This window comes from Natronomonas aquatica, from assembly GCF_024449025.1.
Taxonomy (GTDB): Archaea; Halobacteriota; Halobacteria; order Halobacteriales; family Haloarculaceae; genus Natronomonas; species Natronomonas aquatica.
The window spans coordinates 107,304-162,987 of the sequence record NZ_JAHLKM010000003.1 but is presented as its reverse complement, the minus strand read 5'-3'; the positions used below and the strand labels follow the sequence as shown (position 1 = coordinate 162,987).

Annotated in this window: 57 protein-coding genes (1 of these 57 running past the window's edge); 28 read left to right on the top strand and 29 right to left on the bottom strand. The window is 65.2% G+C overall.

Translation table 11 applies throughout. From position 1 onward, the window contains the following. A protein-coding gene (locus KM295_RS04715; RefSeq protein WP_256028728.1) for a response regulator crosses the window boundary here: on the bottom strand, positions 1 to 513 show its 5' portion. 102 nt of this gene lie to the left of the window's left edge; the window shows 513 of its 615 coding nt (coding positions 1-513); the start codon lies at positions 511 to 513; its stop codon lies off the left edge, out of view. Positions 514 to 759: 246 nt separating this feature from the next. Here KM295_RS04715 and KM295_RS04710 point away from each other — a divergent pair, with 246 nt between their 5' ends. Further along, positions 760 to 1,146, top strand: coding sequence for an ArsR/SmtB family transcription factor (locus tag KM295_RS04710; RefSeq protein ID WP_256028727.1), 387 nt, complete (start codon positions 760 to 762; stop codon positions 1,144 to 1,146). A gap of 34 nt (positions 1,147 to 1,180) precedes the next feature. Here KM295_RS04710 and KM295_RS04705 read toward each other — a convergent pair whose 3' ends face one another. From KM295_RS04705 to KM295_RS04685, 5 genes are all read right to left on the bottom strand, one after another. Beyond that, complete coding sequence (locus tag KM295_RS04705; protein ID WP_418904741.1) at positions 1,181 to 1,957, bottom strand: formate/nitrite transporter family protein; 777 nt, start codon at positions 1,955 to 1,957, stop codon at positions 1,181 to 1,183. A gap of 514 nt (positions 1,958 to 2,471) precedes the next feature. Then, entirely contained in the window at positions 2,472 to 2,840 is a 369-nt protein-coding gene (locus KM295_RS04700; RefSeq protein ID WP_256028725.1) for a DUF1440 domain-containing protein, read from the bottom strand. A gap of 110 nt (positions 2,841 to 2,950) precedes the next feature. Continuing rightward, positions 2,951 to 4,528 (bottom strand): methyl-accepting chemotaxis protein, encoded by a 1,578-nt coding sequence (locus KM295_RS04695; RefSeq protein ID WP_256028724.1) that lies wholly within the window; start codon positions 4,526 to 4,528, stop codon positions 2,951 to 2,953. Positions 4,529 to 4,687: 159 nt separating this feature from the next. Then, positions 4,688 to 5,905 carry an RNA-guided endonuclease InsQ/TnpB family protein gene (locus KM295_RS04690; protein WP_256028723.1) on the bottom strand — a complete coding sequence of 406 codons (1,218 nt, stop codon included), beginning with the start codon at positions 5,903 to 5,905 and terminating at the stop codon, positions 4,688 to 4,690. A gap of 125 nt (positions 5,906 to 6,030) precedes the next feature. Continuing rightward, positions 6,031 to 6,657, bottom strand: a complete 627-nt coding sequence (locus KM295_RS04685; RefSeq protein ID WP_256028722.1) for a PAS domain S-box protein — start codon at positions 6,655 to 6,657, stop codon at positions 6,031 to 6,033. A 347-nt stretch (positions 6,658 to 7,004) separates the two neighbouring features. Between KM295_RS04685 and KM295_RS04680 the strand changes: the two genes are divergently transcribed. The 7 genes from KM295_RS04680 (at position 7,005) to leuD (ending at position 14,704) form a co-directional block, all read left to right on the top strand. Further along, positions 7,005 to 7,373, top strand: a complete 369-nt coding sequence (locus KM295_RS04680; protein WP_256028721.1) for a hypothetical protein — start codon at positions 7,005 to 7,007, stop codon at positions 7,371 to 7,373. 46 nt (positions 7,374 to 7,419) lie between these two features. After that, the gene (locus KM295_RS04675) at positions 7,420 to 8,709 is read left to right on the top strand and encodes a PAS domain S-box protein (RefSeq protein ID WP_256028720.1); all 1,290 of its coding nucleotides are present in this window, start codon (positions 7,420 to 7,422) and stop codon (positions 8,707 to 8,709) included. Beyond that, entirely contained in the window at positions 8,660 to 9,862 is a 1,203-nt protein-coding gene (locus KM295_RS04670; RefSeq protein WP_256028754.1) for a LeuA family protein, read from the top strand. Before KM295_RS04675 ends, KM295_RS04670 begins: the two co-directional genes overlap by 50 nt. A gap of 307 nt (positions 9,863 to 10,169) precedes the next feature. Continuing rightward, the gene (ilvB, locus tag KM295_RS04665) at positions 10,170 to 11,912 is read left to right on the top strand and encodes a biosynthetic-type acetolactate synthase large subunit (protein ID WP_256028719.1); all 1,743 of its coding nucleotides are present in this window, start codon (positions 10,170 to 10,172) and stop codon (positions 11,910 to 11,912) included. Then, positions 11,909 to 12,541, top strand: a complete 633-nt coding sequence (gene ilvN / locus KM295_RS04660) for an acetolactate synthase small subunit (protein WP_256028718.1) — start codon at positions 11,909 to 11,911, stop codon at positions 12,539 to 12,541. Before ilvB ends, ilvN begins: the two co-directional genes overlap by 4 nt. 97 nt (positions 12,542 to 12,638) lie before the next feature. Continuing rightward, positions 12,639 to 14,063: a 3-isopropylmalate dehydratase large subunit gene (gene leuC, locus KM295_RS04655; RefSeq protein ID WP_256028717.1), complete on the top strand. Its 1,425-nt coding sequence runs from the start codon at positions 12,639 to 12,641 to the stop codon at positions 14,061 to 14,063. Beyond that, on the top strand, positions 14,060 to 14,704 hold the full coding sequence (gene leuD / locus KM295_RS04650) for a 3-isopropylmalate dehydratase small subunit (RefSeq protein WP_256028716.1): 645 nt from the start codon (positions 14,060 to 14,062) through the stop codon (positions 14,702 to 14,704). The genes leuC and leuD overlap by 4 nt, the downstream gene beginning before the upstream one ends. Before the next feature lie 86 nt (positions 14,705 to 14,790). On the opposite strand, the gene KM295_RS04645 is transcribed toward leuD, so the two are convergent. The 5 genes from KM295_RS04645 to KM295_RS04625 all read right to left on the bottom strand — a co-directional run bounded on the left by KM295_RS04645 (position 14,791) and on the right by KM295_RS04625 (position 17,579). Beyond that, positions 14,791 to 15,267, bottom strand: coding sequence for a DUF5799 family protein (locus KM295_RS04645; RefSeq protein WP_256028715.1), 477 nt, complete (start codon positions 15,265 to 15,267; stop codon positions 14,791 to 14,793). Between the two features lie 178 nt (positions 15,268 to 15,445). Continuing rightward, entirely contained in the window at positions 15,446 to 15,844 is a 399-nt protein-coding gene (locus KM295_RS04640) for an OsmC family protein (RefSeq protein WP_256028714.1), read from the bottom strand. Between the two features lie 54 nt (positions 15,845 to 15,898). Then, positions 15,899 to 16,621, bottom strand: coding sequence for a metal-dependent hydrolase (locus tag KM295_RS04635; RefSeq protein ID WP_256028713.1), 723 nt, complete (start codon positions 16,619 to 16,621; stop codon positions 15,899 to 15,901). A gap of 79 nt (positions 16,622 to 16,700) precedes the next feature. Beyond that, positions 16,701 to 17,000 carry a DUF4242 domain-containing protein gene (locus KM295_RS04630; protein WP_256028711.1) on the bottom strand — a complete coding sequence of 100 codons (300 nt, stop codon included), beginning with the start codon at positions 16,998 to 17,000 and terminating at the stop codon, positions 16,701 to 16,703. 120 nt (positions 17,001 to 17,120) lie between these two features. Beyond that, positions 17,121 to 17,579, bottom strand: a complete 459-nt coding sequence (locus tag KM295_RS04625) for a transporter (RefSeq protein ID WP_256028710.1) — start codon at positions 17,577 to 17,579, stop codon at positions 17,121 to 17,123. Between the two features lie 82 nt (positions 17,580 to 17,661). On the opposite strand from KM295_RS04625, the gene yqeC reads away from it, so the two are divergent. Then, positions 17,662 to 18,384, top strand: coding sequence for a selenium cofactor biosynthesis protein YqeC (gene yqeC, locus KM295_RS04620; RefSeq protein WP_256028709.1), 723 nt, complete (start codon positions 17,662 to 17,664; stop codon positions 18,382 to 18,384). Here the strand turns inward: yqeC and KM295_RS04615 are convergent, their stop codons facing one another. Genes KM295_RS04615 through KM295_RS04605 form a run of 3 tightly spaced genes read right to left on the bottom strand, consistent with a single transcriptional unit; the run spans position 18,385 to position 23,624 of the window. Next, positions 18,385 to 18,999, bottom strand: a complete 615-nt coding sequence (locus tag KM295_RS04615) for a molybdenum cofactor guanylyltransferase (RefSeq protein WP_256028708.1) — start codon at positions 18,997 to 18,999, stop codon at positions 18,385 to 18,387. Between the two features lie 15 nt (positions 19,000 to 19,014). Then, positions 19,015 to 22,164 (bottom strand): formate dehydrogenase subunit alpha, encoded by a 3,150-nt coding sequence (fdhF, locus tag KM295_RS04610; RefSeq protein ID WP_256028707.1) that lies wholly within the window; start codon positions 22,162 to 22,164, stop codon positions 19,015 to 19,017. Continuing rightward, a complete protein-coding gene (locus tag KM295_RS04605; protein ID WP_256028706.1) occupies positions 22,161 to 23,624 on the bottom strand; it encodes an NADH-ubiquinone oxidoreductase-F iron-sulfur binding region domain-containing protein in 1,464 nt (487 codons plus the stop codon). The genes fdhF and KM295_RS04605 overlap by 4 nt, the downstream gene beginning before the upstream one ends. 88 nt (positions 23,625 to 23,712) lie before the next feature. On the opposite strand from KM295_RS04605, the gene hisC reads away from it, so the two are divergent. The 11 genes from hisC (at position 23,713) to KM295_RS04550 (ending at position 34,833) form a co-directional block, all read left to right on the top strand. Next, complete coding sequence (hisC, locus tag KM295_RS04600) at positions 23,713 to 24,780, top strand: histidinol-phosphate transaminase (RefSeq protein WP_256028705.1); 1,068 nt, start codon at positions 23,713 to 23,715, stop codon at positions 24,778 to 24,780. Further along, entirely contained in the window at positions 24,777 to 25,283 is a 507-nt protein-coding gene (locus tag KM295_RS04595) for an adenylate kinase family protein (RefSeq protein ID WP_256028704.1), read from the top strand. Before hisC ends, KM295_RS04595 begins: the two co-directional genes overlap by 4 nt. Further along, a complete protein-coding gene (locus KM295_RS04590) occupies positions 25,280 to 25,909 on the top strand; it encodes a CDP-alcohol phosphatidyltransferase family protein (protein ID WP_256028703.1) in 630 nt (209 codons plus the stop codon). The genes KM295_RS04595 and KM295_RS04590 overlap by 4 nt, the downstream gene beginning before the upstream one ends. A gap of 43 nt (positions 25,910 to 25,952) precedes the next feature. Next, a complete protein-coding gene (locus KM295_RS04585; RefSeq protein ID WP_256028702.1) occupies positions 25,953 to 26,492 on the top strand; it encodes a multiprotein bridging factor aMBF1 in 540 nt (179 codons plus the stop codon). A gap of 110 nt (positions 26,493 to 26,602) precedes the next feature. Next, on the top strand, positions 26,603 to 27,466 hold the full coding sequence (locus tag KM295_RS04580) for a hypothetical protein (RefSeq protein WP_256028701.1): 864 nt from the start codon (positions 26,603 to 26,605) through the stop codon (positions 27,464 to 27,466). After that, on the top strand, positions 27,463 to 27,693 hold the full coding sequence (locus tag KM295_RS04575; protein WP_256028700.1) for a DUF7385 family protein: 231 nt from the start codon (positions 27,463 to 27,465) through the stop codon (positions 27,691 to 27,693). The genes KM295_RS04580 and KM295_RS04575 overlap by 4 nt, the downstream gene beginning before the upstream one ends. A gap of 300 nt (positions 27,694 to 27,993) precedes the next feature. Next, positions 27,994 to 29,778: a FlaD/FlaE family flagellar protein gene (locus KM295_RS04570; protein ID WP_256028699.1), complete on the top strand. Its 1,785-nt coding sequence runs from the start codon at positions 27,994 to 27,996 to the stop codon at positions 29,776 to 29,778. Between the two features lie 9 nt (positions 29,779 to 29,787). Then, positions 29,788 to 30,546, top strand: coding sequence for an archaellum protein ArlH (gene arlH / locus KM295_RS04565; protein ID WP_256028698.1), 759 nt, complete (start codon positions 29,788 to 29,790; stop codon positions 30,544 to 30,546). Between the two features lie 2 nt (positions 30,547 to 30,548). Further along, a complete protein-coding gene (locus tag KM295_RS04560; RefSeq protein WP_256028697.1) occupies positions 30,549 to 32,222 on the top strand; it encodes a type II/IV secretion system ATPase subunit in 1,674 nt (557 codons plus the stop codon). A 2-nt stretch (positions 32,223 to 32,224) separates the two neighbouring features. After that, positions 32,225 to 33,955, top strand: a complete 1,731-nt coding sequence (gene flaJ, locus KM295_RS04555; RefSeq protein ID WP_256028696.1) for an archaellar assembly protein FlaJ — start codon at positions 32,225 to 32,227, stop codon at positions 33,953 to 33,955. Further along, the gene (locus KM295_RS04550; RefSeq protein WP_256028695.1) at positions 33,952 to 34,833 is read left to right on the top strand and encodes a CheF family chemotaxis protein; all 882 of its coding nucleotides are present in this window, start codon (positions 33,952 to 33,954) and stop codon (positions 34,831 to 34,833) included. The genes flaJ and KM295_RS04550 overlap by 4 nt, the downstream gene beginning before the upstream one ends. A gap of 132 nt (positions 34,834 to 34,965) precedes the next feature. Here the strand turns inward: KM295_RS04550 and KM295_RS04545 are convergent, their stop codons facing one another. Then, positions 34,966 to 35,259, bottom strand: a complete 294-nt coding sequence (locus KM295_RS04545) for a hypothetical protein (protein WP_256028694.1) — start codon at positions 35,257 to 35,259, stop codon at positions 34,966 to 34,968. 227 nt (positions 35,260 to 35,486) lie between these two features. On the opposite strand from KM295_RS04545, the gene KM295_RS04540 reads away from it, so the two are divergent. Then, positions 35,487 to 37,706, top strand: a complete 2,220-nt coding sequence (locus KM295_RS04540; protein ID WP_256028693.1) for a CDC48 family AAA ATPase — start codon at positions 35,487 to 35,489, stop codon at positions 37,704 to 37,706. Between the two features lie 39 nt (positions 37,707 to 37,745). Here KM295_RS04540 and KM295_RS04535 read toward each other — a convergent pair whose 3' ends face one another. From KM295_RS04535 to hisD, 3 genes are all read right to left on the bottom strand, one after another. Then, complete coding sequence (locus tag KM295_RS04535) at positions 37,746 to 38,120, bottom strand: universal stress protein (protein WP_256028692.1); 375 nt, start codon at positions 38,118 to 38,120, stop codon at positions 37,746 to 37,748. 75 nt (positions 38,121 to 38,195) lie between these two features. Beyond that, positions 38,196 to 38,981 (bottom strand): enoyl-CoA hydratase/isomerase family protein, encoded by a 786-nt coding sequence (locus KM295_RS04530; protein ID WP_256028691.1) that lies wholly within the window; start codon positions 38,979 to 38,981, stop codon positions 38,196 to 38,198. 87 nt (positions 38,982 to 39,068) lie between these two features. Next, complete coding sequence (gene hisD, locus KM295_RS04525) at positions 39,069 to 40,349, bottom strand: histidinol dehydrogenase (protein ID WP_272494312.1); 1,281 nt, start codon at positions 40,347 to 40,349, stop codon at positions 39,069 to 39,071. A gap of 228 nt (positions 40,350 to 40,577) precedes the next feature. On the opposite strand from hisD, the gene KM295_RS04520 reads away from it, so the two are divergent. Beyond that, entirely contained in the window at positions 40,578 to 42,104 is a 1,527-nt protein-coding gene (locus KM295_RS04520) for a molybdopterin-dependent oxidoreductase (RefSeq protein ID WP_256028690.1), read from the top strand. Positions 42,105 to 42,157: 53 nt separating this feature from the next. Next, positions 42,158 to 42,835: a metal-dependent transcriptional regulator gene (locus KM295_RS04515; RefSeq protein WP_256028689.1), complete on the top strand. Its 678-nt coding sequence runs from the start codon at positions 42,158 to 42,160 to the stop codon at positions 42,833 to 42,835. A gap of 29 nt (positions 42,836 to 42,864) precedes the next feature. Here KM295_RS04515 and KM295_RS04510 read toward each other — a convergent pair whose 3' ends face one another. Next, positions 42,865 to 43,077, bottom strand: coding sequence for a hypothetical protein (locus tag KM295_RS04510; RefSeq protein WP_256028688.1), 213 nt, complete (start codon positions 43,075 to 43,077; stop codon positions 42,865 to 42,867). A 28-nt stretch (positions 43,078 to 43,105) separates the two neighbouring features. Continuing rightward, a complete protein-coding gene (locus KM295_RS04505; RefSeq protein ID WP_256028687.1) occupies positions 43,106 to 43,360 on the bottom strand; it encodes an MTH865 family protein in 255 nt (84 codons plus the stop codon). Between the two features lie 139 nt (positions 43,361 to 43,499). Here KM295_RS04505 and KM295_RS04500 point away from each other — a divergent pair, with 139 nt between their 5' ends. The 3 genes from KM295_RS04500 to KM295_RS04490 are packed head-to-tail and all read left to right on the top strand — an operon-like array spanning position 43,500 to position 45,315. Next, positions 43,500 to 44,159, top strand: a complete 660-nt coding sequence (locus KM295_RS04500; protein WP_256028686.1) for a hypothetical protein — start codon at positions 43,500 to 43,502, stop codon at positions 44,157 to 44,159. Beyond that, positions 44,156 to 44,800, top strand: a complete 645-nt coding sequence (locus tag KM295_RS04495; protein WP_256028685.1) for a DUF2238 domain-containing protein — start codon at positions 44,156 to 44,158, stop codon at positions 44,798 to 44,800. Before KM295_RS04500 ends, KM295_RS04495 begins: the two co-directional genes overlap by 4 nt. A 29-nt stretch (positions 44,801 to 44,829) precedes the next feature. Then, positions 44,830 to 45,315 carry a DUF2062 domain-containing protein gene (locus KM295_RS04490; protein WP_256028684.1) on the top strand — a complete coding sequence of 162 codons (486 nt, stop codon included), beginning with the start codon at positions 44,830 to 44,832 and terminating at the stop codon, positions 45,313 to 45,315. A gap of 16 nt (positions 45,316 to 45,331) precedes the next feature. Here KM295_RS04490 and KM295_RS04485 read toward each other — a convergent pair whose 3' ends face one another. Beyond that, the gene (locus tag KM295_RS04485) at positions 45,332 to 45,976 is read right to left on the bottom strand and encodes a DUF6517 family protein (RefSeq protein ID WP_256028683.1); all 645 of its coding nucleotides are present in this window, start codon (positions 45,974 to 45,976) and stop codon (positions 45,332 to 45,334) included. Between the two features lie 133 nt (positions 45,977 to 46,109). On the opposite strand from KM295_RS04485, the gene KM295_RS04480 reads away from it, so the two are divergent. Together KM295_RS04480 and KM295_RS04475 are read left to right on the top strand one after the other, a co-directional pair. Further along, entirely contained in the window at positions 46,110 to 47,117 is a 1,008-nt protein-coding gene (locus KM295_RS04480) for a TIGR04024 family LLM class F420-dependent oxidoreductase (protein ID WP_256028682.1), read from the top strand. Between the two features lie 70 nt (positions 47,118 to 47,187). Further along, a complete protein-coding gene (locus tag KM295_RS04475) occupies positions 47,188 to 47,760 on the top strand; it encodes a peptidylprolyl isomerase (RefSeq protein ID WP_256028681.1) in 573 nt (190 codons plus the stop codon). Between the two features lie 5 nt (positions 47,761 to 47,765). Here the strand turns inward: KM295_RS04475 and KM295_RS04470 are convergent, their stop codons facing one another. From KM295_RS04470 to KM295_RS04435, 8 genes are all read right to left on the bottom strand, one after another. Next, on the bottom strand, positions 47,766 to 48,317 hold the full coding sequence (locus KM295_RS04470) for an NUDIX hydrolase (protein WP_256028680.1): 552 nt from the start codon (positions 48,315 to 48,317) through the stop codon (positions 47,766 to 47,768). A 47-nt stretch (positions 48,318 to 48,364) separates the two neighbouring features. Continuing rightward, positions 48,365 to 48,709 carry a CHY zinc finger protein gene (locus KM295_RS04465; protein ID WP_256028678.1) on the bottom strand — a complete coding sequence of 115 codons (345 nt, stop codon included), beginning with the start codon at positions 48,707 to 48,709 and terminating at the stop codon, positions 48,365 to 48,367. Further along, complete coding sequence (locus tag KM295_RS04460) at positions 48,706 to 49,125, bottom strand: universal stress protein (protein ID WP_256028677.1); 420 nt, start codon at positions 49,123 to 49,125, stop codon at positions 48,706 to 48,708. Before KM295_RS04460 ends, KM295_RS04465 begins: the two co-directional genes overlap by 4 nt. Positions 49,126 to 49,210: 85 nt before the next feature. Beyond that, entirely contained in the window at positions 49,211 to 50,422 is a 1,212-nt protein-coding gene (locus KM295_RS04455) for an inorganic phosphate transporter (protein WP_256028676.1), read from the bottom strand. A gap of 89 nt (positions 50,423 to 50,511) precedes the next feature. Then, positions 50,512 to 52,167, bottom strand: coding sequence for a potassium channel family protein (locus tag KM295_RS04450; protein ID WP_256028675.1), 1,656 nt, complete (start codon positions 52,165 to 52,167; stop codon positions 50,512 to 50,514). Between the two features lie 109 nt (positions 52,168 to 52,276). Next, the gene (locus KM295_RS04445; protein ID WP_256028674.1) at positions 52,277 to 53,131 is read right to left on the bottom strand and encodes a ZIP family metal transporter; all 855 of its coding nucleotides are present in this window, start codon (positions 53,129 to 53,131) and stop codon (positions 52,277 to 52,279) included. A 101-nt stretch (positions 53,132 to 53,232) separates the two neighbouring features. Then, positions 53,233 to 53,916 carry a haloacid dehalogenase type II gene (locus tag KM295_RS04440; protein WP_256028673.1) on the bottom strand — a complete coding sequence of 228 codons (684 nt, stop codon included), beginning with the start codon at positions 53,914 to 53,916 and terminating at the stop codon, positions 53,233 to 53,235. A 155-nt stretch (positions 53,917 to 54,071) separates the two neighbouring features. Beyond that, positions 54,072 to 55,310 carry a mandelate racemase/muconate lactonizing enzyme family protein gene (locus tag KM295_RS04435; RefSeq protein WP_256028672.1) on the bottom strand — a complete coding sequence of 413 codons (1,239 nt, stop codon included), beginning with the start codon at positions 55,308 to 55,310 and terminating at the stop codon, positions 54,072 to 54,074. Positions 55,311 to 55,684 lie beyond the last annotated feature (374 nt).

Sequence of the window (55,684 nt, the reverse complement as noted above, 5' to 3'; positions counted from 1 at the left end):
GATCGCCTGATATTCGGAGTGGGAGTCGCGTCTGTCGGCCGGAAGTTCAGAGCGGAGGATCGCGCGGGTCGATTCGGCGGCGAAGTAGTCACCGAGCGTTTCGTATCCGAGGACCAGCCGCTGTTGATCGACGGCTGCCCTGATGTCCTCCCGTTCGAGCGGTTTGCAGAGATAATCGTCGAACGGCATATCGAGAACGTCAAACCCCGGATCGATGGCGGTTACCATGATTATCCGACCGCCGAAGCCCCGGTCGGTGAGTACCTCCAGAACCTCGTCGCCGGACGGCCCCGGCATATGCCGGTCGAGGAGGAGGATATCGACCGGGTTTTCTTCGACGTGGGCGAGAGCGCTTTCGCCGTCGTAGACTGTCTCTGTATCGGACAGCCCTTTCAGACGGAGCGCATACGCGTCGGCCACTTCCCGTTCGTCGTCGACGACGAGCACGTTCGGTCGGTTCTCGCTCCCGTCCGGTCGTTCGGGATTCGTACTGTCCATCCGATACTGAACCATACCCCTTGAGACATTTAGTTGGTTTGTCTCTCGGGGCTACATCTCTCTCCGTATCGATGCCAGCCAGCGAGTATTGACGGAGGACTTCGAGCGATTCTAGATAGCTAGCTACGTTTCGAGACCGTGTTCGGGTAGCTAGCCCCTGGTTACAGACCGATAGGGGTGTTCTGTCGGGACGAACGATGAGTGTCGAACCGTCGATCCGCTTTCGTAACCACTCCGAAGGAGGCGACAAGAGCGTATAGCATGGCAGTCAACGACCTACTCCCGGAAACCGTCCCGAACGACGTCGACCGGAACACCCGGACGGTCGATATTGCCGATGACGGGGGCGTCCTGGAGGTGCTCGCGAACGACACCGCGCGCGGTATCCTCCTTGCGCTGTGCAAATCCCCGCAAACGGCCTCGGAGATCGCAGCCGAAGTCGAGGTGTCGCTCCAGAGCGTCTGTTATCATCTCGATCGGTTCCAGAACGCCGGATTGATCGAGGCGGCCGGCACCCGGTACTCCCCGAAGGGAAAGGAGATGTCGGTCTATGCGCTGATCACCGACTCGGTCGTCGTCGAACTCGAGGGTGAAACGGGACACGGAAGTACCGGCTCCACCCGCCCGGAAGTGAAACAGCACGGCTGACCTCCCCCGCGAAAACGCAGAGAGAGAAGTCAACTCACTTCGCGCCGCGGACGACGTGGCCGTATTTCAGCGTCGCAACGAAGATCGTCCCGCCTACAGCATTTCCGATCGTGGCCAGTAACTGGAACGCCAGATAATCACTCAGCGTCACGGCCGAAGACGTAAAGAGGCCGAAAAGCACTTCGACGTTTCCGGCGATAGAGTGCGGAAGATGGAGGATACCGATCGTGCCGGCCACAATCCAGATGAGGAAGATTCGGCTGATCGTTTCCTGGGCCGCAGTGATCAACCAGGCCATCAGTCCCATCAGCCACCCGGCGAAGATACCGGCGATGAAGAGCCAAGAGAGGTCGTGGCTAACGAGTTTATCTGCGATTGTGCCGAACGCCTCGGGCGAAACGACGCCGAGTCCCGGCATGAGTAACACCGCCAGGAAAGTAAAGACGGCCCCGCCGACGAGATTGCCCACGTAAACGAGCCCCCAGAGTCGTCCCAACTGGCCGATGGATGCCTGATGGTCGAGCACTGGAATTACAGCGAGGGTAGTATGCTCGGTGAACAGTTCTGATCGGCCGAGGATGACGAATATGAACCCTACAGAATACGCACTGGCCAGAAGGAGCTCAGTCGCGAGGTCTCCGAAGGTCCCGTCCGACAGTGTCAACAAGACCGCCATGAGGAGGGGGCCGAAGCCGATATCGAGTCCAGCCGAAAATGCGGAGAGTAACAACCCCGACCGCTCCCGCTCCATCTCGTGTAGCCCGCTTTCGATCAGCGAATCTAGCACCGCCGCCGACGGCATCTGCTGCATATGAGCCAACGACTCTTGTTCCTCGGCTTCGAAGCGATCTCCGTCCGGCATCGACTCGGACTACATGGTCGAGTTCAATACCGTTTGGGGGTATTACTGCCGAAAGCAGTCCTGATGATCGGTATAAATGCCATGATGCGTAATGCCAAGCTATCTTTTGCTGAGATACGTTATCACTATCTGGCTTCCACACCTTGTCATGGTATCTGGCATCCCACCGATCCGGAAGCCAACTGTCGCCGTTGCCACCGGGGCTTAACCCCCCCACCATCCCGGTGGTTTTCGCAATCGGAGGGATCGATTAGGACCCTCAGCAAACGATTGGGTCTCCGAGTGGTTCGGCTATATTGCTGAAGAACACGGCGTTGTCGATATCGTGTTTACCGCACTCGTGGCTAGACGATACTGACAGCACGTTAACCAGGGTGATATTCGCAACGATCAGCGGAATCGACATCACCGACAGTGATATCATGCATTCCGAGGAGCTCCGAGAACCGCTACTGCCCGTCGATCACTCGTAACGTCGGTACAAGGGGATTAAAAGCCCCAGAAACGCACCGTAGAGGACGTGTCCGAGGAGACTCCAAAGTCGCCAGTCCGGCACGGGGGGATCGATCGACATCGCCTGACCGACCCAGAATGGCATGAGAAGCGAGGCCAGCGCGACCCATAGCACGATCCCGTACGCGACACCGGCAAGGAATCCGTACTTTAGACGTTCGCCGCATTCGGGAACGACCGTGACCGCAACACCGAAAATCAGACCCAATACGGTGCCGTGAGAGAGGTGAATGGCCCATCCGACGAAGATCGCGACGGTGCGGGAAACGCCTTCGAACCCGTACATTCCGGGGATAGCCGTGAACAGCACCTCTCCCATAGTCAGGCTCATCGTGATACCGAACGTGATACTCCCGAGTATCGCGGCGACGACGGTACTCGTAACGTCGGTCCTCGAGATATCGACGGGAAACGTCGCTTTCTTGGTGCTCATGATTGAGAGAGGGATTCCACTGACGGCACCGTCTCCGCAGTGGTGTTGTCGTACTCGAACGTTTCGAGCGAGCGCCGCAACCGCGTCGTCTTATCGAGCAGCGTGTGTACTCGCTCGGCGGTGTCGGTCAGCTTCTGGGTCTGTTCTTCGGTCGCCGTCGCCATCCGAATCGTTCGCTCGGCGGTGTCCTGGCTGAAATCGGTCAACTCGTCTACGGTCGCGGTCACGTCGTTGAGCGACATCGCCTGCTGGTCCATCGCCGTCGTGATCTGCTGGACGCCGTCGTCGACCTCGGTGACCTGGGTGTCGATATCCGCAAGCGCGTCGTCGACGGTTTCGACCGTCCCGACGCCGGATTCGACCTCCGCCTGGATCGATCGCATGTCCTCCGCGCTCTCTTCGGTCAATTCGCGCAGCTCAGCGATCATCGTCTCGACTTCGCCGGCGGACTGTTGGGTCTCCTCCGAGAGCGCCTTCACCTCGTTGGCGACGACGTCGAACCCGTCGGCGGTGTTCGATCCGGCCTCACCGCCGGCCCGGGCGGCCTCGATCGAGGCGTTCAGCGCCAGCAGGTTCGTCTGTTCGGCGATCTCGCGGATCGTCGTGACGATCTGTTCGATCTCGTCCATCTGGGCTTCCAGCTCGGTCATGGTGTCGGCGGCGGATTCCGAGCGCTCCTGGATCCGGTGGAGTTCCTCGACCGCAGCGCGGGCGTTCTCCCGCCCCGCCTCGGACAGGGAGGCCGCACGCTCGGAGGTCTCACCGAGTTCCTCGGTCGATGCCGCCACCTCTTCGATGTTCACCGACATGCTCTCTAGTTCCCCGGCGGCTTCGAGGAGACGGTCGCTTTGCCGGCGGGCGTCCTCGGCCGTCTCGTCCATCGCGTCGCTCGTTTCGCCACCCTGCTCGACCGCCTCGTCGATGTGCTCTGTCGAGCGTTCCACCGCGGTGACGACCGAATCGGTGAACGTGCCGACCTCCTCGACGACCTCCTGTATCTCCGCCATCGCGTCGTTGAAGCCGGTCGCGACCCGTTTTAGCGAGTCTGGATCGTCGTCCTCGACAGTGAGTCGAGCCGTCAGATCCCCGTCCGCAGTCCGAGCCATCGTCTCGGCGAACGCCTCGGTCCGCTCTTCGAGGGTGGTAGCGAGTCGCTGGCTCTCCTCGCGGGCTCTTTCGGCCCGTTCGCGCTGGGTTTCGGTCTCATCGATGCGCGTCCGTATCGTCTCACGCATCGAGTTGATCGAGTCATACAGCGTCCCGAGTTCGTCGTCGTCGTCGCTCGTGACGCCGGTATCGAGCTCTCCCGCTTCGATCTCCTGGGTGTGGGCGGCCAGTTCCTCGATCTGCTTTACTGTCGGGCGGATCAACACGATCCCCATCGTGGCGAACCCGACGATCGCGGTCGCGACGACCACGGTGAGGTTCTGGACGACTGTCCAGTGGTTTTCGGCGTCGACGTGTGCGGCGGTATCGAGAAAGGCGAGCACGCCGACGAGAATCATGACCGCCGTCACGGCGCCGAACCCCGCGCCGAACTTCGCCAGCCGACGGCGACGGAGGCTCTCAAACACGGCCTGTCACCTCCCGGGGCATGGATCCCCGCGTCGGAACGGGCGTGTGGGTACCTTGCATGCCCACCGATACAGTGTATGGTTTATAAAAGCTGTCGCGGGTATCACCTACACCCGGCGTGAACGCCGGGGTTTGTCGGTGAACTCCCGGTCTATCCACTATACCGTGGCAGGCGAGTAATCGCCATTCCCGTTCAATGTTCCCGACTTCAGGGCAAGGTGATAGGTTGCCCCTCCAGAACCAGACTTACGCCGGTTCTGGATGAATTTGTGTGCGATGTTTCGCGCCGCATTATAATCGCTGTGTAGCTCCTTGCCGCACTTCTGACAGGCAAACTCATCACCATCACGGTTATCCTCATGCGTAAACCCACACTCCGTATCCGAACACCGTTGACTAGTGTACTGCGGCTGCACCGTCTCAACGTCAATCCCTTCCGCGTTAGCCTTGTATGTAACCTGCCGCTTCAATTCGTTAAACGCCCATTGCTGGAACTTTGACCCATTCCACATCCCGTTTCGGATACCTTTCAAGTCCTCAAAGACAATTGTTGTACAACCGTTCGAAACAGCTTCTTCAACCAACTTCTTTGAGGCTTGGTGGAGGAAATCTTCCGACCAATTGGCGAAGGCATCACCGATCGATTGGATTGTTTGATGGGCGCTTCGCGTGCCTGTCTGTTGGAGCCGACCACGGCGACGTTCGTATTCCCGACGCTTGTGATTCAACAGGTCAGCGTTACCGATGAACGCGCCGGTACTGGTGACGGCGAGATACCCATCCACGTTTCGATCGACACCAAGAACTGTTTGGTTCTCGGTTTCTGCCGACGTTTCTTCACGTTCCTGCTTCACCGAAACGTGGAGATAGTAGGTATCTGTTTGGTGATCGTAACGGAGTTTTGCGCCTTGTTTGGTCCACTCGTCGCGTTCCATATACTCGGCTTGGATCGAGTCATCTGGATAGACGTATTCTGCGTGGACACGACTGCCACCATATGCGGCCAACGAGCAGTACCCGTCAAAGTACGTGACAGCGTTCGTGTTGTAGACGGTTGTGTTTGAAGTTAGAGTGGGTTTTGAGACTCGTTCACCGTCTTTCATCTTCTCAACAACCGACGAGAGGATTTCAGCGGCATGGTTAGCGGCCCCTACACATAGATCGGCGTGTAGGGCTGTTTCCTCGCGGATGTCGTCGTAGATGAGTCGTTGGAGATGGTTACCAGATGTAATCACGTACCCGTCGTTGTCACCGTCCCATCCCCGATTGATGAATTGTTGTGCCGCATTCCGAAACGTGTCCATTGTTCGTTTCAGGTCGTCGCGGCGGTTGTCGGGGACGGAGAGTTTCACGACTGCGGTACGGTTTATCTCCATCTATATGCCACTTGTGGCACTATGTATATAAATATAAGGGAGTTGGGCAGGTTATTGAGTAGTGTTCATTTTTCGGAGCGTACGCGATTCCCGCCCGCGGTGAACGGCGGGACTCCCTCGCTGAATCAGGTGGGGTTCCCGGCGAGTACCGCATCGCGCAGCGTGAGATGCTGTGCGTGTTCGGATTCAGGGACGAGAACGTCGGCGATACTCTCCCCGATGACGGTGTCGTTCTCGAAGCCGAACACCTCCTCGAAGGCAGGGTTGACCGCGACCATCCGGGGGATCTCTCCGTCGAACGCCACCTCGACGATCGGATCGGGCGTGTTCTCGAACAGTGCGGACCGACGGGGTTCCCGCCGGTTCGTCCTCCCGGAGCCGTACCGCTCGACCGCGCGCTCGATTCGTTTCGCGACCGACTCGAACCATGCGTCGGTACGGTCGGGTCGAAGACACTCGATGGCACTTGCCGGGATCGAATCTGCGGCGTCTTCGCCTGTCCCCTCGACGAGCAGAACGGCCGGCAGTTCGGGGTCGACCTCGTGGATCCGTTCCAGCAACTCCGCTCCGGTCGTGCCGGACAGATCGTAGTCGCAGACGACACAATCGAACCCCCCCGACCGGAGTCGTTCGAGGGCTTCCTGTGGGTCCGATTCAGTCGCGACGTCGAACGAATCGCGGCTCCCCTGGAGGGCCTGTGCGGCGTGATCGAGGTCGTGCTCCGGACGTCCGATATAAAGTATCTGAATCATGCCCTCGTTGGAAACGGATATCTATCGTTCGGTCTCACCGTTATGATGGGAGGCATATTTATTGCTTCGCCCGTAGGCGGCGCTCGTTGAAGCCGGCGAAACGTATATACACTATCGACAGGGGATTCTGACATTCGGCGACGCCCTGATTCGCGGCAGCGTGGGGTCCCGTACTCGGAGAGCACACGGGGCGGAAGCGACCGAGTCGCGGTACCGAGAGTGAAGCGTTCGTCCGCACAGTGGAACGGCCTCACATAAAATATATCGACAAAATAGTTTACAGCGGCCGTGCATTTTGCTGACACACCCTCGTCTGCCTTATTTCGGTTTACGATCAACCGGTGGATATGAGACAGAAGCAGAGCGGAGACGGCTGGACGGTCGAAATACACGACGGTATCATGGTCTGGGAATTCCTGCCGGGGATGGAGCTTTCGGCGTTCGAGACAGAGGCGTATCCCGTCTATAAGGATTTGCTGTCGGAGCACGATTTCGACGGGATGGTCACCGACGTGCAACTCGAGGATCCGTTCACCTCCGAAGCGTTCGAGGTCTGGGAGAAATCCGCCCAACAGGCCGACCAGGCGGGGATCGAACGGTGGGCTGTCGTCGCCGACGGTATCAAAGCGATCTCGCTTCGGGGCAAGATCGATACGGGCGGGCTCGATACCCTGACGACCGAAGATCGGACGGAAGCCATCGAGTGGGCGCGGTAGCGCCGATCGATCGCTCTCTCGTTCCAGTCCTCTCTCAACCAAGCGTATGAACGACACCCGCCACTCGGATACCGGGACTCCCGTCGACCCGTCCGGAAAGAAGTTCGAAACGGTCTTCGAGCACGCCAACGACGCGATCTTCATCGTCGACATCGAAAACGACGCCATCGTGGATTGCAATCCGGCAGCGGTCGAACTCGTCGAGTACCCCCGTGAGGAACTGTTGTCGATGCCTGCCTCCGATCTCCATCCGCACAACCTCGACCGGTTCATGGCGTTTGCCGACCGCGTTCTGGAGGAAGGGGAAGGCTGGACGGACGAAATCACCTGTTACTGCAAGAGCGGTGACATCATCCCCGCCGAGATGTCCGCCTCGGTGATCGAACTCGACGGTCGTCCGCATCTCGTCAACCACATCCGGGAGACGAGCGATCGCGAGGAGCGGGAGTGGTTCGAGACCCTGTTGGAGCACTCGGGCGATCTCATCACGGTGATGAAACACGACGGGACGATCCGGTATCAGAGCGATTCGGTCGAGAAGATCCTCGGATACAGCCCGGACAGACTGCGGGACGAAACCTACTTCCAGTACATCCATCCGGACGACCGGGCGGATATCCGGGAGACCTTCAGAACGATGGCGTCCCGGTCGGGCGGCGTGGTCAACCGGCTGGAGTATCGCTTCCGACGGGCGGACGGCTCCTGGGCCTGGATCGAAGGAATCGTGAGCGACCGCCCCGAGTCCGTGATTTCCGGCTTTCTGATCAACGCGCGCGATATCACGGCACGCAAAGAGAGCCAACAGCAGGCGACCGTGCTCAACCGCATCCTGCGTCACAACCTCCGAAACGGGCTCACTGTCATTCTCGGCCGGGCAAAGTTGCTCGCCGGGAACGATTCGGAACGGGTCGCCTCCGGCGCAGAGACCATCCTCTCGAGCGCGTCGGATCTACAACGGTTGACTACCTACACGAAGGATCTCTCCGATATGATCGGCACTCACGACGTCGCCCAGCACCGTCACGATGTGACGACGCTGCTCGAAACGAAACTCGAGGATCTGGTGGATGCGTATCCGGACGCGGAGTTCGATCGCGACGTAGCTCTCGGCGGACAGCGGTTAAACACTGGTGCTGTGCGGTCGGCGGCGTCGAACTGTGAGATCGTGTGTTTCCTGGCCGTTCTCGACCTGTATTTTCGAACGGGTGCGACAATTCGCCGCGGTGGACAGCCAAGTTTAAATACCTCGCGTGTCCTTGGTCCAATTGCAATGACACAGCACGAGGATACGTCGGCTTCGCCGGCGGATCGAGTTCTTCCAGGGCACACTAGATAGTACCTCAGAGATCAGTGAGGCCCGAATTTTCGATACGACGCTGCGCGACGGCGAACAGTCCCCGAGAACGTCGTTCTCCTACGAGGACAAACGGGAGATCGCGTCGATCCTCGATGACATGCGAACCCACGTCATCGAGGCCGGCTTCCCGGTAAACTCCGAGACGGAGTTCGAAGCCGTCCGGGACATCGCCGACGCGGCGTCGCGGTCCACCGTCTGTGGACTCGCCCGCGTGGTAGAGAAGGACGTCGAAGCGGCGCTGGATTCCGGCGTCGATATGGTACACGTTTTTGCATCCACCAGCGACGTCCAACTGCAGGATTCGATGCACGCCACCCGCCAGGAGGCGCTCGAACGGTCCGTCGAGGCCGTCGAACGCGTCAAGGAGGCCGGCGTGACCTGTATGTTCTCGCCGATGGACGCCACGCGCACCGACGAACAGTTCCTGACCGACATCATCGAGGCCGTCTCCGAGGTCGGGGCGGACTGGATAAACATCCCGGATACGGTCGGCGTCGCGACGCCGCGGCGGTTCTACGACATGATCGAGACCGTCTGTGCGCACACCGACGCCGAGGTCGACGTCCACACCCACGACGACTTCGGGCTGGCGGCCGCCAACGCCCTCTCGGGGTACGAGGCGGGCGCCACCCAGTCGCAGGTGTCTATCAACGGGATCGGCGAACGCGCCGGCAACGCGGCCTACGAGGAGGTCGTCATGGCGCTGGAGTCGCTCTACGACGTCGATACCGGCATCGACACGGCCCGGATCGCCGAGGTGTCGCGGATCATCGAGGAGAAAAGCGACATCACGACGCCGGCGAACAAACCGATCGTGGGGGAGAACGCCTTCTCCCACGAGTCAGGGATCCACGCGGCCGGCGTCATCGAGAACTCCGATACGTTCGAACCCGGCGTGATGACCCCGGAGATGGTCGGCGCGACCCGCGAGTTGGTCCTGGGGAAACACACCGGAACCCACTCCGTCAGGGAGCGCCTGGAGGACGCCGGTTTCGACCCCACCGACGCCGAGGTCCGCGAGGTGACCCGCATGGTGAAAGACCGCGGGGCACAGAAGGAACAGATCACCTTCGAGCGACTCAAGGAGTTCGCCCGCGACGTGGGCGTCCGACGCGAGGAGGTCCGGATCTGAGGATGTCCGTCTCGGGCGTTCGCCCACGGGTACAGCGGCCGGTCTGCCGGCACCACACGGCGGCATGCGTCCGCTGGACACGGAAGGTTTATGTTCAGCCACGGTGCAATACCCACCATGATGACGGACGCGACAGCCGGGGCGGCAGCGCTTTCCGACGCCGTCAGCGTCCCGTCCGGTATGGTAGGGGCGTAGCCCCGACACGACATTCTTCCCACGCGCGGTTCGTATCGGTCACAGACCAGCCCACAGCCGGAACAATGGATACACGAAACAACAACCGACGGTATCGAACGGAGTGGAGATCATGAGCGGAGAACGGACACGGAAAGTTCAGAACGCGGAGACTGCCAGCGACGCGACGGGAATCGAAAACGGCGCCGACGCGGTCGTTCGCGCCCTCGAGAACGCGGGGGTCAAACACCTCTTCGGGATCCAGGGCGGCGCGATCATGCCGGTCTACGACGCGATATACGACTCGGAGATGAACCACATCACGATGGCCCACGAGCAGGGCGCGGTCCATGCGGCCGACGCATACGGGATCGTCACCGGGGAGCCGGGCGTCTGTATGGCGACTTCGGGGCCGGGGGCGACGAACCTCGTCACGGGGATCGCCGACGCCAACATGGACTCTGATCCGCTCGTCGCCCTGACAGGGCAGGTTCCGACGGACGTCGTCGGGAACGATGCCTTCCAGGAGACCGACGCGGTCGGTATCACGAGTCCGGTCACGAAGGCCAACACCTTCGCCGACGATCCGGACTCGGTCGGGACGGACGTGGGAACGGCCTTCGCGCTGGCGAAACACGGCCGGCAGGGGCCGACGCTAGTCGATCTACCGAAGGACGTGACCAAAGGGGAAACGGAGACGGATCCCGGCGGCCCGACGCTGCCGGAGACCTACGACTCCCCGGAGGCGGCCGATCCCGATGCCGTCTCGGGGGCGGCGGCGACGATCAGGAAGGCCGAACGGCCGGTCATTCTCGCCGGCGGCGGCGTGATCAAGGCCGAAGCCAGCGACGAACTCCGGGCGTTCGCGATGGAACACGAGATTCCGGTGGTCACGACGATGCCGGGAACGGGGTCGTTCCCCGAGGATCACGAACTGTCGATGGAGATCGTCGGGATGCACGGCACCGGATACGCCAACATGGCGATCACGGTGACGGACTGTCTGCTCGCGGTCGGCACCCGGTTCGACGACCGGCTGACGGGCGGCGTCGAGACGTTCGCCCCCGACGCGGAGGTCATCCACATCGATATCGATCCGGCCGAGGTCTCGAAGAACATCGAGGCCGACCACCCGCTCATCGGCGACGCGAAGGCGGTGCTCGACCAGCTCGCCGACGCGATGACCGGCTCGCCTTCGACCGGGGCCTGGCTCGAACAGTGTGAGACGTGGAAAGAGGAATACTCGATGGAGTACGCGGCGCCGGAGGACGAACCGGTCAAGCCACAGTACGTCGTCGAGCGCTTCGACGAGGCGACCCCCGAGGACACGATCGTCACCGCCGGCGTCGGCCAACACCAGATGTGGGCCTGGCAGTACTGGACGTGGACACAGCCACGAACGTGGGTCACCTCCCACGGCCTCGGGGCGATGGGGTACGGGCTGCCGGGGGCGATCGGGGCGAAGCTCGCGGCCCCCGACCGGGAGGTCGTCTGTTTCGACGGCGACGGCTCCTTTTTGATGACGTGTCAGGAGCTCTCGGTGGCCGTCAGGGAGGACCTCGATATCACGGTTGTCGTGCTCAACAACGAGGCGATCGGGATGGTTCGGCAGTGGCAGGACGTCTTCTTCGGCCAGCGGCACATGGCCTCCGATTACCCCTGGATCCCCGAGTTCGACACCCTCGCGGAGGCGTTCGGTGCCCGCGGGTTCCGGATCGATACCGACGAGGAGGTCGAGGGGGTCATCGAGGAGGCGCTGGCCTACGACGGCCCGAGCGTCGTCGACGTCCACATCGACCCCGGCGAGAAGGTCTACCCGATGGTGCCGGGCGGCGGCGACAACGGGCTGTTCGCGCTGACGGAGGAGCAGCTATGAGCCGCCGACGGAACGTCCAGCAGGAGGGGCTCGAAGGCCCGCCGCCCGAGGAACGGAAACGACCGATCGGCCGGCGAAACTCCCAGGGGATCCGGATCGACCCCGAAGTCGAGGCCGAACCGGAGCCCCGTCGGACGACGATCTCGGCGTACGTCGAGAACGAACCGGGCGTGCTCGCGCGCGTCTCGGGGCTGTTCCACCGGCGACAGTTCAACATCGAATCGCTGACCGTCGGGCCGACACAGAACGAGGGGTACTCGCGGATCACCCTCGTCGTCGAGGAGCCCGATCCCGGGATCGACCAGATCCAAAAGCAACTCGAGAAGCTCATCCCCGTCATTCACGTCCGTGAACTCGATCGTAACCCGGTCGCCCGCGAGCTCATCATCCTGAAGGTGGACGGCGAGGAGCCGGACAAGGTACAGGCGATCACCGATATGTACGACGGCGAGGCGCTCGATGCGGGCCCGGAGACGGTCACCGTCCAGATCACCGGTTCCGAGGAGAAGATCGACGACGCGATCGACGCGTTCAAGCAGTTCAACATCCGCGAGATCGCCCGGACCGGACAGGCGGCGCTCGCCCGCGGCGCCGAGGAGACCGCACGGGTCGAGGAGCGACACACATGAAGATGACAGACGACACAACGATCGACGACGACGCGGACAGCACCGTACCCGAGGGCGGGGACGGCTCCCAGTGGGTGTTCGATGGGGGGATCGACCGATGAGCGAGGGGACGCTGTACGACAAGGTCTGGGACCGACACAGGGTGACGACGCTCCCGAACGGACAGGATCAGCTGTTCATCGGGCTGCATCTCATCCACGAGGTGACGAGCCCACAGGCGTTCGGGATGCTGCGGGAGCGGGGGCTCGAACTCGCCCGGCCCGATCTGACGCACGCGACGGTCGATCACATCGTCCCGACCGACGATCGCGACCGGCCCTTCGAGAACGACGCCGCCGAGGAGATGTACGCCGAACTCGAACGGAACCTCGAGGGGACGAACATCGACTTCGACGATCCCTCCTCGGGCAACCAGGGGATCGTCCACGTCATCGGGCCGGAACAGGGGATCACCCAGCCCGGGAAAACAATCGTCTGTGGCGACAGCCACACCTCGACACACGGCGCCTTCGGCGCCTTGGCGTTCGGGATCGGCACCTCACAGATCCGGGACGTCTTCGCCACTCAGACGGTCGCTATGGAGAAAAAGAAGGTCCGGAAGATCGAGGTGACCGGCGAACTCGGCGAGGACGTCACCGCAAAGGACGTCATCCTGACGATCATCCGACGGCTCGGCACCGACGGCGGCGTCGGCTACGTCTACGAGTACGCCGGGGAAGCCATCGAAAGCCTCGGCATGGAGGGACGGATGTCGATCTGTAACATGTCGATCGAGGGCGGCGCGCGCGCCGGGTACGTAAACCCCGACGAGACGACCTACGCGTGGCTCAGAGAAACCGACGAGTTCGCGGACGATCCCGAACGCTTCGAAGAGCTGAAACCCTACTGGGAGTCGGTCAGATCCGACCCCGACGCCGAGTACGACGACGTGGTGACGATCGACGGCTCGGCGATCGAACCGGTCGTCACGTGGGGGACCACGCCGGGACAGGGGATCGGTATCTCCGAGGAGATCCCCGAGCCCGAATCGCTCCCGGAGGACAAACGCGAGACCGCCCGGCGGGCACAGAAACACATGGGCGTCGAACCCGGCGAGACGATGGCCGGTTACGACATCGACGTCGCGTTCCTGGGCTCGTGTACGAACGCCCGGCTCTCGGATCTCCGGGCCGGCGCGGAAATCGTCAAGAGCCGACAGGTAGACGATTCCGTGCGCGCGATGGTCGTCCCCGGCAGCCAGCGCGTCAAGACGGCCGCCGAACGCGAGGGGCTCGACGAGGTGTTCACCGAGGCGGGCTTCGAGTGGCGGAACCCGGGGTGTTCGATGTGTCTCGGGATGAACGACGACCAGCTCGTCGGCGACGAAGCGTGTGCTTCCTCGTCGAACCGGAACTTCGTCGGCCGACAGGGCTCGAAGGAGGGCCGGACCGTGCTGATGAGCCCGCGGATGGTCGCCGCGGCGGCGATCACCGGGGAAGTGACCGACGTCCGTGACCTCCCGAAAGCGGAGGTGAAAGCATGAGCGACGAAACGGAGATCCCGAGCGTCACCCGCGTCGCGGGAAGCGGGGTCCCGATCCGCGGCAACGACATCGACACCGACCAGATCATCCCCGCACGCTTTTTGAAGGTCATCACCTTCGACGGGCTCGGGGAGTTCGCCTTCTTCGATCAGCGCTTCGACGACGAGGACAACCCGAAGGACCACCCGTTCAACGAAGAGCGGTTCCAGGACGCGAACGTATTGGTCGTCAACGCCAATTTCGGCTGTGGCTCCTCGCGCGAACACGCCCCACAGGCGCTCAAGCGGTGGGGAATCGACGCTATCGTCGGCGAGTCCTTCGCCGAGATCTTCGCCGGTAACTGTCTCGCACTCGGTATCCCGACGGTGACCGCCGACACCGAGGCGATCGAGACGCTGCAGGACTGGATCGACGAGAACCCCGGCAGCGAGATCGGGATCGACGTCGCCGCGGAGACGGTCGTCTACGACGACGAGACGATCGACGCGGAAGTCGACGAAGCCCAGCGGAAGGCCCTCGTCGATGGGATCTGGGATACGACCGCGCTGATGAAATCCAACGCGACGGCGATCGAGGCGACGGCCGAGTCGTTGCCGTACATCGACGATCCCTCGCTTCGGGCGGGAGAAGCCGACGACTGACGCGGTCGGTACTCGTTTCGGCGACGGATCGTACCCTCGGAAACCGACTCGCTCGAAGGAACCCCCCGGACCGGACGACCGGCCGGCTACTCTTCGGTCTCGGTATCGGTCTCGGTTTCTGCCGCGGCCGCCCGGACCTCGTTCCAGCGGCCCTCGGACTCGAGGTGGGCCTGTAGCGTCTCGGCGTACGTTGCGACGAGCGCCTCGGCGTCCTCGAGTTCCTCCTCATCGATGCCGCCGCTGAAGCTCCCGCCCCCGCCCAGTCCGAGGGCGTTGCGGATCGAGTCGAGGAACCCGCCTCCGCTATCCGATTCCGGCTGGGGTCTCCCCATCGGCCCCGTCTCCGTGACCTTCTCCAGTTCGGGGATGATCGACGGCAGCTGTGAGGTGTCGGCGACGAGTTCGGCGTCGGTCTCGTTCCCGGGGTTTTCGATCTCGAACGTCGTCGCGGTCATGATGAGTCCCCACTCCTGTCGGGAGAACCGCGAGTCGTCGATCCGCGATGAGAACTCGTTGTCGACCGTCATCCGATCGCCAACGATCATGTCCTTCCAGTCGCTCATACTTCCCGATACGGATCCTATACTTTTATATGGTGGCGAAAACCCGTCGATCGCGCCGCGAGCGGTCAGCCGAAGCCCGACGCCGACGGGAACCCCCCGGTTCCTACGGTTGTCGGAACGGTTTACCGATCATCACCGAACCGTGCCGGGATGACACATAAAGGACGCACCGATCCTCTCAGAACGCGTCGGGCGTAAGCTCGATCTCGGCCTGGAGCGATTCCTTGACCGCGGCGTGGACGTGACAGATCTCCTCGCCGAGTTCGATCACGTCGGCTATCTCGTCGTCATCGAGGTCGGCCTCGACGTGGAGGTGAAACCGGATCGCCGCGAGGTCGTCGCTGTCGTCGAGGTCGGCTTCGGCCTCCGTCTCGATCTTCCCGAGATCGATATCGAGCTGTCGGTTCGCGCCCGCCCGACAGGCGAAAGAGAAACACGAGGCGTAATCGGCGACCAGTACCTCGTTCGGCGTCGGGCCGTCCGAGCCGGTCGCGTCGATACTGAGTTCGAAGTCTCCCGCCCGGCTCAGGGCGTGATACTTGGCGTCGTTGACGGTCGTGGTTTCGATGTCTGACATACCGGATTGAAACACTCGGCGCGCGTATAAAAAAGATAGGGGGTGCCGACGGCGTCACTCGAGTGTGAACGACTCGTCGCCTTCGAGGATCACGGCCTCTGCTCGGGCGCCGGTCGCTTTGAGTTCGCGCTCGAAGGTCCCGGTGTCGATCTCGATCGGCGGGAACGTATCGTAGTGCATGGGGGCGGCGTAGTCGGCCCCGACCCAGTCGGCGGCGATCGCGGCCTGGGCCGGCCCCATGGTGAAGTGATCGCCGGCCGGCAAGGCGGCGAAGTCGGGTTCGAGGAACGGGCCGATGACCTCGCGCATCTCGGTCATGAGGCTCGTGTCGCCGGCGTGATAGAACGACGTGTTGTCGCGATCGGCCTCCTGGGTCGGCTTTTTGTCGGAGATAACGAACCCGGCCGGCATGCCCGCCGAGTACTCGTAGTCGGATTCGATGCTGTTGGAATGGTCGGCCCGGACCATCGTCACCCAGGCGTCGCCGCACTCGGCGGTCCCGCCGAGGTTCATCCCCATGCCGGCGACGGCGTCCTCGAGGCCGAAGCGGTCCTCGGCGTATCCGGCGAGTTCGGGCGTCGAGACGACCGTCGCGTCGGGATAGGCGTCGGCGTCGGCGACGTGATCGAAGTGGCCGTGGGTCAAAAGGAGATAATCGGGATCGAGGTCGCCGGGTTCGAGGTCTGTCTTCGGGTTCTCGAAGAACGGATCGACGAGCAGGTCGGTTCCGTCGACTGTGACGTGCCACGTCGAGTGGCCATGCCAGGTGAGTTCCATAGCGGGAGACGGTACTCGTCTCACCGATTTAAGTATGGTGTCGATACCCGAAACCGGAACCGAAAGCCTCGCGCCGAGGCTACTCGCCGTCGAGGGGCTCGCCCCGCCGGTCGATCCGGGTAGCCGGAAGCCCCGCCCGGTCGGCGTGCTCGCGGATGGCCGCCTCGTCTTCGGCCCGATAATGACAGAACGTGCCCGTGATCCCCCCGTCCTCGTCGGTCAGGACCTCCGAGTCGACCCACCGGATGCCGACGCCCTCGTCTCTGAGTGCCTTCAGGGCGCGTCCGGACTCGTCGCCCGCCGCCTCCAGTTCCGCCTCGGTGATCGGCTCCTCTAGCGATCGGAGGATGAGGAAATCCTCGAGTTCTTCGTCCGACATATCCGTGACCCGTTAGCGGGGCTTGGATATTAGTTGTTACCTGCTCCGGAAAGTATCCCGGCGATCATAAACGGGGGGAACGGAGGAGGCCGCGGTCGTCGGCACGTCCGATCGGAGTCTTTAGAGGACTGCACCCGGCGTCCCGAGCAGTCCGGAGACGACGAGCAAACCGACCGCAAGCACGGAACCGAGAAGATAGAACGGCCTCGCATCGCGGGCCGGTTCGCGGATCTTGTCGTTTTCGACACCCCTGATCGCCCGCGCGCTGCCGACCTCGATCGCGGCCGCGAGCCCGAGCCAAAGCGTCAGCATCGCCACGACGAGATACCCGCCCGTCGTTCCCGTCAGCGTGTCGACAGTGTACAGGGTACCCGCGAGGTGGCCGCCGGTCACGAACGTAACGAGCGCGCCGAGCCGCGTCACCCACCGGAGTTTCGAGACGACGCTGCCGAACGCCGCCGGCGAAAGCTCGCCAGCCATCGCAAGCGGCACGACTACCGCGGCGACAAACAGGACCGATCCCGTCCACAGCGCCGCGAACGCGGTGTGAACCGTATACATCACAGTGTCTACGATCATACCGTCACCGTGTCGGGGACGAACTTATAAGCACCCACCTCGTGTCGACAACGTCTATGTCCCGGGACCCCTACCGGCCGACATGGACCTCCGAACGGCCTTCGAGCCGACCGGGGTGACGGCGGTCGTCGGCGCCGGCGGGAAGAAATCGACCCTCTATGCGCTCGCCGCCGAGCTAGAACGTGCCGTCCTCACCGCGACGGTCCGGATTCCCCCCTTCGAGGACCGCGTCGAGCGGCTCGAAGTCACCGAGGATCCGATCGGGACCGTCCGGGGGAACGGGACCTGGCCGCTCGGCGTCGTTCCGGGGCGTGACGGCGTTCGCGACCGGTATCTCGGCTACGACACCGACCGGATCGACGAGCTGGCGGCGACAACCGACGTCCCGATCCTCACCAAGGCCGACGGCGCGCGGACGCGGTGGATCAAAGCGCCGGCCGAAGAGGAACCGCAGGTGCCGGCCGCCGCCGACCTCGTCGTACCGGTCGCGAGCGTCAGAGCCGTCGGCGAACGGATCGACGAAGAGCACGTCCACCGGCCGGAACGTCTCGCGTCGCTTCTGGACCGGCCGCCCGGGAGCCGTATCCGGCCGGTCGACGTCGCGGCCGTCCTCGGCGACCAACGGGGAGGACTGAAGGACGTCCCCGCCGATGCCCGCGTCGTTCCGCTCGTAAATATGGTTGACGACGGGGAGCTCAGAGCGGTCGCCGAAGGGATCGCAGAGGAGTTGCTCGCCGTGGAACGGATCGGACGGGTCGTGTTGGGCCGGATGGATCGCGGCGAGGTCGTCGGTGTTCTCCAGTAACTACTGGAGTCGCTCGTTTGCCCACTGAACGTCCTCGGGCGTGTCGATCCCCTCGAAACTGTCGAGGGAGCCGTGTTCGAGGAGTTCCGCCCGATCGACGATGACCCGATCGAGCGACGACAGCGGTTCGATGATCCGTGGGTGGGGTTCCTCGAGGGCGCGTTCGCAAGCCTCGACCATCGGGTCCGTTCTGTAGACGGCGTGAAGGGGTTCGAACCACTCGCTCGGCCGGGGGATGGCGGCGTCGTGGCCCGCCGCGCGTTCGAAGAGATACGAGACGAGATCGGGATCCAGAAAGGGCATATCGACGGCGGCGACGGCGGCGTAGTCGGTTTCGATCGCCCGGAGTCCGGTTTCGATGCCGGCGACCGGCCCGCGATCGGGGGCGGGATCGATCGCGAACCGCGGTTCGGGGTCGATCCCCGACAGCGCCGTCTCGATGGCCCCGCGCTGATCGTCCCGGCAGTTGACGACCAGCCGGTCGGCGGTCTCGAGGAGACGGTCGGCGACGCGACGGACGAGCGGCGTCCCGCCGACCTCGACGAGGGCCTTTTCGGTCTCGCCCATCCGGACCGACCGGCCACCGGCGACGATGACGCCGTTCGTCTCGCTCATGGACGGGATTGGCGCTCAGTCCCTGTTAATTCGTTCGATCCGGACGCTCGCGACCTTGTATTCGGGGATGCCGCTCGTGGGGTCGTAGCGCTCGCCGGTCAGCGTGTTGACGGCCCCGTCGGCGAAGTGCATCGGCACGAAGACGACGCCCTTTCCGGGTCTCTCTGTCACCTTCGCCCGGACATCGATGTGACCCCGTTCGGACTCGACGCGGACGGTGTCGCCGCCCTCGATACCGAGCGTTCCGGCCGTTTCGGGGTGGATTTCGACGAAGCTCTCGGGGACGTGGTCGGTGATCGCCTCGACCCGGCGGGTCAGCGTCCCCGTATGGAAGTGATACAGCACCCGGCCGGTGGTAAGCGTAAGCGGGTACGTCTCCGTCGGCAACTCGCCGGGTTCGCCCATGTCGGCGGGGACGAACCGGGCCATTCCGTCGGAGAAGTTGAACCCGTCTTCGTATAAAAACCGCGTGCCCGGATGGTCGGCGTCGGGGCAGGGCCACTGGAGGCCGCCCTCCGTTTCGATCCGCTCGTGGCTCATCCCGGCGTAGATCGGCGTCACGTCGGTCAGTTCTTCGAATATCTCTGTCGGGGTTTCGTAGTCCCACCGGCGGCCGTCGTGGTCGATCCGGTTTGCGAGCGATTGCAGTATCTCCCAGTCCTGTCGTGCCTCCCCCGGCGGGTCCAGGGCCTTTCCGACCCGCTGGACGCGGCGTTCGGTGTTGGTGAACGTCCCGGACTTCTCGGCGAAGGCCGCCGCCGGCAACACGACGTCGGCGTGTTCGGCGGTTTCGGTCATGAAGAGATCCTGGACGACGAGGAAGTCGGTCTCCTCGAGGGCTTTATTGGCGTGTCCGATATCCGGCTCCGAGAGCGCCGGGTTCTCGCCCATCACGTAGAGCCCCCGCACGTCGCCGTCGTGGATCGCCTCGAAGGTCTCGGGGACGGTCAGTCCGATCTCCTCCGGCGGGCGGACGCCCCACGCCTCCTCGAAGGTGTCGAGCACCTCGGGGTCGGTCACGTCCTGATAGCCGGGCAGGACGTTCGGGAGCGTCCCCATGTCCCCGCCGCCGCCCTGGACGTTGTTGTGCCCCCGGAACGGCGAGAGGCCGGCGTCGGGTTTGCCGACGTTACCCGTGAGCAACGCGAGGTTCGCCATCGCCCGGACGTTGTTGGTGCCGTGGGAGTGTTGGGTCAGCCCCATCGCCCACCCGAAGACGACCGAGTCGGCCGTCGCGATCCGTTCGGCGGCCGCCGTCAGTTCCCCGGCCGGGATGTCGGTGAGGCGTTCGACTTCCGCGGACGTGAAGGGCTCGACCTTCCGTTTCAGCGCGTCGAAATCCCGGACGTGTTCCTCGACGAACGCGGCGTCGTGGAGGTCGCGTTCGATGATATGTCGGGCCATCCCGTTCATCCAGGCGGTGTCGTAGCCCGGCTTCGACCGGAGGTACTGGTCGGCGTGTTCGGCGATGCCCACCTTTCGGGGGTCGACGACGACCAGGTCGGCGCCGTCCCGGACGTTCCGTTTCACCTTCGTCGCCAGAACGGGATGGGATTCGGTCGTGTTCGTCCCCGAGAACAGATAACAGTCGGCGTTGGCGACGTCCTCGATGCTGTTCGACATCGCCCCGTAGCCGACAGTTTCGAGCAGCGCGGCGACCGTCGAGGAGTGACACAGCCGCGCGCAGTTGTCGATGTTCTTCGTCCCGAGCACGGTCCGGGCGAACTTCTCCATCAGGTAGTCCTCCTCGTTGGTACACTTCGAGGAGGCGAAACACGAGATCGCGTCCGCGCCGTGATCCCGGCGGATCCCCTCCAGTTCCGCGGCGACGACGTCGAGCGCTTCGTCCCAGGAAGCTTCCCGGAAGCCGTCGCCCTCGCGGATCAGCGGCGTCTTCAGGCGGTCGTCACGTTCGATGAAGCCATAGCCGAACTTTCCCTTGACGCAGGTCGAAAAGTCGTTGGCGGGGGCGGCGTCGGGATCGGTCGCCCGGACGCCCAAGACGCGTTCGTCGTCGCTGTAGAGTTCGAACCGACAGCCGACCGCACAGTACCCACAGGTCGTCTCGGTCCGGTCGAGCCGATCGAGGCGGGCGTCCCCGACCCGTTTCGCGATCCCGAAGAGGATCCCCTCGGAGAAGACCCCCGCGGCGACGTCCTCGGCGAGGTGTTCGCCGGTTCGCAGCGCGCGATCGGTGGCCGATCCGGCCGTCCGTCTGGCCTTCGACATGAAGCGGGCGACGCCCGAGAGCTCCTCGGTCGCTTCGCGTTCGTCCCGCTCCCTGTCGCGTTCGGACTCCAGTACGCTCCCGACGGAGTTGCGCTGTGTAAAGCCCGGAAGCGGCATCGTCGTCGCGTCGACGAGCCCGCCCTCGACGAGGCTACCCGTGGGACAGACCGTCGCACAGTGGCCACAGGAGACACACGTCGAGTCGGCCATCGTCTCGGCGTCGGACTGGAAGCCGATCCGCGTCTCCTCGCCGGTCCCTTCGATCCGGAGGACGCCCTCGACCTGCACGTCGTTGCAGGCCTCGACACACCGGTTACAGAGGATACACTTGTTGCGGTCGATGTCGATCGCGCCCGTCGGATCGAGCGGTTCGTATCCGTCGCGGTCGTCGAAGACGCCGTATCGGGGGTGAGAGATGCCTTCCTCGATCGAGGTGTCCTGCAGTTCACACCGGCCGTTCTTCCCGCAGGTCGTACACCGGAGGTTGTGATCCGAGAGCACCAACTCGAGGTTGTGGCGTCTGGCCTCGGCGGCCGCGGCGGCCTCGGTATCGACGACGGCGCCGTCCGTCGCCGGCGTCGAACACGCGGCGACGGGGCCCTCCTCGTCGGTTTCGACCATACAGGTCCGGCAGGTCGTCCGCGGTCCGATCTCCTCGGCGGCCTCGGTGTCGCGGTCGTAGTGACAAAGCGCCGGTACCTCGCTGCCGGCCGCCTCGACCGCGTCGAGAAGCGTTCCGCCGGGGGGCACGACGACCGTCTCGCCGTCGACGGTAAGCGTCGCCGGGCCGTCCTCGGGATCGACCGCCCGTTCGGGCCGCGGCGGATCGTTCGCCGTGCCCGTCCGGAACGTCTCAGTCAGCGGTGTCGACGGCCGAGGATCCTGTATCTCCGGCACGCGGGGGTTCGGACCGCCACCGACGTCGTCGGTGCTCATCGGAGCCCCCCACAGGTCCCGGCCGGACAGCGCCCCTCGGCGTGGGCGCGGAACTCGGGTTCGAAGGCCTCCAGCGCCGTCCGGATCGGCCGTGCGGCCGCCTCGCCGAACGCACAGAGGCTGCTCGTCCGCATGACCCGGGCGAGCTCCCGGAGCGTTTCCGGATCGAACTCACCGTCGTAGACGTCCCGAAGCGCCCCGTGGAGCTGTTTCGATCCCTCCCGACAGGGGACACACCGCCCGCAGTTCTCCTCGCGGGCGAAGGCGGCCCGCTCGCCGACCGTCGCAACGATACAGTCGTCGGGGCCGAGGACCTCCAGTACCCCTTCGGTCCCGAGCCCCGACGCCGAAAGCGCCGGCGCGCTCGCCGGGAGGTCGACGGATCCGGTGACGCCCCCGAACCGTCCGCCGACGACGTACCGATCGCCCGCGGCGTCGACCGCCGAGAGCGCCCTCGACAGCGCGCTGTCGGTTCGCAACTCGACGACCGCCGGCGCGCGGACAGCGCCACGAACCGCGACGGTCCGGGTGCCGGGGTCGGCGCTTTCGGGATCGAACCCCTCGCCGTCCTCGAGGAGTGTTCGGAGTTGTACCAGCGTCCGGGGCGTGTGGACGACGGTCGGTCGGCCGTACAGTCCCCACTCTTCGGGGCCGGGCGGTCGGCGGCGGGCCTCGATCCGGTCGTTGCCCTCCAGCGCCTCAAGCGCCATCGTCGGCTCGCCGATCCGGAACGACTCGGGGGCCCGGTGGATCAGCTCCCCGTCGGCGACGGCTTCCAGCGGCTCGACCGCCGGGTCGGTCGCCAACGCCACCACGTCCTCGGCGCCGACGGCGTCAGCGACGATCCCCGCCCCGTCGAGAACGCGACCCGGGATACTCCGACACATGAGTTCGTCCGTCGGGCAGTCGGTATCGGCGGCGTGAATCACGACCACCGGATCGCCCTCGGCCTCGATCGTTCGCTCCCAGACCGCCGAGATGAGGTCGTCCGTCGCCCCGTCGGCCCGTCCGCGACCACGGAGGCCGACGGTCGCGACCCGATCGAGGACCGTTTCGGGATCGAACTCGGCGGCCACAGGCTCCGGTCTGACCGTCGGGTCGACCCAGCCACAGGGACCGAGTACCCGGCGGGTGCCGACCGAAAGCGGCCCCGAGTCGGGGGCAGGAATCGCGGCGGTGTCCTCGTCGTGGTCGACGGCTGCTTCGGCGCCGGTCGTCGGGAAGTCGCCGTCCTCGAGCGTCGTCGCGGCTTCCGCGGCGGCGTCGGGACGGAGGTCAGTGTGTATCGCCGTCCGCCCCGCCGTCGTATACAGACCCAGCGGCGACGGCGTTCCGGCCGGGCCGACCCGCCGTACCGACACGTCGGCCGCGTCATCTATCGCCTCGATCACTGCCGAACGGTCGGACGTGTCGGCAGTGACCCGGACGACGGGTCCGGGTTCGACACCGGGAGGTGACATACCCCACGGTTGCCTCGAAACCCGATAAACGTTAGCACTGGCGGAACCGTTGGGCACCCTTAAGACCCGCGGCACGTTTATTTCGGGTATGCAACCACGGGACCTGTCGGACCACGTCGCCTACGAAGCCGGGCGAGGGATCGAGGAGGTCGCTCGCGATCTGGGGCTCGAGGCGGACGAACTCGTGAAACTCTCCTCCAACGAGAACGCCTTCGGCCCGTCTCCGAAGGCGGTCGCGGCGATCGAAGCGTACGCGCCGACGGTACACAGCTATCCGAAGTCCTCGGCGGTCGATCTCAGGGACGCACTCGCCGACCGCTGGGACGTCGGGTCGGGGCAGGTGTGGCTCGCCAACGGCGGCGACGGCGCGCTCGATTACCTCGCCAGGGCGATGTTACGGCCCGGCGAGGAAGTTCTCGTCCCCGCGCCGGGGTTCGCCTACTACGCGATGAGCGCCCGGTATCACCACGGCTCGGTGAACGAGTACCCCATCAGGAAGGCCGACGGCTTCACCCAGTCAGCCGGAACCGTTCTGGAACACTACGACGGCGAGCGGGTCATCTACCTCACGACGCCGCACAACCCGACCGGAAGCGAGCTCTCGCCGGCCGGGATCGAAGCCGTCGCCGAAGGGACCGACAAGGAGACGCTGGTGATCGTCGACGAGGCCTACGGCGAGTTCTCCGACACTCCGTCCGTCGTTCCGCTGGTCGAGGAACGCGACGACGTGGCGGTGATTCGGACGTTCTCGAAGGCCTACGGGCTGGCCGGAATCCGGCTCGGATACGCTGTCGTCCCCGAAACGTGGGCCGAGGCCTACGCCCGGGTGAACACGCCCTTCGCCGCCTCGGAGATCGCCTGCCGGGCCGGGCTCGCGGCGCTCGAGGACAGAGACCACGTCGAGAAGACGGTCGACGCCGTGAGGTGGGGCAGAGAGTACATCCACGGGAACCTCGCGTGTCAGACGTGGGAGAGCGCCGGCAACTTCGTCCTCTGTGAGGTCGGCGACGGAAGCGAGGTGACGGAGCGGGCCCAGCGGGAAGGTGTCATCGTCCGGGACACCACGTCGTTCGGTCTGCCGGAGTGTGTCCGGATCACCTGTGGCACGCGCGAGGAAACGAAACGCGCCGTCGCGGTCCTCAACGAGCTCCTATGAGAGTCGCCGTCACCGGTACGCCGGGTACGGGGAAGACGACCGCTACGGAGCTTCTCGGAACGGATCTCGAGGTAATTCATCTCGGTGAACTCGTCCGGACCGAGGGACTGACGAGCGGCACCGACGAAGACCGGGACAGCCTCGTCGTCGACGTTGACGCCGTCGCGGCCCGGCTCGCCGGTCGTGACAAGCTCCTCGTCGAATCACACGTGGCACATCACCTCACAGTGGATCGGGTCGTCGTGTTGCGCTGTCACCCCGACGAACTGAAACGCCGGCTGCTCGACCGCGGCGAGCCCGAGCGGAAAGCCGACGAGAACGCCGAGGCGGAGGCGCTCGACGTGATCCTCTCGGAGGCTGTCGACCGCCACGGGCTCGAATCCGTCTACGAGATCGAGACGACCGACAGCGACCCGGGGGCGACCGCCGACGCGATCGAAGCCGTCATCGAGGGCGACCGATCGCCGTCGGCCGGGACGGTCGATTTTACGGGGTATCTATGACGCTGGATCGACTCAGACCGCTGGCCGAACGGCTGCTCGGACCCTTCGTCGACGCCGCCGACCGGGTCGGCCTGACGCCGGACGGCGTCAGCGTGATCGCGTTCGGGTTCGCCACCCTCGCCGGCGTCGCTTACACGCTCGCCGGCGTCGAGATCGACGGCGTGGGATCGACGCCGGGGCTGTATCTCTTAGGGGCGTTGTTCGTGCTGTGCAACGGGTGGATGGACCTCCTCGACGGCGCTTTGGCCCGCCGGCAGGACAGCGCCTCGAAGGCCGGCGACCTGCTGGATCACGTCCTCGATCGGTACGCCGATATCGTCATCGTCGCCGGCCTCGCGGCCGGTACAGGGGCATATCTGATCGGCTTTCTGGCGGTAACCGGTGTGTTGATGACCTCGTATCTCGGCACGCAGGCGCAGGCGGTCGGCCTCGATCGGGTCTACGGCGGGCTGGTCGGCCGGGCCGACCGGCTCGCGATCATCGGGGTGGTCACCGCTGTCGGCGCCGTCTACACCGCGCCGATCTGGGGGCTGACGCTCGCGGGCTGGCTGCTCGTCTTCCTCGCGGCCGTCGGACACCTGACCGCGCTCCAGCGGTTCTACTACTCGACGCTGGCGCTACCGTGAGCCGGGCGGAAAACCCTTTTGTGCCGACGCGGTAAGTGACGGTATGGTCCAGTGTGAGATGTGCGGCACCGAGACAGGGTCGCCGAAGACGGTCAAGATCGAGGGGGCCGAACTCGAGGTGTGTGACGATTGCGCCGACTTCGGGACGGAAGTCAAGACCGAGGAGACCGCCTCGACGTCGACGAAGTACTCGACGTCGTCTTCGGGATCCGCCTCGTCTTCGGGCTCGACGTCGAGTTCCTCGGGCGGCACCTCGGGGGGCGGCGGTGGCGGCGGGAGCCGCCGGGACATGTTCGACGAGATGGACGAGGTCGTTCAGGACTACGACGAACGCATCCGGACCGCCCGCGAGGCCGATGACCTGACACAGGAGGAACTGGCGAACCAGCTCAACGAGAAGGCCAGCCTCATCCGGAAGCTCGAACGCGGCGAGGTACTCCCCAGCGACAGTATGCAACGCAAGCTCGAACGGGCGCTGGGTATCGATCTCTCGATGGGCGGGTCCGGCGAGGACAGCGAGTGGTCCGGCGGTTCCGCGACCGGCGGGACGACGCTCGGTGACGTCGTCAAACGGAAGGACTGAGACGCCGGGCAGAAGCGGGAACTACCGCCCTTCAGTCATTCTCTGTCCCGGCCGTTTTCGCGCCCGAAACGATCCGAACCCCTTTGAAACAGTACCGGGTACCGTCCCGTATGGCGACGGGATCGGCGACCGACGAGGGGCCGACGGGAGACCGGCGGCTACCGTCGGCCCGGCGTGTCGGCCGAGGGCTCCTGTCAGCACTCGTCTCCGCACCCGGACGGAGTACCGCGACGCTTCTGGTCGCGGTCCCGTACGTGTGGCTCGGGTACTACATGGTCGGGGTCGCGCTCGGGCGGCACGGCGACGTCATCGTGAGCGGCGACTGGCTCACGGTTCTTTTCACCACCTACGCGCTCCTGTCGGCGCTCGCGCTTGCCCACCGGATCCTCGAGGTCGGCCTCGGGGGTCTGACCGTCGAGTCGCTGCTCGACGTCGTCGTCCTCGTGTGGCTCACAGCGTTCTATTTCGTCTGGATGCTCGCCCGGGAACCCGTCTCGAGTACCACGACGGTGACGGAGCTGTACGCGCCCGTCCTCGCCGGCGAGCCGCAGGCAGTCCTGTGGGCGGGGACGGCGGCCGCGGTGACGGTCCTTTCGGCCGGGATCGTGCTGTTCCCCCGGCCCGGGAGCCGCCCGTTCAGAACGCGATTCCGGACCGCCCTGGTGACGTTTCCGGTCGTTATCACGGCCGTCGTGCTCCTGGTTCGGCCGGCGGTCGACTCGCTGTGGTGGCCCTTCGTCGTCGGGGTCTTCCTCGGGACGCTCGTCGGCGGTGCAGCCCGCGTCCACGTGATCGCGGGCGCGATCGCGAGGGGTCTCTTCGCCGGACTGTCGCTTTTCGTGTGGGCGGTCGGGGCCATCGGCTGGTTGCTGACGTACCGGACGCGTCCGCCGACGGAGGCGGTCGTACTCGCGGACACGGCGTGGGGACAGGACGAACGGCAGGCGGATGCCGACCAAGGTGATCGCGAGTGACGGTCTCGTTCGACGTTCACGAGGTACGACACCGTCTCAAACAGCTCACCGACGACGGCGACACGAAGCTGTTCGAAAACAGAGACGGGGTCTCCTGTCCGGCCTGCGAGACGCCGTTCGACCGGCTGTTCGTGACCCGCCGTCCCGCGACGTCGTTTCCGGAAAACGACGGCTCGCGGTTCTGTCTCGTCCGGGACTCCGATTGGATCTACGTGTTCCGGCACTGACCGCCCCCGTCGCGTTTCGCTCCGGGGCCAGGCGGGCGGGGATCCGATCGTCCGCATATATAAACGCGGGTGAGACCCCGACGAACGATCGGTGTTTATGGAACGATAGATTCCGGCGCATGCGTCGTGATTTCCGGGCAGATCCACGGTCAACACGAACGGTGAAAGCCCCCAAACTTAATTAGTGAATCTGTACCTACCGTGACTCAACGCGGACGGTGCCCGCTCACCCGCCGTAGCATCCGGGGTCGACCGCGAAGGTGAGACGACGGGACCGACACACAACACGAGAAATACACCATGATCGACAATCTGCTCGGCGGAGACGACGAAGACGACCCGGGAGAGAGTTCCGCAGACGACGATATGGGCGGCGGGCTCTTCGACGGAACGGAGGGCGGCGACTCGATGGACGGTGACTCGATGGGCGGCGACGACCTGATGGGCGGCGGCGATCCGGTGGAGGACGATTCGATGGGCGGCGGCGACGACCTGATGGGCGGCGGCGACGACCTGATGGGCGGCGACGAGATGGCGTTCGACGACATGGACGAGGGAGGGACGACCTCGGCCGAGATGGACAACCGCATCGAGGAGCTCGAAAACGAGGTCGCCTCGCTCTCGTCGACGGTCAACACGGTAAAAAGCGAAAACGAGCAGATCAGTGGATCAGTCGAGGAAGTCGAGGAGAACGTCCGGAAGCTTCTGGAAGTCTACGAGATGGTCACCCGCGGCGTGAACCCGTTCGTGGACGAAAACGAGATGGGAAACGCCTTCGGCGGCGGGGGCGGCGGAGCGGGCGGAGGCGGGGGCTCGATGAGCCTGTTCGGCGGTGACGACGACGACGAACCGGAACAATCCGGCGTCGACGAGTCGATCGCGGACGCCGACGCCGAGGAGTTCTTCGACGACGACTTCGATGAGGGTGGTGACGACGGCTTCGAGGACTTCGAGGACGAAACGGAGGAGGACAGTCTCGACGACGACTTCGAGGACTTCGACGACTTCGATGAGGACGGCGGCGACGACTTCGGGGACTTCGAGGACGAAGCGGGAGACGACGGCTTCCAGGAGGGTGACGGCCTCGACGGCTTCGAGGACGAAAGCGGCGGCTTCGACGATCTCGACGACGGCGACGGCGGCGACGGCGGCGACGGCGGCGGGAAATCGTTCGAGGAACTCAAAGCCGAATACGAGTCCGGCGAGGCCGACTGGGACGACGATGCCGACGGGAGCGAGGCCGACGAGGAGGAGAGTGGGTTCGACGAGGATGACGCCGACGGTGACGCCGACGGGCCGTCGATGGACGAACCGGACATCACGGAAGAACTCGAGGACGGAACTGACGACCCGGAGCCGGAAGACGACACCCTCGGCGGTCTCGAGGGAGCCGATCCCGAGGAGGAGCAAGACACCGGAGCCGACGACGGGGACACGATCGTCGAGCAGACCGCCGACCCCGAAAGCGGGGCGGGCGACGAAACGGGAGCCGAAGGCGGAGCGGAGCCCCCGGTCTCCGGCGACAAGCCGTACCTCGAGACGCTGCCCTCGGGCTACGTCGCCGACATCGTCGTCATGGACTGGCTCGAGTTCCTCGTCGAGGAGGCGGGGATCGACGGGGCCGCCCGAACGATCGCCTACTACGAGGCGATCGGATGGGTCGACGAGCCGGCCGCCGAAACGTTGCAGACGTTCCTCAACGGGTTCGGCGGGGAGGTCGCGGACGACCCGGAGCCGCGGTCCTCGTTGGGCGTCCCCCATCACAATACCAGCCTCCGGTTCATCAGCCGGATCGTGAACCCGGACATGGAGATGGTGTCGTTCGGCGGCGCCCCGGGCCCCGAGCGGTCCAGAACGGCCCCCGGCGTGGATGGGGTCGTCGCAGACAACGGCATCAGCCGGGCCCGGAACCGGGCCCAGGGGAGACCGGGTCGTGAACCCGGATCCGAACGGGGAATCGAACCGGACGGGGGACGGGAGTGCCCGGACGGGCGGAACGCAAGCAAACGAGACGGCGAAACCGGCATGGAACGAAAAGAAGGGCAGTCAGGCGGGTTCAACTGGAGCAACGGTCGGGCGGAGTAATCACTATCTATGCAAAGTACACGCAATATACGCTCGCTCGGGCTCGAGGATCACGATCGGCTGAACAAGGAACTCGGCGGCGGTATCCCGCGGGGGAGCATCGTCCTCATGGAGGGCGATTACGGAGCCGGCAAGAGCGCCATCTCCCAGCGGATGACATACGGGTTCTGCGAGGAGGAGACGACGGTGAGTCTGCTCTCGACGGAACTGACCGTCGGCGGGTTCCTCGATCAGATGAACTCACTGTCGTACGACGTCGTCGATCACCTGCTCGACGAGCGGCTCCTGTTTCTCCACGCCGACCTCGATACCGGCGGCGTGCTCTCCGGGGAGAGCGACGACGACAGCCGGATGGATCTGCTCAACCGGCTGATGGAGGCGGAGGTGATGTGGACGGCCGACGTCATCGTCATCGACACGTTCGATGCGATCCTCCGGAACGATCCGACCTTCGAGTCACTGATCCGGAAGAACGAGGAACGGCAGGCCGCCCTCGAGATCATCTCCTTTTTCAGGGACATGATCTCCGAAGGGAAGATCGTCGTGCTGACGGTCGACCCCTCGACGGTCGACGGCGACGCGATCGGGCCGTTCAGGGCGATCGCGGACGTGTTCATCGAACTCGAGATGGTCGAGGTCGGCAACGATGTCCGCAGACAGATCAACGTCAAACGGTTCGCCGGGATGGGAGAGCAGGTCGGGGACACGATCGGGTACTCGGTCCGGTCGGGAACCGGAATCGTGATCGAGAGCCGTAGCGTCGCCTGATCATGACCGAGCTGGGAACTGCCAAACCGTCCGACGAGCTTCGACAGGCCGCGGCGAACCGGCCCCACCTCCGGGATCACCTCAAGAAGTTCAAACAGATCACCGGCGAGTTTCCGCTCTTCATCGAGGAGGCCGACGGCGAGTACGAGACGGACTACCCGAACGTCCTGTACCCGGTCGGAGGGCCGATCTACTGTCACATCTACGGGGACGTCGGCCGAGACATGAAGTACTACGCGATCGAGCCGACGCTCACCGAGGAAGAAGCCGATGTCTTCGAGGGGATCAAAGACGAACTCCTCCGCCGCAGCGTCGCCAAACAGGCCCCGGAAAGCGAAACCGAGTACGGCGACCGCATCGAGGAGCTACTCTCGGAGGCGACCCGGATCGAGGGCGAGGAGCCCGACGACCTCCTGAAACGGATCCGGTTCAAGCTCGATCCGAACACCGAGGAGGTCTCACAGACCACCTTCGAGAACATCCGCTATCGGCTCAACCGCGACATCGTCGGGCTCGGGCCCCTGGAACCGGTCATGCGGGACCCGGCCAACGAGGACATCCACGTCATCGGCCCCGACGAGTGCTACGTCGATCACTCGGTGTACGGCATGCTGAAGACGACGATCGACTTCGGGAGCGAGGCGGAGTTCGACAACTGGCTCCGGAACATGGGCGAGCGGATCGGTGATCCCCTCTCCGATTCGGACCCGATCGTCGACTCGACGCTGCCGGACGGCTCGCGGCTGAACGTCATCTACAGCGACGACGTGAGCGTCAAAGGCCCGAGCCTCACGATCCGACAGGGCGATGAGGTCCCCCTCTCGGTCAACCAGATCACGAAGTGGGGGACGCTCTCGCCCGAACTCGCGGCGTATCTGTGGCTCTGTCTGGAGAACGAACGGACGGTGTTCGTCGTCGGGGAGACGGCCTCGGGCAAGACGACGACGCTGAACTCCATCATGGCGTTCATCCCCCGGGACTCGAAGATCTACACGGCCGAGGACACCGCCGAAGTGCTGCCGCCCCACGACACCTGGCAGCAGCTACTCACCCGCGAGGGCGGCGGCGAGGAGACCGAGGACGTCGACATGTTCAATCTCGTCGAGGCGGCGCTGCGCTCCCGGCCGGAGTACATCATCGTCGGCGAGGTCCGCGGCGAGGAAGGGCGGATGGCGTTCCAGGCGGCCCAGACCGGCCATCCGGTCATGCTGACGTTCCACGCCTCCGATATCGTCTCGATGATCCAGCGCTTTACCGGCGAGCCGATCAACGTCCCCGAGACGTTCATGGACAACGCCGACGTCGCGCTGTTCCAGAACCGGGTCAAGCAGGGCGACGACGTGCTCCGACGAGTCACGAGCGTCCAAGAGATCGAGGGGTATTCGAAAGAGATGGACGGGGTCGTTACCCGGCAGGTGTTCTACTGGGACCCGGTCGAAGACGAGATCGTCTTCCAGGGGATGAACAACTCCTACGTGCTCGAAGAACAGATCGCGGAACTGCTCGGATACCCCGACACGCGGAAGATCTACGACGATCTGCAGTATCGCGCGGACATCATCGAGCGGATGATTCAGGAGGACATCCTCGGCTACCACGAGGTCAACGAGGCGATCGCCAACTTCCAGCGTGACGGCATCGAGGGGCTCCCGTTCACTGTCACCCGGAGGGATTAACCGTGGGGGTTGCCGGCCGAACGGCGCAGGCGACGGAGGCGGTCGGGTCGATCCTCGACGCCTACGAACGCATGGAGATGGACGCGAGGACGTATGTCCTTGCGGTCCTCCTGCCGGCGGCGGTGATCTTCATCGGGAGCATCACTCTCGCGCTGATGTGGCAGACGGTGTTTTTCGTCCGGCTTCTGTTGCCGGTGTTGGGTGCGGTGATCCTCGCGACCGGCGTCGCCTACCCGAAGGTCGCGATCGATCGCCGCCGCATCGAGATGGAAAACCGGTTCCACCTGATGGTCACGCACATGACGGTGCTGTCGACCACCAACATCGACCGGATGGAAGTCTTCCGGAAGCTCGCCGAGGAGGACGAATACGGGGAGTTGACCGTCGAGATCAGACGGATCGTCCAGCTGGTCGACACCTGGAACCAGAGCCTCGACGACGCGCTCCGGCGGCGGGCAAAGGAGGTTCCGAGCGACTCCGTGACGGACCTTTTCGATCGGCTCGCATACACGCTCGGGGCCGGCCAGGAGATGTCGGATTTCCTCTTCGAAGAACAGAGCGTCATCATCGAGAACTACCGGACGATCTACGAGCAGTCCCTGGAGAACCTGGACGTGATGAAGGATCTGTACCTGTCGATGGTGCTTTCGATGACGTTCGCTCTGGTGTTCGCCATCGTGTTGCCGATCCTGACGGGGACGAACCCGACCTGGACCGTCGCCGCAGTCATCGCGATGTTCGTCTTCGTCCAGCTCGGGTTCTTTCTCATCATCCGTGCGATCGTGCCCTACGATCCGGTGTGGTATCTCGAGTCGGGATACCGGACGCGGTCGAAACAGCTACTGGTCGGAAGCTCCGCCGTCGCCGCCGCCCTGTTTGTCCTTATCGTGCTCTCGATGGTCGCGAGTACGTTCGGCGTCGCGCCGTTTACCGCCCTCGTCCCGATGGGATCGATTCCGGAACCGCTGTATCTGGCGATCCCGACGCTGCCGTTTCTGTTCCCCGCGTTAGTGTTCCGTCGGGAAGAGCAAGCGATTATCGAACGCGACGAGGAGTTCCCGAGTTTCATCCGCGCGCTCGGCGCCAGCGAGAGCGCCAAACAGTCGACGACGTCGACGGTGCTCCGGACGCTCAGAAAGAAGGATTTCGGTTCGCTGACCGGGACGATCGACTCGCTGTACCGGCGGCTGAACATGCGGATAGACACCACACGCGCCTGGCGGTACTTCGCGGAGGACACCAAATCATACGTCATCCAGAAGTTCAGCGAGATGTATCTCATCGGCCGCGAGATGGGCGGCGAGCCCAAGCGGCTGGGCGAGCTGATAAGCGAGAACATGAACCAGATCGCCCAGCTCAGAGAACGGCGCCGGCAGGTCACGGTGACGCTCGTGGGGCTGTTGTACGGGATCTCCGCCGCCTCGGCGTTCGCGTTCTTCACCGGCCTCGAGATCGCGGTTATCATGTCGGGGTTCGAGATCGACGTCGGCACCGGGCAGGCCGAGTTCGGCCAGCTGCTCCACACGGAGCTATACAACGTCCCGCTGCTTCGGTACCTGCTTTTGCTCGTCATCCTGTTCAACGCGGTGATGTCCTCGCTGACGATCCGAACCGCCGACGGCGGACACTACGGCAACGCGTTGCTCCACTTCGTCGTGTTGATCTGGGTCGGCTGTCTGACCGCCGTCGCGACCGAGACGCTGATAACCTCGCTGCTCGATATCGACCTATGACGGGGGAGCAAGCCATCGCTGACTTCGTCGGCCGGTTCGCCCGGAACCCGGAGGGATCGAGCCATGAGCAACCGAACCGGGGACGGATCGTCATGAGTCAAAAACGGCTCGTCATCGCGGGCGGAGACGACCGGATCACGATCCCGCTTTCCGACGTCGTCGATATCGTCGTCGGAAACGTCCCGCCGGACCTCCGTGACCTGTTCGACAGCACGGTGACGATCGGCTACAGATCGGACGACGACACTATCCAGACGGTGCTCATCGAGGCAGACGAGGGGACGATCTCGAAGTTCGAGACCGTCGCGTTCAAGTCGGTCCTCGACGGGACGAAAGCGATGATCAAACACCCGGCCCGGATCGGCGGCCGCGTCACCGACGAGCCGGTCCGAAAGGCGAAACTCGGCATCGGCTCCGAACAGGTCACCTTCAGAACGAAGAGCGGAAACGTCCGAATCGACATCACGGACGTCATCGGCTTCAAGCGGACCGAACGGGCCCCCGACGGCACCGAACAGCCGACGCTGGTCGTCAAACACGCCGACGGGGGGGATGTCTCGACGTCTCTCATCGCGCCGCTTTCGAGGCGGCGGCTGAACATCCTCGGGCGGTTCCTGCGGGTGAAATACAGTAAACTACTCGAGGAGGCCGGGAAGATCGAACTCGACGAGTCCCAGAAACGGCTGCTCGTCACGATCTACGCGACCGGGGGCGACATCGACTTCGGGAGCGTCCTCAACGGCGACGCCGCCAGGGCGACGAACGTCCTCAACGCCCTCAGAGAGAAGGGACTCATCTCGGAGGACGGAGACGGGATCTCGCTCACCTCGATCGGACAGATCATCGTCGGCCAGCGGCTCGACGAGGTGAACGTCTGAACGGCCCGCTCTCTGTTTCGAGGCTCTATTCTCTCGTCGACAGTCGAACCGGTGACAGTGCCGTCCTCGCGTTCGGCGTCGAGTGGTCGTGAACCGACACCGGCGGCAGATCGTTTTCGGCGGTCGCGTTCGCTATTCGGAGAAGGTCCCTTTCAGCCCGTCGACGCGTTCGATCAGCCCGTCCAGCCCGTCGTGTATCTCCTCGATGCGGCCGGCGGCGTCGGGGGCAGGAACGGCCCCGTCGGGGGTCGGCTCGACGAGACCGTCGTCCTCCAGCATGCGAAGCGAGTACCGTGTCTTGTGCTCGTCGAGCCCGGTCTCCGTCGCGATCCGTTCGATCCCGATCGGGTGGTGGCACAGCACCGTCTCTAAGACGAGGAGGTCGCGCTCTTCTTTCTGGAGCTGTCTCGCCAGCCGCTCTATCATTCGAGACCTCCTACCGAACGAATGGGGAAAACAATATCGGAGTCGGACATCGACAGCGGTGGCGTTCCGGATCGGCTTCGATCCCGGATCCGGACGCGAACAGTCCGGAGGGAACCCCGGACCTCGAGCGGATACGAAAACGGGCCGGTTCGTTCGCGATCCGGCCGGTTGGCGACTCCCACGAGCAAAAAGCATATCTCCGGGGCGTTCCGAGCATACGTATCAGAATGAACGAGGTTCAACTCGAGGTCGCGAAGGCCTACCCCAACGATTCCGGGCGGGGCATCGCACGCCTCGATCCCGACACGCTGCTCCATCTCAAGCTGTCGCCGGGCGATATCATCGAGATCGAGGGCGCCGAGACGACCGCGGCGAAGGTCTGGCGCGCCGACCGCCAGGACTGGAACACCGATACGGTTCGAATCGACGGGTTCACCAGACAGAACGCCGACGTCGGGATCGGCGAGCGGGTGACGATCCGGAAGGCCGAGGCGACGAAGGCCGACCGACTCGTGCTCGCCCCCCCGGAGGAGGCGTCCGTCCAGTTCGGCTCGGACGCCGCGGGGATGGTCAAACGGCAGATCCTCAAACGTCCCGTCGTCGAGCGCGACATCGTCCCGGTGATGTCCTCGACGAACCACCCGTTCATGCGCTCGCCGGGGCAGGCGATCCCGCTTATCGCCGTCGAGACCGACCCCGACGGCGTCTGTCTCATCACCGAAGACACCGAGGTCGAACTCCGCGAGGAGCCGATCTCCGGCTTCGAGAAGACCGGCGGCGGGATCACCTACGAGGACATCGGCGGCCTGGGGAGCGAGATTCAGCGCGTCCGGGAGATGGTCGAACTCCCGATGAAACACCCCCAGATCTTCAAAAAGCTCGGCATCGACCCGCCGCAGGGGGTGCTCCTCCACGGTCCGCCGGGCACCGGCAAGACGCTGCTCGCGAAGGCCGTCGCCAACGAGACGTCGGCGTCGTTCTTCTCGATCGCCGGCCCCGAGATCATCTCGAAGTACTACGGCGAGAGCGAACAGCAACTGCGGGAGATCTTCGAGGACGCCACCGAGGAGTCGCCGTCGATCATCTTCATCGACGAACTCGACTCGATCGCGCCCAAACGCGAGGACGTGACCGGCGAGGTCGAACGCCGGGTCGTCGCCCAGCTTTTGACGATGATGGACGGGCTGGAATCGCGGGGACAGGTCATCGTCATCGCGGCGACGAACCGGGTCGACTCGGTCGATCCGGCGCTCCGTCGGCCGGGGCGGTTCGATCGGGAGATCGAGATCGGCGTCCCCGACGAAACCGGGCGCAAGGAGATCCTCCAGATCCACACCCGCGGGATGCCGCTTGCCGACGACGTCAGCCTCGATACCATGGCCGCCGAGACCCACGGGTTCGTCGGCGCCGACATCGAGAGTCTCACCAAGGAGGCCGCGATGAAGGCGCTCCGTCGGTACCTCCCCGAGATCGACCTCGACGAGGAGGACATCCCGCCGAGTCTCATCGACCGGATGATCATCAAACGGGCGGACTTCCGGGGCGCGCTGAACGAGGTCGACCCCTCGGCGATGCGGGAGGTGCTGGTCGAACTCCCGAAGGTGTCGTGGGACGACGTCGGCGGGCTCACGGACGCGAAAGGACAGGTCAAAGAGTCAGTCGAGTGGCCGATGAACAGCCCCGAGAAGTTCGATCGGATGGGGATCTCCCCGCCGGCGGGGGTGTTGCTTTACGGGCCGCCGGGCACCGGCAAGACGCTGATGGCCAAGGCCGTCGCCAACGAGACGAACGCCAACTTCATCTCCGTTCGTGGCCCACAGCTGCTCTCGAAGTGGGTCGGCGAAAGCGAAAAGGCCATCCGCCAGACGTTCCGGAAGGCCCGGCAGGTCTCCCCGACGGTGATCTTCTTCGACGAACTCGACTCGCTGGCGCCCGGGCGGGGTTCGGAGACGGGCTCGAACGTCTCCGAACGCGTCGTCAACCAGCTTCTGACCGAACTGGACGGCCTCGAGGACATGGAGGACGTGATGGTCATCGGCGCGACCAACCGTCCGGACATGATCGACCCCGCGTTGATCCGGTCGGGGCGGTTCGACCGGCTCGTGATGATCGGCGAGCCCGACACCGAGGGGCGCGAGCAGATACTCCGGATCCACACCCAGAATACGCCCCTTTCGGCGGACGTCAGCCTCCGGGAACTCGCCGAGCTCACCGGCGGCTACGTCGGCTCGGACCTGGAGTCGATCGCCCGCGAGGCGGCGATCGAGGCGCTCAGGGAGGACGACGACGCCGGGGAAGTCGAGATGCGGCACTTCCGGCAGGCGCTCGAATCCGTCCGACCGACGATCACCGACGATATCAGCGACTACTACGACCAGGTCGAAGACCAGTTCCGGGGTGGCAGCCCCGACAGCCGCAAGCAGGGCGGCCGGATCGGGTTCCAGTAAGCCGACGCGGCCCTTTCGTCCCACCGTTTCGCCTTCCACCTACAGCGACAGCGGGACGACGACGACCGGCACGTCGGCGCCCTCGATGACCCGTCGGGCCGTGCTCCCGAGCGTCGGCCCGGCTCCGGGGACGCCCGCATGTGGGCCGATGAGGACGACGTCGGCCGGTTCCGAGTCCGCCGCAGCGAGGATCGCGCTCGCCGGATCGCCGTCCGTTTCCAGCCGCTCGGTCTCGACGGTCGCCTCGCCGAGGAGCCGGACATCGGCGACGTTCAACGCGTCGGCCCCGTCCCGGACGTCCGAGACGGGGACGGTGACGACAGTGACGGTGTCGTCCGGACAGAGTCGGGGTTCGAGGTAATCACAGGCCGCGGCGGTCGTATGCACCGAGTCGGTGGCGACGAGAAAGCGCATACTCGGGGGTATCGGGGGTAGCCCCTCGAACGTTGTGGTCGTGCCGAGCGCGACTGGCTCGCCCGATGGAGCCGTCTACTCGCCGACGAACTCCGGCGTTTCGTCGGTCCCGAACGCCGCGTGTCCGCTTTCGAAGTCGTTCGTTCCCGTCAGCCGAGCGATCTCGGCGGCTTCCTCGGCCAGTTGGGCGTCCAGCGGCGTGTGAAGGCTTCGCCGAAGGAGCCGCTTCGTCGCGGCGTATCCCTTCGTCGCCCCGGAAGCGAGCCGGGCGGCCTCCTCGGCGAGCCGGCCGTCGAGTTCGTCGTCGCCGACAACCTCGGTCACCAGCCCGATCTCCTCGGCCTCCGCCGGACCGATCGGCTCGTCACGGAAGGCGAGTTCCTGGGCTCTTCGAAGCCCGACCAGCCGCGGGAGCAGGTACGTCGAGCCGCCGTCGCCACAGAACCCGATCCGCGGGTAGGCGAACTCGAAGCGGGCGGACTCGGCCGCGAGAACGATATCGCCGCAGATCGACGGCCCGAGGCCGCCGCCGGCCGCGACGCCGTTGACGCCGGTGACGGCGGGCTTCGGCGCGCGGACGAGCTGGCTGATGAACTCGTGGAGACCGTTCGCGAGCGATCGGATCCGCGGCTCGTCGCTTCCGTCGCCCGAGAGCGTCGTCAGATCCGCGCCGGTGTTGAACGTCGACCCGTAGGCCGTCACGACGATACACCGAACGTCGTCGTCGCTTGCGAGCCGCTGGGCCGCGTCCGGGAGTTCCTCGCTCATCGCTCCGTTGATCGCGTTGTGCGCCTCGGGGCGATCGAAAACGATCCGTCCGACGCCGTCCTCGCGGGTACACCCGATGGTTTCGTATGCCATGGGGGCCAGTCGGATGCCGCACTCTTAACTCCTCCAGGCTGTGCCGTCTCCCGGTTCGGTCCAACCGTCGGGGATTCCCGGACGTCTTCAATCGAACCGTTTTTCCACGCTCTCGACGTGGGCGTCCAGTCCCTCCGCGTCGGCGAGCGTCGTCACCGTCTTCCGGAGGTCGGCGAGCGCGTCGGCATCGAGTTTCTGGACCGTCGTCGACCGCAGGAAGTGATCGACAGAGAGTCCGCCGGCGACCTTCGCCAGCCCGCCCGTCGGGAGGACGTGGTTGGGCCCGGAGGCGTAATCGCCGGCCGCGACGGGCGAGTATCGGCCGAGAAAGACGCTGCCGGCCGAGTCGATCCGATCGAGGAGCTCCTCCTCGTCGTCGGCGACGATCGAGAGGTGTTCGGCGGCGTACTCCTCGGCGAAGAGGACGGCCTCGGACATCGAACGGGCGGTGAGGACGCCCGAAGCGTCGGTCTCGAGGACGGCCTCGATCACGTCGGACCGGTCGCGGGCGCCGACCTGCCGTTCGCAGGCCGCAGCGACGGCCTCGGCGGTCGCGTCGTCGTCGGTCACACAGACAACCGACGCGTTCGGGTCGTGTTCGGCCTGGGCGAGCATGTCGGCGGCGACCAACTCGGGATCGGCGGTGTCGTCACAGACGACGAGCAGCTCGGAGGGACCGGCGAGGAAGTCGATCTCGACGTCGCCCCGCACCGCGGCTTTCGCCGCCGTCACCCACTTGTTCCCCGGACCGACTATCTTTTCGACGGATGGAACGGTTTCGGTCCCGTACGCGAGGGCGGCGATCGCCTGTGCGCCGCCGGACTGGTAGACGGCGTCGGCGCCGGCGACGTGGGCCGCCGCGAGCGTGGCCGGCGGGAGGTTCTCTGCGGGCGGCGTCACGACGGCGACGTGATCGACGCCGGCCACCGTCGCCGGGACGACGCCCATGAGCACGCTGGAGGGATAACTCGCCGTGCCGCCGGGGGCGTAGACGCCGACGCGTTCGAGCGGCCGGTATCGCCGTCCGAGTTTCCGGTCCCCGAAGGTCTCCCGCCAGTCGTCGGGAACCTGCCGTTCGTGGAAGGCCCGAACGTTTTCCGCGGCGGTCTCGATCGCTTCCCGGAGGTCCGGATCGACCGCCTCGTAGGCCCGTTCGGTCTCGTCGGTGATATCGAGGTTGCCGACCGCGACGTCGTCGAACTCGCTGGCGTACGAGCGCAGCGCTGCGTCACCCTCCGAGCGGACCCGCGAGACGATCCCGGCGACCGGCTCCTCGATCTCGCCGATGCCGGCGTCACGGTCGAAGAGGGCCGCCCGCTCGGCCGGCGAGAGGTCGCTGACAGCTCTGACGTCCACGTCTACGTCCATGCGTCGGTTTCGATTCCGGACCGGAAATCGGTTTCCCTCCGGCGGCGGCCGGCCCTCGGGACGTGACAGTCGCTCGATCCCACGCCGCCCCGCGGGCGACGGACGACCGAAACCGAGAACGGGTGCCGCTCGCCGCCTCCGTCACGCTCTTTTTGCCCGCGCTTGTATGATATACGTGAACAAGAGCCACTACATTCGCGAGGGAAGTACGCGACGACGGACCGATCGATGACCCCCGACGCGTCGGAGGTACCGGGGGGACGGACGGTCCGGCGGGGGCTGTTCGGGGCGGCGATCGGTTTCGCGTGGGTCGCCGGGCTGTTCGTCGCGGGGCCGCTGGTCGGCGGGTTCGGCGTGGCGGCGATCGCCGAAGGGATCATCGTCCGATCCCCGGGCTGGCTGTCGACGCTGGCGGTCCGTCTCCTCGGTTTCGCCGCGATCCCGACCCTCGTGGCGGGTGTCGTCGTCGCCGTCGTCGGGGCGACCGCGCTGGTCGCGATCGTCTGGCCGTCCGGATCCGACGGCGTGGCGGCGGTCGCCGTCGGGAGCCTCGTCGCGACCGGCACGCTGTTTTTCGCCGGCGGCGTCGAAATCGCGGTCGGGACGTTCGTCGCGCTCGTCGTCGCCGTCGTGTCCCCGACCGCCGCCGCCCGCTGGCTCCCGGCCGCCGTCGCCACGGACGACAGCACCGGATCCGACCGCCGTCAGTTCCTGAGCCGGCTCGGGACCGTTTCGGTCCTCGGCCTCGTTTCCCTCGGTGCCCTCCGGATACTGTTCGAACGGCTCGTCGAGGATCGCTCGGACGTGCGGGTCGGGGAACCGCTGGAATCGTCCGTCTCCCCGCCGGGGGGCGATCCGGCGTTCGATTTCGAGGGGATGCCGGCGGCGATCACGTCCCCCGACGCCCACTACACCGTCGACATCGACGTACGTCCGCCGCCGATCGACTCGGAGACGTGGACCCTCGATATCGAAGGGGCCGTCGGGGAGCCGTACTCGCTCTCCTACGACGAACTCCTCGAACACGGGGAAAGCGTCGAACAGCCGACGACGATGGTTTGCATCTCGAATCAGGTCGGCGGCGACCTGATCGGAACCGGACACTGGAGTGGCGTCCCGCTGTCTGCGCTCGTGGGCGCCGCCGAACCGGCCGAGACGGCCGTCGACGTCGTCACGCACGCCGAGGACGGCTACAGCGAAGCCATCCCGATCGGCCTCATCGAACGGGAGGACATCCTGATCGCCTACGGGCTGGGCGAGCGAACGCTCCCGGCCGAACACGGGTTCCCGGCCCGGCTGCTCGTGCCGGGGCGGTACGGGATGAAGATGACCAAGTGGATCGATCGGATCGAGGTCAGAACGGAGGACCACGAGGCCTACTGGGAGGCGCGAGGCTGGGACGAGGAGGCAGTCGTCAACACTCTGGCGTACGTCCGGGGCGCCGAACGGGACGGCGATCGGGTCCGCGTCGGCGGCGTCGCCTTCGGCGGCCTCGAGACGGGAGCCGAAGAGATCGCGGCCGTCGAGGTGAGCGTCGACGGCGGCGAGACGTGGCAGGAGGCCGAACTGGAGAGACAGGTCGCTCCCCACGCGTGGCGGCGGTGGCGATACGGGTTCGACGCACCCGATCGGAGCGAGTTCGAGGTCCTCGCACGTGCGATCGAGCGCGACGGGACGGTACAGACCGAAGAGCGGACCGATCCCCGTCCGGGCGGCTCGACGGGGTGGCACCGGACGACCGTACGTCCCGGGTAGCCGCCGGCGATCCGACAAAAACCCTATCCCTCCCGGTCGCCTACCCGGATCCAATGCTGAGTGCCGTCACGGAGGACTACATCAAGGCGATTTACGCGATCGAACGCGACACCGACGATCGCGTCGGGACCTCCGATCTCGCCGAGTATCTGGACGTCACGTCCCCGACGGTCTCCAGCATGCTGAAGAAGCTCAACGAGCGGGGCCTCATCGACCGCGAGGAGTACCGCGGCGTCACGCTCACCGAGGAGGGCGAGGTCATCGCCCTGGAGATCCTCCGGCATCACCGCCTGTTGGAGTCGTTTCTCACCGAACAGCTCGATTACGACTGGGCCGACGTCCACGAGGAGGCCGACCGGCTCGAACACCACGTCTCAGAGGAACTCACCGAACGGATCGCCGACGCCCTCGACAACCCCGGCGTCGATCCCCACGGCGACCCGATCCCGGACGCCGACCTCAAGCTTCCCGACCCGGAGGAGACGGCGCGGCTGTCGGACGCCGGTGAGGGCGATCGGGCCGTCGTGAGGCGCATCCGCCATCAGGGCGACGAGGAGCTCCGGTATCTCTCTTCGGCCGGGATCGAGCCCGGGGTCGAAATCGAGGTCGTCGAGATCGCACCGTTCGGGCTCGTGACCGTCCGGACGCCCGACGGCGAACAGAGCCTCCCCGAGGAGATCGCCCGCCTCATAGAGACCGCCCCGATCGCCGAGACGGAAGCCGGGGTCTGAACGGATTCACGAAACGACGGTGACCTCCGTCATCGCCCAAGCGGGCGGATCCCGGAGATCGCCAGCACCGAACGGAGCGTGAGAAGGACGATCAGCCCGGCGCCGAGAAGCATCGTCGGCGCCGAAAGCAGCGAGGCCGTCCCGGCGGTCACGACGAGCCGCGAGAGGCCGCGAATCAGAAAGCTCACCAGGACGAGCCCGAAAGCGAGCGCCGAGAGTTTCACGAAAGTCGTCTCGTTCATTCGGGGAGGAGAGATACGGAGAGACGCGCTACAGGTGCCCTTCGTCCTCGAGTGCTTCCATCACGTCGTCGACGAGTTCCTCGACGGTCTCGTAGGGAAACTCCTGGTTCCCGCTCGCTTTGGTGCTGAGCTCCATCGCTGTCATCGAGAACTCCTCCGATTCAAACTTGGTTCCGGGGCCCTGTGGCAAGGCGGGGACGAGATCCATCGGGCTCGTGACCGGGTAGTCGGCGCCCTCGAACGCTTCGGTGAACTGCCGTCGGAGATCGTCTCGGTCGACCATAACGGTCGGAAATAAAGCGAACGCGCAATTGAAGGTTTTGTTTCGACCACCCGTCCGTCGAGACCGACAGGGCGACGATCCACGGACGGGACGTTCCCGAAGGGTGACTTTATATCCGTAACGGGCGTGCTGTCAGTACATGCCCCACGGCGACCGATCGGCCGACGGGACGCCTTCGGGGGAGCCGGAAGATCTGCTTGCGGAGCTGTTAGGGAGCGGGCGGGTGAACGCCATCCTCTCGTGGGTTCTCGTCGGGATCCTCGGAACCGTCTTCCTCAAGAGCCTGCTGGATTTCGACCGGCTCTGGGTCCTCTTTGTCGCCGTGACAGGCGTTATCGTCCTCGTACCGCCGGTCGCCTACCGGGACTGGCGGATGATGCTCCCGTGGGAGGTGCTGGTTTTGGCGCTGTTGCCGATCCTGGTTCGGGGGGTCTTCGGCGGCGAACTCGGCACGTTCGCCTACTACCTCTCGATCGCCGGACTGGCGCTCGTCGTCACCGTCGAGCTACACACGTTCACGAGCGTCCGGATGACCCACTGGTTCGCGGTGGTCTTCGTAACCATGACCACGATGGCCTCCGGGGCCGCGTGGACCGTCCTCAGATGGAACGCCGATCGACTGCTCGGGACACAGTTCCTCTCGGAGCCGGGAATGACACAGATGGAAGCCAACGCGGCGCTCTCCGTCGAGTTCCTCTGGGTCTCACTCGCGGGCCTCGTCGCCGGTGTGCTCTTCGACGCGTACTTCAAGCGCCGCGGACGGAGGCTCGGCAGGAAGCTTCTGGAGGTACTCCGATGACGGCGCTGTTGCCGCGTCCGTCGTTTCGGAACCAGCGCCGGCTCACACGCGGGATGCAACTGGTACTGGTCGGGATCATCGGTTACGGGATCGCTTATGGCGAACCAAAGGCGATCACGAACGGGAGCATCTCGCTTCTCATCACCTTCGCGCCGGCGGCCCTCGAACGGAACTACGAGACGCCGCTGGACCCGTGGCTCGGGCTATGGATCACGCTCGCAGTCTTTCTACACACCATGGGATCGGCCGGGCTCTACGCACAGATCGGCTGGTGGGACCACCTGACCCACGGTATGTCGGCGTCACTCGTCGCCGGCGTCGGCTACACGTTCGCCCGCGGGGTCGATCTCCACAGCGACCGGATCCACCTCCCGCGGCGGTTCTTTTTCGTCTACGTCCTCGTCGTCGTCCTCGCGTTCGGTGTCGTCTGGGAGCTTTTCGAGTTCGGGCTCGATATGGCAGCCGACGCGACGGGCGTCTCGATGCCACTGGCCCAGCACGGTCTCGACGATACGGTCCGGGATCTGATGTTCAACTCGCTCGGGGCGCTTCTGGTGGCGGTCTTCGGACAGGCCCACCTCTCGGGGATCGCCGAGCTGGTTCTCGAAAAGCGGCGGGGGACCGACCCCGGCGAACGTTGATACCCGTTCGGCACGAACAGTGCCCATAGATGGTCCCCGGACGCCTGATCGCCTACCGCGATCGGGTCCGTTCTACCCTCGAGACGGCCTTCGAGACGGAACACTCGCCACACGACGTCGCCGCGAGCTTCGCAGCCGGGGTGTTCATCACGGCGCTCCCGACACTCGGGACCGGACTGCTGGTTTTCGTCCTCCTCGCCGCGATATCGGACCGCGTCTGCAAGCTCGCGCTTTTGGCCTCGGTCGTCGTGCTTAATCCGGCCGTGAAGTGGGGCGTCTACGCGGCGAGCTTCTGGTTGGGGAACCGGATCCTCGGTCCCGTCCCCGGGATTTCGCTTTCCGGCGTCTCGCTGTCCGCCGGACCGGATATCGTCGCCCGGCTCCTCGTCGGCAATCTCGTCATCGCCGTCGTGTTCACCGTCGTCGGGTACGCGGTGGTCCTCCGGCTCGTCCTCGCGTTCCGGCGACGAGAACTCGAACTCGGAGACGCGCTCCCGGAGGTCGGCTCCGAGTGACCTGCCCGGCCGGACGTCACTCGATGCGTTCGACGATACCGGAGCGCAGCGCGGCGATGTTGTCCTCCTCGACTTCCTGTACCGGGACCGGGTAGACGCCGATCGTGACCAGGTGATCGTCCGCCGTCCGGACGCTCTCGGTGATGTGGATGTTCACGTCGACTGTCATGCCCTCGAACTCCGCTTCGGCCTCGAAGAGCGACCCCGTCGTCTCCTGGTCGAGGAGGCTCACGGTCTCGTCGGCGACGTGTTCGGGGTCGTTTATCGCGTCGAAATCGGCCTCGATCTGGCCGATGAGTTCCTCGGAGGACATATCGGCGATCGGGTTCAGCCCCTGTCCAGCGATGGAGATCTGTGGCGACGTCAGGAGTGCGAACGCGGCCGCCCGTACCGATCCGAGCGGGCCCAGGTCGATGGCCTTCTCGTGTTCGGTCAGGTAGTTCGTCACGCGGACTTCCTGGGAGGTTCCCGCAATCTCGAAGGTTCGCTCGACGACGGCTTCCTCGATATCGACCTGTTCGTAGCCGGTCTCATCGCGAACGGACGCCTCGACACCGGCCGGCGTCGCCTCGTGTTCGTCCAGGCCGACCACCCCGAGACAGCCGGCAGTTCCGACGGCCGCGAGACCGCCCGCCCCGGCGAGTAGTTCCCGTCGTTTCATCGTCGTATCCGATGGGGGCGAACGGTATGTGTCTGTTGGCTAGCCGGGAAGACGGCTGATGGCCGAAAAGAAACCACCCGGGCGTCCTCCAGTCGATGGCTGGTTTGATGTACGGACGGACCCACGGTCCCGTATGTCACCCGAACCCAGCCGCGACGTGGTGTTACCCCTCGGCCAGTACGACGACCTCTCCGAGGTGTGTTCGCTAGCCCGCTATGCCGAGGAGCTCGCGTACGGATTCCTGACGACCGGCGAGACGTCGGGCCGGAACGTGCCGACGGTCTTAGGCGTTCTCGCCAGCGAGACCGACGAGATCGGTATCACGAACGACGTGATCTCGCCGTACTCGCGATCGCCAGCGCTCATCGGACAGACCGCCGTGACGATACAGGAGTTGAGCGGCGGCCGGTACCGGCTCCGGATCGGCGCCTCCTCGCCGGCGCTGGCGGAGGACTGGCACGGCGTCGAGTTCGACCGACCCCTCCGTCGGGTCCGGGAGACGATCGAGATCGTCAGACAGGTCCAGTCGGGCGATCGGCTCGATTACGACGGTGATATCTACACCCCCGACGGGATCGCGTTGGGCTGTGCGCCGCCCGAGGAGCCGGCGCCGGTCGACGTGGCCGCCCTCGGCCCGAAGGCGACCGAACTCGCCGGGCGGTTCGCCGACGGCTGGGTGCCACAGCTCATCCCCTACGAGGGGTTCCGCGACCGGATCGGGGATCTCCGTCGCGGCGTCGAGCTGGGCGACCGCAGCGTCGACGACGTCAGGGTCGCCTACACGCTCCGGTGTTGTGCCCTGGAGGATCGGGAGACGGCCCGCGAGTACGCCCGCTCGCAGGTGGCCTTTATGATCGCGCTGTACGGTCCCTTCTACCGGAAGGCGATCGCCGAGGCCGGCTGGGAGACGGTGACCGAGACGGTCCGAGAGACGTGGCTCGACGGCGATAAATCGGGTGCGATCGAGGCCGTCCCGGACGAACTGCTAGACGAGGTCGTCGCCGCCGGAACACCCGAGGAGGCGCGCCGACAGGTCGAGCGCTTCGAGGCGATCGAGGCGGTCGATTCGGTCCAGATCGGCTTCTTCGACGGAATGGACGACGCCGAGCGACGGCGGACGCTCGAAGCGCTCGCCCCCTGAGGCCGCGCGGGATCGACCCTCCCGAGCCGGGAGTCGGCAGTCTTTTGCGGCGGCCACCCCACCGACAGGTATGAGCAACGGTAGAGACGTCGAAGACTCCGAGAACCCGACCGTGACGCTGCGGACGACCCACGGCGACATCACCGTCGAACTGTTCGAGGGACGCGCCCCCCGGACCGTCGAGAACTTCCTCGAGTTGGCCCGACACGACCCCGCGGCCGACGGGGAACCGGCACCCGACACCGTCACGTGGGAGGATCCCGAGACCGGCGAGATCCGCGGCGACTCGCTGTACGAGGGCGTCGAATTCCACCGGGTCATCGATGACTTCATGATCCAGGGCGGGGACCCGACCGGTACCGGCCGTGGCGGCCCCGGCTATCAGTTCGACGACGAGTTTCACGACGATCTGACCCACGACGGCCCCGGGATCCTCTCGATGGCCAACTCCGGTCCGAACACGAACGGGTGCCAGTTCTTCATCACGCTCGATTCGACCCCACACCTGGACGGCAAACACGCCGTCTTCGGTCAGGTGATAGACGGGATGGACGTCGTCGAGGAGATCGGGTCGCTGCCGACCGGCGCCAAAGACGCCCCCCACGAGGACGTCGAAATCGAAACCGTCGAGATCGAGGAGTAGATCGACTACTCGTCGGACCGTACGGCATACTGTAACACGGCCAGCGCCGACCGTCCGTCGCGGAGATCGCCGTCGAGGGCTTTCGATCTGAGTTCTTCGAAGGTCCTCGTTTCGACGGCGATCGATTCGTTGTGATCGAGTTCCTGCGACGCGGTGGGTTCACACCCGTGTGCGAGGACGTAGTGAAGGACCGAATCGAAGAGCCCGTTGGCCGGTTCGTACGTCCCGACCCGTTCGACGTCGCCGGCCTCGTAGCCGGTTTCCTCCCGTAGTTCCCGTCTCGCGGCGGCCGAAACGTCGGCGTCTTCGTCCTCGAGCCCGCCCGCGGGCAGCCCGAAATTCACACGCTCGACGGCCTGTCGCCACTCCCGGATGACGACCACATCGCCGTCCTCGGTGAATGGCAACACGACGACCGACGGCGGTTCCGAGACGTAGTGGAACTCGGTTTCGGTGCCGTCCGGGAGCCGAACGTCGTCACGGACGACGTCGAAGCCGGGGCAGGTGTAATCGATCTCCGAGCCGAGCGTTCGCCACGCGAGGTCGTCGAAAGCCATACTGACCGTCGGGGTGGCGACGTTGAAAACCCTACGCAAGACGGCGCTCAGTCGCTATCGGCGGCGTCGATCCACTCGAAGTACAGGTGGTAGTGCTCGGCGCAGCCGGGGTTGAAGCGGGCCTCACAGTTCGGGCACGCGTCGGTGGAGGTGTACTCGGTCGCAGTCAGGTCGGCTCCGCAGACGCCGCACCGGGCCGCCGGCTCCGTCCGACGGGCCGTCGGCCACGGTTCCGGCGGGTGATCGGCGAGCGCCGCGTGGCACTCGAAACAGGCGTAATACGTCCCACAGCAGCCGAACCTGATCGCGACCACGTCCGACTCGGAATCGTAATGTGCACACCGGGTCTCGTCGTCAACGTCGACGCCGCGTACCTCCCCCGCTTCGCTCATCGGACGACCGTCACCGGGACCGGCGATCGACGGAAGACTTTCTCGGCAACGTTGCCGACGAAGAGGCGGTCGGCGACCGAGCCAGTGTGGGCTCCGATCACGACCGTATCGTACGCATCGGCCCGATTGAGGATCACCCGAACCGGATGCCCGACCTGTACCTCGGTGGTGATTTCGGCGTCGTGTTCGGCGGCGATTTCGCGTGCGCTCTCGAAGACCTCCCGGGCCAGATCGTCCGTCGCTTCCTCGAAATCCGCCGAGAGAGCCAGTCCCGTCGCCTGACCGCCCATCGTCGACGGTCCCCCGACGACGTACAGCACCGTCGTTTCCGCGTCGGGGTGGGCTTCGAGCGCGTACTCGAGCGTTCGTTCTCCCATCTCCGAGTCGTCCATCGCGACGAGTACCCGAGAAATCATACGTCGACTATGGCCGGAGACGGTATAATTATCCCGACGTTACCGATCCCGCGCTCGACCCCAGCGGGAGCCGGTCTGTGGGGCCTCAACGGACGCCGAAAAACAGGAGGAACGTCGCGTAGGAGCCGATGGTCGCGAAGATCGGAACGACGTTCTGCATGATCACGACGCGGGCGGTCGTCGACGGATCGAAGAGCTCCGACGCCGCCGGAACCTCCTCGGGTTCCTCCTCGCCGATCGGGTCCGGATCGCTCTCGACGGAGATGGTCGGATCGCCCACAGTCGCGGTCTCCTCGTCTGCCGCCAGCGCGCCGACGGACGCCCGGGGCGCCTCCCGGCCCTGGACGCTGTCTGCGACCTTCGTCGTACGTGTAGCTCGACCCCACCCGAGGCCGACGATCGACATCGTCGCGATGACGACGAAGCTCGCCGGGACGCCGATCGAGGAGAGCCCGATGACGAGCAGCGAACTGATCGTCGCGACCACGATCGCCGCGGTCAACGGGAGATGGGTGATGTCGTTGCCGAGCGTCTCCATCGTTCGCCGGCCGATCGTGAGCGCCCCGGCGGCGACGGCGACCGACCCGATGACGATCCCGACGTTCATATCCAGTTGGCCGCTCCCGACCAGCGGCGCGATGGCGTTTGCGATGTTACTAGTCCCGGAGCCGAACGCCATGACACAGCCGATCCCGACGACGACGCTCGAACCGATCAGTTCACGACGCGTAGTTCCCGGACCGAGAACCGGCCGCGGGACCCCACCGCGTCGGTCGAACTCCACGAGCGGGCCGTCGGTCTGATCGATCGCGATGAAGTTGTCCAGGTAGACGTAGAAGTATCGCCCGATCATACCGGCCACCCAGAAGCCGATGATCGGCGCGACGATCCACCACGAAACGATCTCGCCCATCACCGCCCAGTTCAGCTGTCCCGACGCGAGGCCGAGGCCGGCGATGGATCCGACCGCCGTCATCGACGTCGAGGCCGGGACGCCGAAGACGTTACCGACGAACAGCGCGCCGCCGATGAAAAAGAGCACGACGATACTGGCCGGGAGCGTAAAGACCGCCGGATCCCGGACCAGTTCCTGTCCCAGCGTGTCGACGACCCGGCGCCCGATCGTCCAGGCGCCGGCGAAGAAAAACACCGACATGAGCCCGGCGGCGATGACCTTCGTGACGACGGCCGCGCCGACCGCCGGAGCGAAGGCGGGGCCCGTGGTCGCACCGCCGATGTTGTACGCGACGAAACAGGCGACGCCGACACCGACGAAAAACAGGATCGACTCAAGCATTCTCTTTTCGGGCGTTCAACCCGGACGCTCAAATACATACTCACTCGTCGCGCGGTCACGTTCCCGCCTGTGGGCCGACCGAAACCGGATCACTCGTGGCTGTTCTCGATCGCGTTTAGCTCCTCGTCGGGCCCGACGAGAAGGAGCCGGTCACCGTCGTCGAGCTCGAAGGACTGACCCACGTCCGTCACGAGTTCCCCCTCGCGCTCGACGGCGAGAACGATGCAATCGGTCTCGACGATCTCGGTGTCCCCGAGCGTCCGTCCCGCATACGGGTCCGCGTCGATACGGACCGTCTTCAGCTGGCGGCCATACGAGAGGACGTCCTCCTGGAGGACCTCTTCGGCGAGCACCCGGCCGCTTATTCCCGGGAGGCTGAGAGCGTAATCGGCACCTGCCCGGCGCGCCTTCGCCGTGTTCCCCCCGCGGTTCATCCTGGCGATAATGTCCAGATCGGTGGCGAGTTCGTCGGCGAGGACGATAGAGAGGATCGCCTCGTCGTCGTCGGCGATCGTCACGACGAAGACGGTCGCGTCCTCGATGTCGGCCGTCTGCAGCGTTGCCTCCTTGGTCACGTCGCCGACGACGGAAACGTCCGGCCGGTCTTTGAGGTCGACGACCGTACACTCGGCCGTCGAGCGATCGAGGGCCTCCCGTACCGTCGATCCGACGACCCCGTAGCCGGCGACGATAACCGTCGGCTCTACGTCGCGTCCCCGGTACGTTTCGGCCTCCAGGTCCCGGATTTCTCCTTCCTGCCCGGCCACGAGCAACACCGTGTTTTCATCGACTGTCGTCTCCGGGTCGGGAAACTCGAGAAACCGTCCGTCACGCCACATCCCGAGAACGGTTACCGTTCCGCCGGCCGTCGCCTCGATCTCCTCGATCGCCCTGTTGCGGATCGGGCTGTCCTCGAAGACCGTCAACTCGAGTGTCGCGAATTCCCCGCCAAGGGTGACGCTGTCGCTGCGCGTCGGGCTGGTTTCGGTCAGGATCCGTTCGGCGATCCGGCGGCCGAGAAGCTGTCTCGGGGTCAACACCCGGTCTGCACCGGCGTAACGAAGGTGACGTTCGTGGTCCAGAGCCTCGACCAACACGACGGATCGGGTGGTCTCGTCGACCTCTCTGATCGCCAGCAGGGCGCTCACCGACCGACTGTCCTCGGTATCGACGACGACTGCCCGTGCGTCGTCGACGCGGGCGTTTCGGTGGGTTTCGACCGCCGTGGGATCCCCCGCAATCGCCGGGATATCGTCCGCCACCAGCTCCAGGGCGGCCTCCTCGGTGGCAGCGATAACGACGTACTCCGCCCCCCGGGCGTCGAGTTCCTCGATGAGCCGTCGGCTCTGCTGTTCGGTTCCGCAGATAACGACGTGGTCTGACGCGTCGGTTACGGTGGGAACGGTCGGCGACAGCGCGTTCTCGAGGACCGGACGGAAGACGTACGGGAAGACGATGAAAAGCAGCAGAAACGTCGAGAGATCCATGATCGAGACGAACGCGTTCGTCACGGGGCTCTCCCAGGGAGCGTCCGAGCCGTACCCCGTCCCGGTGTAGGTCTCGATGACCACCTGCAGGGAGTGGCCGTACCGGGGGGACCGCCCCTCGAAGGTGATCAAGAGGTAGTGATACAGAAGCGACGAAACGAGGATGAGCGCAGTGATGGCGACGATCGTCTTGATCGCGCGTCGCCCCCAGAGGGGAACTCGTGACCACCGTCGGAGGTCCGGCCGGAAACGTGACATTCGATCTGGGGTACCGTAGCGACCCGAGATACTACTCGTTGGTGGTTCCTTCCGCAGGCCGATCTACCGTCGCGCGAACCGCGGTTGCCTGTCTCCGTACCGTACGGTCTCACCCGGCCAGCGCGATATCGAGATACAGCATGACGATAACACCGGCCATCACGCCGAGCGTCGCCACGCGTTCGTAGCCGCTTCTGTGCGTCTCGGGGATGATCTCGTCGGAGATCACGAACAGCATCGCGCCGGCGGCAAAGCCCATCGCGTACGGTAACAGGGGCTCGACCGTGGCCACGGCGACCGCACCCAGCACCGCCAGCGGGATCTCGACGACTCCGGCCCGGACGCCGGCGATCGCGGCGTACAGTCGACGGTCGAGGCCGGCGTTCAGCGCCGCGACCGAGACGGCAAGCCCCTCAGGAACGTTCTGGATCCCGATCGCGACCATCAACGACAAGGCCCCGCCGATCCGCGCGGGATCGCCCGCCGCGGCGCCGAACCCGACGCCGACGGCCAACCCCTCGGGCATGTTGTGCAGCGTGATCGCCAGGATGAAAAGGACCACGCCGGCCAGACGTTCGTCGGAGACGGGAAGCGTTTCGTGTTGCCCTGCGGCGTCCGTCCGGCGGCTTCCAGTCAGGAGGTAGTGGGCGTGCGGAACGAGGGCGTCGGCCCGGTCGAGAAACAGCGCGCCGAGTCCGACGCCGATCAGCGTCGGTAACGGGTTCCCGCCGGAGTACTCCTCGATACCGGGGATGATGAGGCTGGTGAAGGCGGCAGCGAGCATCACGCCGGCGGCGAACCCGAGCAACCCGTCCAGTGCCCGCTCGGATGGGTTCCGCCAGACGAGGACGAGCGAGGCGCCGATGAGGTTCATCGAGGCGATGACGATGCCCCCGGCGAGGGCCTGGACCGCGGGCGAGGTGCCGACGGCTCGAACGAAAACCTCCGCGAGTTCGGTCTGCATTGGCTACGTATGCGAACACACTTATAAATAAACCCGTGGTCGGACTGCCCGATCGGGCGATACAGAGATCGCCGGGGGTCTCCTCTCCCCGAACCGATCGGTCAAACGCCCAGCGCGTCGGCCAGTTCGTGAAACGATTCGATCGTCAGGTCCGGTTCGCCGTCGAACGGTTCCCAGGGGGTCGCCTTCCGATCGACCCGAACGCCCTGCATCCCCGCGTGTCTGGCACCCATGACGTCGAACCAGCCGGCCGTCACGTGGGCGATCTTCCCTATCGGTGTCCCCGTCTGCCCGGCGGCGTGTCGGTAGATCTCGGCGTCGGGCTTGAACCGCCGCACCTCGTCGGCGCTGATCGAGTCCTCGATCAGATCACCGATGTCGGCGTGTTCGATCATCGAGGACAGCATCTCGGGGTTCCCGTTCGAAACGACGTAGCACGGATAGCCACCGTTTCGGAGCCGTTCGATGCCCTCGCGGACGTCGTCGAAGACGTCGAGTTCGTGATACACTGCAAGGATCTCGTCGCGCTCCGCCGTGGAGAGATCCACCCCGTGGGCGTCCAGCGCGTACTGGAGGGCGTCGCGGTTCATCTCGTAGAACGGCTGGTAGGCGTCGATGTGGTTCGCGACGAAGGTATACTCGAGCGAACGCGCCCGCCAGAGCTTCGAGACGGGTTCGGGTCGGTCGACGCGATCGGCCAGCGCCGCCTCGGCCGCGTCCACGTCGACGAGCGTGCTGTAGGAATCGAACGTGATCGTCGTGACTCGGTCGGGATCGAACGTCATCACCGAAACGAACGGACGCCCGATAGATAGTCCCCCGGGGCGTCAGATCGGCCGATCGGGCTGTGGGGTTTTCGGAGCGCCGCCCGGCCGGAGCAGTCGGCCTCGATCGGCGCCCGGCCCCGTCGAACAGCGCGGATCCGGGGACAGGGGCCCAGTTACGCCGGGTCGAACAGGGTCTCTCCCTCGACCATGTGTTCGGCGACGACGTCCAGATCCAGGGTCAGGCCAAGACCGGGCGTTTCGGGGATCTCGACGTATCCGTCCTCGATGACGGTCTCCTCGACGAGATCGCTCCACCAGTCCACCTCGTAGGCGTGATACTCCACGGCAAGGGAGTTGGGGATCGCCGTCCCGACGTGGGCGGAGGCGACCGTCCCGATCGGCGAGGAGACGTTGTGCATCGCCACGGGAACGTAGTACTGGTTGGCGACGTCGGCGATCTTGCGGGTCTCGCGCATCCCGCCGACCTTCGGCATGTCGGGGGCGACGATGTCGACCCCGCCGTTCTCCAGCAGGCGGCGCAGTTCGGTGACCCGATAGCGGTTCTCCCCGGCGGCGATCGGCGTCACTGTCGACGCGGTGACGTCTTCCTGCACCTCGATGTTCTCCGGCGGGACCGGGTCCTCGAGCCACCAGACGTCGTACTCCTCGACGACATCCGCGAGTCGCTTCGCCGAACCCGCATCGAACGACCAGTGACAGTCGAAGGCGGCGTCGGCGCGGTCGCCGACTGCCTCGGTCACCTTCTCGACGATCTCGGCCTTGTGGCGGATCTCGCCCGGCCGCAGGTGGCGGTTGGCGCGGTCCTTCTCGTGGCCGGAGGGCACGTCGAGATCGAACTTCAGGGCGTCGAAGCCCAGCTCGTCGACGACCCGTTCGGCCTCCGCGGCGCAGGCGTCGGGGTCCGCCTCCTCCTCGGTGTGACAGTCGCAGTACGCCCGCACACGGTCGCGGTACTTCCCGCCGAGCAACTGGTAGGCCGGCACCTCGAGCAGCTTCCCGGCGAGGTCGTGCAGGGCGACCTCGATCCCGGAGATCGCCGTGACGGTGAGCCCCTCGATGGAGCCCTCGCCTGACATCTTCTGGATCAGATGCTCGTACAGCCGGTCGATGTCCAGGGGGTTCTCCCCCTCGATGAACGCGGACATTCGGTCGATGAGTTCGGGGACGCCGGTCCCCCAGTAAGCCTCGCCCGTCCCGACGACGCCCGCGTCGGTGTATACCCGCACGAGCGTCCAGGGGTAGTTGCCGTCGATCATCGTCGTCTGGACGTCGGTGATCTCGACGTCCCGGCCGCCGCCTCGCTCGCCGGTAACGCCCATCGTCTCCGCCGATAGCTCCCGCATCGTGTACTCCGCGTTGGGATCCTGAAGATCCGTGTAGTCAACTCCCATACCCCGCGTTCACCGACGACAATGAAAAGCGTTGAGATTTCTGATTGGAGGCGTGACAGGGGGCGAACCCGCCCGGCGTTACCTGCGGTAGTACCTCTTCGGAAGTATTGATCGCCCCCCTCGTTTGGATTTTGACGCTGGAGGCTGGCTAGCTAGCTGCTGAATCCTATGTGGTTGGGAATTTGAAAAAGCTCCCGGGGGACGGTACACTATAGTAGTCGGTAGACGTCAGTGCAGATCCACTCGCGAGTGTCCGGCCAGCGTGGCTGTCGCTGGCCATCCGGCTGTGAATGGTGTGTAAACAGTTCTACTGACTACTATAACGACCCCGGCGCTGGTGGCGATCCCCCTGGTTCGCCGATCGGTTCCTGGGC

Coding starts and splice junctions, on each gene's coding strand:
- KM295_RS04480 (WP_256028682.1), top strand. CDS start 46,110: ATGTCACCCGAACCCAGCCGCGACGTGGTGTTACCCCTCGGCCAGTAC.
- fdhF (WP_256028707.1), bottom strand. CDS start 22,164: ATGAGCACCGACGACGTCGGTGGCGGTCCGAACCCCCGCGTGCCGGAG.
- KM295_RS04580 (WP_256028701.1), top strand. CDS start 26,603: ATGGCGACGGGATCGGCGACCGACGAGGGGCCGACGGGAGACCGGCGG.
- KM295_RS04570 (WP_256028699.1), top strand. CDS start 27,994: ATGATCGACAATCTGCTCGGCGGAGACGACGAAGACGACCCGGGAGAG.
- KM295_RS04515 (WP_256028689.1), top strand. CDS start 42,158: ATGCTGAGTGCCGTCACGGAGGACTACATCAAGGCGATTTACGCGATC.
- KM295_RS04535 (WP_256028692.1), bottom strand. CDS start 38,120: ATGCGCTTTCTCGTCGCCACCGACTCGGTGCATACGACCGCCGCGGCC.
- KM295_RS04685 (WP_256028722.1), bottom strand. CDS start 6,657: ATGATTCAGATACTTTATATCGGACGTCCGGAGCACGACCTCGATCAC.
- ilvB (WP_256028719.1), top strand. CDS start 10,170: ATGAGCGGAGAACGGACACGGAAAGTTCAGAACGCGGAGACTGCCAGC.
- KM295_RS04635 (WP_256028713.1), bottom strand. CDS start 16,621: ATGGAACTCACCTGGCATGGCCACTCGACGTGGCACGTCACAGTCGAC.
- KM295_RS04530 (WP_256028691.1), bottom strand. CDS start 38,981: ATGGCATACGAAACCATCGGGTGTACCCGCGAGGACGGCGTCGGACGG.
- KM295_RS04700 (WP_256028725.1), bottom strand. CDS start 2,840: ATGGGAGAGGTGCTGTTCACGGCTATCCCCGGAATGTACGGGTTCGAA.
- KM295_RS04640 (WP_256028714.1), bottom strand. CDS start 15,844: ATGTCAGACATCGAAACCACGACCGTCAACGACGCCAAGTATCACGCC.
- KM295_RS04440 (WP_256028673.1), bottom strand. CDS start 53,916: ATGACGTTCGATCCCGACCGAGTCACGACGATCACGTTCGATTCCTAC.
- KM295_RS04550 (WP_256028695.1), top strand. CDS start 33,952: ATGACGGGGGAGCAAGCCATCGCTGACTTCGTCGGCCGGTTCGCCCGG.
- KM295_RS04490 (WP_256028684.1), top strand. CDS start 44,830: ATGGTCCCCGGACGCCTGATCGCCTACCGCGATCGGGTCCGTTCTACC.
- KM295_RS04545 (WP_256028694.1), bottom strand. CDS start 35,259: ATGATAGAGCGGCTGGCGAGACAGCTCCAGAAAGAAGAGCGCGACCTC.
- KM295_RS04645 (WP_256028715.1), bottom strand. CDS start 15,267: ATGAGCGACTGGAAGGACATGATCGTTGGCGATCGGATGACGGTCGAC.
- KM295_RS04470 (WP_256028680.1), bottom strand. CDS start 48,317: ATGGCTTTCGACGACCTCGCGTGGCGAACGCTCGGCTCGGAGATCGAT.
- KM295_RS04445 (WP_256028674.1), bottom strand. CDS start 53,131: ATGCAGACCGAACTCGCGGAGGTTTTCGTTCGAGCCGTCGGCACCTCG.
- KM295_RS04500 (WP_256028686.1), top strand. CDS start 43,500: ATGCCCCACGGCGACCGATCGGCCGACGGGACGCCTTCGGGGGAGCCG.
- KM295_RS04710 (WP_256028727.1), top strand. CDS start 760: ATGGCAGTCAACGACCTACTCCCGGAAACCGTCCCGAACGACGTCGAC.
- KM295_RS04560 (WP_256028697.1), top strand. CDS start 30,549: ATGACCGAGCTGGGAACTGCCAAACCGTCCGACGAGCTTCGACAGGCC.
- leuC (WP_256028717.1), top strand. CDS start 12,639: ATGAGCGAGGGGACGCTGTACGACAAGGTCTGGGACCGACACAGGGTG.
- KM295_RS04460 (WP_256028677.1), bottom strand. CDS start 49,125: ATGATTTCTCGGGTACTCGTCGCGATGGACGACTCGGAGATGGGAGAA.
- KM295_RS04630 (WP_256028711.1), bottom strand. CDS start 17,000: ATGTCGGACGAAGAACTCGAGGATTTCCTCATCCTCCGATCGCTAGAG.
- KM295_RS04510 (WP_256028688.1), bottom strand. CDS start 43,077: ATGAACGAGACGACTTTCGTGAAACTCTCGGCGCTCGCTTTCGGGCTC.
- KM295_RS04595 (WP_256028704.1), top strand. CDS start 24,777: ATGAGAGTCGCCGTCACCGGTACGCCGGGTACGGGGAAGACGACCGCT.
- KM295_RS04455 (WP_256028676.1), bottom strand. CDS start 50,422: ATGCTTGAGTCGATCCTGTTTTTCGTCGGTGTCGGCGTCGCCTGTTTC.
- KM295_RS04465 (WP_256028678.1), bottom strand. CDS start 48,709: ATGAGCGAAGCGGGGGAGGTACGCGGCGTCGACGTTGACGACGAGACC.
- KM295_RS04505 (WP_256028687.1), bottom strand. CDS start 43,360: ATGGTCGACCGAGACGATCTCCGACGGCAGTTCACCGAAGCGTTCGAG.
- KM295_RS04625 (WP_256028710.1), bottom strand. CDS start 17,579: ATGATCGTAGACACTGTGATGTATACGGTTCACACCGCGTTCGCGGCG.
- KM295_RS04615 (WP_256028708.1), bottom strand. CDS start 18,999: ATGAGCGAGACGAACGGCGTCATCGTCGCCGGTGGCCGGTCGGTCCGG.
- KM295_RS04680 (WP_256028721.1), top strand. CDS start 7,005: ATGAGACAGAAGCAGAGCGGAGACGGCTGGACGGTCGAAATACACGAC.
- arlH (WP_256028698.1), top strand. CDS start 29,788: ATGCAAAGTACACGCAATATACGCTCGCTCGGGCTCGAGGATCACGAT.
- hisC (WP_256028705.1), top strand. CDS start 23,713: ATGCAACCACGGGACCTGTCGGACCACGTCGCCTACGAAGCCGGGCGA.
- KM295_RS04485 (WP_256028683.1), bottom strand. CDS start 45,976: ATGAAACGACGGGAACTACTCGCCGGGGCGGGCGGTCTCGCGGCCGTC.
- KM295_RS04605 (WP_256028706.1), bottom strand. CDS start 23,624: ATGTCACCTCCCGGTGTCGAACCCGGACCCGTCGTCCGGGTCACTGCC.
- ilvN (WP_256028718.1), top strand. CDS start 11,909: ATGAGCCGCCGACGGAACGTCCAGCAGGAGGGGCTCGAAGGCCCGCCG.
- KM295_RS04495 (WP_256028685.1), top strand. CDS start 44,156: ATGACGGCGCTGTTGCCGCGTCCGTCGTTTCGGAACCAGCGCCGGCTC.
- KM295_RS04690 (WP_256028723.1), bottom strand. CDS start 5,905: ATGGAGATAAACCGTACCGCAGTCGTGAAACTCTCCGTCCCCGACAAC.
- KM295_RS04475 (WP_256028681.1), top strand. CDS start 47,188: ATGAGCAACGGTAGAGACGTCGAAGACTCCGAGAACCCGACCGTGACG.
- yqeC (WP_256028709.1), top strand. CDS start 17,662: ATGGACCTCCGAACGGCCTTCGAGCCGACCGGGGTGACGGCGGTCGTC.
- KM295_RS04675 (WP_256028720.1), top strand. CDS start 7,420: ATGAACGACACCCGCCACTCGGATACCGGGACTCCCGTCGACCCGTCC.
- KM295_RS04705 (WP_418904741.1), bottom strand. CDS start 1,957: ATGCAGCAGATGCCGTCGGCGGCGGTGCTAGATTCGCTGATCGAAAGC.
- KM295_RS04450 (WP_256028675.1), bottom strand. CDS start 52,167: ATGTCACGTTTCCGGCCGGACCTCCGACGGTGGTCACGAGTTCCCCTC.
- KM295_RS04590 (WP_256028703.1), top strand. CDS start 25,280: ATGACGCTGGATCGACTCAGACCGCTGGCCGAACGGCTGCTCGGACCC.
- KM295_RS04520 (WP_256028690.1), top strand. CDS start 40,578: ATGACCCCCGACGCGTCGGAGGTACCGGGGGGACGGACGGTCCGGCGG.
- KM295_RS04435 (WP_256028672.1), bottom strand. CDS start 55,310: ATGGGAGTTGACTACACGGATCTTCAGGATCCCAACGCGGAGTACACG.
- KM295_RS04540 (WP_256028693.1), top strand. CDS start 35,487: ATGAACGAGGTTCAACTCGAGGTCGCGAAGGCCTACCCCAACGATTCC.
- KM295_RS04585 (WP_256028702.1), top strand. CDS start 25,953: ATGGTCCAGTGTGAGATGTGCGGCACCGAGACAGGGTCGCCGAAGACG.
- hisD (WP_272494312.1), bottom strand. CDS start 40,349: ATGGACGTAGACGTGGACGTCAGAGCTGTCAGCGACCTCTCGCCGGCC.
- leuD (WP_256028716.1), top strand. CDS start 14,060: ATGAGCGACGAAACGGAGATCCCGAGCGTCACCCGCGTCGCGGGAAGC.